This window comes from Oceanobacillus limi, assembly GCF_900111445.1.
Classification (GTDB): domain Bacteria; phylum Bacillota; class Bacilli; order Bacillales; family Amphibacillaceae; genus Ornithinibacillus; species Ornithinibacillus limi.
The window spans coordinates 1-41,952 of the sequence record NZ_FOHE01000025.1 but is presented as its reverse complement, the minus strand read 5'-3'; the positions used below and the strand labels follow the sequence as shown (position 1 = coordinate 41,952).

The window sequence follows — 41,952 nt, the reverse complement described above, 5'->3', positions numbered from 1 at the left end:
GGAGCAAACGGTCGATACCCATAAACCCATAAACCCATATACAAACGTCGATAACCTATCCAAACTACTTCTCATCATCTACAAAAAACCATCTCAAAAAAGCTTGAGGTAATTTGTTTCCTCAAGCTTTTTCCACTCCACCTACATCAAGCCATTCTTCGCTAATATTGCCTTGATCTTTGTATAATCATAGTCATCCGGCAGCGATTCTTTTAATGGTTTTAGTTTGGGTTCATCTATCTGCTCTCGTGCAGCTAAAACCGTTGCTTCTTCTTTCTCGTTAAAAAAGATATTCCATGCTATTGGATAGCCATCTGCATATGCTTTGAATAAATGGTTTTCAACGGTTACTTTGGTCAATTCCCGAATGGAGGCAATGTCTTTAATGGATTTTCCTGATTGGAACATGTTATAACTCGTAATGTGACTTGGTGTATCATCGGCTTCCTTTTTTCGTTTTGGTCTAGGGGCGTCACTAATTCGAATTTTCACTTTCACATCAGGGTTCTCCTTACGCCATTCTTGAATCTTATCTAGAAAAACTTCGCCGTACTGTTCAAACTTTCTTTCTCCGACCCCTTTGATGGCTAACATATCTTCTTTTGTTTCCGGAAAATATCGGCTAAGTTCTTTTAGGGTTACATCGGAAAATAATACATATGGTGGAACATTTTTTTCATCTGCAAGTCGCTTCCTTAGATCTCGTAACATAGCAAATAAATCTTCCTGGTAATCTGCTTCTTCACTAGTTGGGATTGGAGCAGTGTACATCGTTACAGAGCGTTTCCCTTTTAAAACGTCAACGGATTGATGATTTAGCTTTAATGTTGGAAACTTGCCTTCCTCTGTAGCAAGCAACTGTTCGGCAACTAGAAAGTGGATCCGCTCCGTTAACTCTTTTTCAGTATAGGCTGACAGGATTCCGTATGTTGATAGCTGATGAAGATTGAAATCCATTAATTTCTTATCTTTGGATCCCTTCAGTACTTTTGCCGTCATACCAACACCAAAGCGTTCTCCCATTCGCTTCACACAAGAGAGGATCATCTGGGCCTCTTCAGTAATATCTGTTTTTTCTAGTCGCTCTACACAATTGCTACAACGTCCACAATTCTGTTTGAGCGAGGTGTCATTAAAATAATCGAGTATAAACGAGGAAAGGCAACCTTGCGTATGACAGTAATTGACCATTGCTTGCAGCTTCTTGTACTCATTTTGCTTGGCTGGCTCATCCATTAGGGATTGTTCAATAAGAAATTTCTGCAATTGAATATCTTGAGGAGAGAACAATAGGATGCAATCACTGGCTTCACCGTCTCTTCCTGCTCTACCAGCCTCTTGATAGTAGGATTCAATGTTCATTGGCATTGCATAATGAATGACATAACGGACGTTGGATTTATCGATGCCCATTCCGAAAGCGTTCGTTGCAATCATTACCGAGCATTCATCATGAATGAATGCTGCCTGGGCTTGTTTCCTGGCTGTTTCTGACATTCCTGCATGGTACTTGGCAACTGAAATCCCCCGTTTTTGTAACTGTTCATAGACGCTGTCTGCTTGTTTTCTTGTTGCGGTATAAATAATTCCCGATTCATCAGTGTGCTCCTGTAAAAAGGAACGAATATAGCTTGTTCGATCTTTTCCCTTTACAATATGAAAAGCTAAATTTTCTCTTTCAAAACCAGTATTGACAACATGTTCGGCTCCAATGTCTAACATGGATTGAATATCTGAGATCACTTCCTCGGTAGCAGTAGCAGTTAAGGCAACATAAACCGGAATATTGTTTAGTTGTTTTAGCTGCGGCACGATCGACCGATAGCTTGGTCTAAAATCATGGCCCCATTGCGAGATGCAGTGTGCCTCGTCAAAAGCTACCAATGCAATTGGAATTCTTCTAATAATAGAAACAAACATCGAAGATTCAAATCGTTCTGGCGCAACATAAACAAACTTATAGCGCTGTGCTTCCAATTCGCGAAGACGGGTTCGTTGTTCCTCTGTTGTTAGTGAACTATTAATAAAAGTAGCTGGAATTCCTAGTGCTTGAAGGGCATCAACTTGGTCTTTCATTAGTGAGATTAATGGGGAAATAATGATTGCAGTGCCATTAAGTGAGAGTCCTGGTATTTGGTAGCATAGTGACTTTCCTCCACCAGTAGGCATAACCGCTAATGTATTATTCGTATGTATGATATGGTTAATGACTTCTTTTTGGCCTGGCCGAAAAGATTCATAGCCAAAATAAGTTTGTAATAGTTTTTCTTGTTCAGCAATCAATTTGGGTCTACTCCTTTCTTTTTTTATCCTACCATATTTTTTACAAGAAAGGAGGGATTCTTTGAAAATTGCATTTTATCCCGTACATAACTGGAAGACTGACATAAATGCGACGAACTTTCGAACATTGTCGTCACTAGTTAGTCCTGTGCTTCGTAAGCACCCCACTTCAAAAACCGAGGAGTAAAGTGGAGGATCAACGGAAAGTCAAATGATCGATTCGTTCATCTAACTATCATTGGAGATGAAGCAACCCCCAATAATAGAGATTCACTAATACAATAAAATAAGTTCCTTAAAATCAACTTGCTATCCAGCTAGAAAAAACGATCCACCTAAAAGGAGGTGAATCGTTTAAGCATCGTTTCTGACAAATCTTTGAACGGAAAAACCGAGTAATCCACCAGCTATAGCTGGAATAAGCCATCCTAACCCAATTTCGAAAAAGGGAAGCATTGCCAAAAATGTAGTTAAATTATCCAGCTTAAAGCCAAACGCAATAAGTCCGTCATATAAACTAATCATTGCCGTGAAAAGAATAGCCCATCGATAAACAGCTGTACGTCCACCAAATAATCGATGCATAAAAGTTAAGGCAATGAGTACAATGGCAATTGGGTAAATAAATGTTAGAACAGGAATGGAAAACTTAATAATTGTATTTAATCCCTGGTTTGCGATTAAGTAACTGCCTGCAGTAATAACTAGCGCAAGCCATTTATAAGGTATTTTTGTTACCTTTGTAAAGAATTGCCCAGCCGCAACTACTAAGCCTACTGATGTGGTAAAACATGCTAAAGTAACAATGATTCCTAATAGAAGTACACCGAAATCACCAAATACAATTCGAGCTGCACTTGAAAGTATATCCCCACCATTCGTATAAGTGCCAGCAGAAGAGATGCTAGCCCCAATCCAACCGATGGATGCATATACAAGAAATAGTCCAATTCCAGTGATCAAACCAGCCTTTAGGGTTGATCGGAACAATTCCTGGTGGTTCGTCATGCCACGTTCCTTAAACGCATTTACAACAATGATTCCAAAAGCGACGGCTGCAATAGCATCCATTGTTAAGTAACCCTCTACAAATCCGGTGAAAAAAGGGGATTCTTGATATTTTTCCGCGGGTGGGCCAAGTGGATTCTTAATCAGTATAAAACCGCCGATACTTAGAGCGACAATAGCTAATAATAAAATTGGTGTGAGAAGTTGCCCAATTTGATTCACCATTTTGGATGGATTAAGGCTTATTAGATACACCAGTAAAAAGAATATGGTAGTAAAGATAAATAATGATAACGAAGATGGCTCCTTTGCGAAGGGGACCACACTCATTTCATATCCTACCGTTGCTGCTCTCGGAATACCGAAAAAAGGAGCAATTGCTAAATAAACTACCGAAGTGAAAATCAATCCAAATGCTGGATGGACACGATCTGCTAGTTCTCGAGCATCATTTTGTACATAAGAAATGGCAGTTACTCCTAGAATAGGAAGTCCAACCCCTGTAATGACAAAACCAAATATTGCAGCCCAATAGGAGGTGCCAGATTCCATCCCTAGTGTAGGCGGATATATTAAATTACCAGCTCCAAAAAATAGAGCAAATAACATAAATCCAATTGTGAAGGTATCTTTATTCATGATTCGAACTCCTTAAAAGACAATGTATGTTTTCTGCCATTCCATAAAATAATAGAAACAAGTTCACATACAAATAAGATTATTTTTAGTAAAATTCAAATAATTAACCGTAAAAGACAAACAAATTAAGCTTACTAGCTATAGAAAATAATGTCAATTAAAAAAAGATAGTTCTGAATTCTAGCGTGAAACCCTTGTAAAATCAACAAATAAAAACCACTCATAGAATAAAGTTGCGATTTGTAAAGAGAATATAGTTTACAATATCTATTTTCACATTTAGAATGTCTTTATATTTTAATTTATGGGCAATTCCACTGTCCGTTTGATCGTGGACGATGAATTGCAACATACTAGATTTAAGGGGGTATCTGATGGTTCCGTCATTATTATTTGAAATTATGCTTATAGGTCTTCTTGGAATCGGATCTCAGTGGTTAGCATGGCGTTATCGTATGCCAGCTATTGTTGTTATGTCTATCACTGGTTTATTAGTAGGGCCGATCCTAGGAATAATCAATCCAGAAGAAGACTTTGGCCGACTATATAGTTCTATTATTTCAGTAGCAGTTGCAATTATTCTTTTTGAAGGGAGCTTAAATTTAAGCTTTAAGGAATTGCGAGGGTTAGGAAAACCGGTTTTTCGAATTTCTACCGTAGGAGCTTTTATTGCTTGGATTCTAGGTTCATTAACCGCACATTATATTGCCGGTTTATCGTGGGCTGTCGCATTTGTAATTGGTGGGTTGTTTATCGTAACTGGACCAACTGTTATCATGCCGTTGCTTCGTCAATCCAAACTGAAACCAAGACCTGCTAAGATATTAAAATGGGAAGGGATTATTGTTGATCCTATTGGTGCATTGCTTGCTGTATTTGCTTTTGAAATCATTGCTTATTTAACATCAACAACTCCAGATGGATCAGCACTTCTTCTATTCTTTGCTGCTTCCATATTTGCAGCCATATTTGGTTGGCTATGTGGTCGCGGAATTGGCTGGATGTTTGAAACAGGTCATGTTCCAGAGTTTTTGAAGTCACCAGCTGTATTTGTTGTCGTCATCTTGTGTTTTACAATTGCAGACGAAATTATGCATGAGACAGGGTTATTATCGGTAACGGCAATGGGGATGACCCTTGCGAATATGGGAATTAGCTCTGTATCGGATATGAGACATTTTAAAGAAAATATCACCATTCTGTTAATATCAGCGATTTTTATTATGCTAACAGCTTCTCTGAAAATGGATACGTTACTACACATTTTCAATCCCAATATTATTGGCTATGTATTGTTGATGATGTTTGCGGTTAGACCGTTGTCAATCTTTCTATCAACTATAGGGAGTGGCTTAACCACGAATGAGAAATTCTTGGTTGGTTGGATTGCACCACGTGGTATTGTGGCACTTACCGTTTCGAGTTATTTTGCTAGTGTATTAACAGAAGCGGGATATGAGGATGCATCCATCTTAACCACGTTAACCTTTGGTTTAGTGTTCTTTACCGTATTGGCACATGGATTTTCCATTGGCTGGTTAGCAAAAAAACTTAATCTATCGATGGAAGGCAGACCAGGATCTCTAATCGTTGGAAGTAATAAATTTACCGTTGAATTAGCGAAATCGTTGATCAAAGCCAGTGTTCCGGTTATTATCGTTGATAACTCATGGGAAAGACTACGGATTGCACGAGAATCGGGAGTTCCGTTCTACCATGAAGATATGCTTTCTGAGCAAACGGAATATAACTTAGATACAATTCCATATGAGTATTTAATCTCTGCTACAACGAGCAATTCATATAATGCGCTAGTTTGTACAACGTTTATGCCAGAGTATGGGCGTACCAATGTATTTAAAGTAAGTCCATATGATCGTGAGTATGGATCATCAAAGGAAATTGTTTCTAAAGTAGGCGGAAGGGTGTTATTTAAAAAAGAAGCACCATTGGATGATTTAATCGAAAAGATTGAACGAGGATTCGTTTTCCGCCAAACAAAAATAACCGAGCAATATAATTACAAGCAATATTTGCAAGATAAAGATGAGGAAACCGTCTTCTTATATTTAATTAAGCCTACTGGTCAAATTAAATTTTACTCAGAAGAGATGCGTACTGTACCAGGTGTTGGCGACACGATTGTGAGCCTGATGCCACCAACGAAAGAAAAAGCTAAAATTGAAACAAGACTAGAAGATGAACAATAATAACATCGCCCAACAAATTTTGTTGGGCGATTTTCATGTATATAAGAATTTCTTGCATAAATAACATGAGGACTTTGGCAATTTTTGCTGGCGAATCCCTCTAAATTTATGATTTTTCTTCGATATTTTCAAGCTGTTTGCGGACTTCTGCAATTTCATTTTCCAAGCGTACTAACTGTTCTTGAGCAGAAGATTCTCTTCCGCGTACATACACTAGTTTATCTAAATCTGCTTGAATACGAACATAATCAGACTTAAGTTCGTCAAGTTTTGCTTCTAATTGTTCTTTTGTCATGTCTACCACTCCCGTTTAATATGAATGTAACTGGAAAAATCCCTCATCGTCAAGTTTACCGCAGGCTGAGAGGAGAATCTATAGCCAAAAGTAAGTGTTCGCTTCGTTTCAATAGCAAATATTCACTATATAGTGTAGCGGAAAACCCCTTTACAAAACAAGAAAATAAGTTAGAATATTACTAATTCAAAAAGGGGGGGACGTTTGGATGGAGGTTAGATTTGAAAAGTCATTACATACGTATACGAAAAAAGTGGAGGAGCTTCTGTTAAAAAAAGAGGCAGCGAATAACTTAATGTTAGGGTTATTATATCGAGGTTTTAATAATGTTGATGCCTACCAAGAAGGTGTTTATTTAGGTCTTGTTGAAAAAGATAATAACGTAATTTATGCGTTTATGCAGACACCTCCACAGCATTGGATCTTAGCAGATGTAACTGGAATAAATGAAGCTGTTATTGACTCTATCTTAGATTTCTTCCACCAAGAAGGTGTGGAAGTACCTAGTGTGGTAGGGCCTACGGATGTTACAAAGGCCTTTGTTCAAGGGTGGACTCGCCGTTCCGGTAAAGCTGCCCAGCTAGAAATGAATCAATTCATTTACCAATTAGACCATGTAAACGTAACCCCTCAGAAAAATGGTAACTTAATTGAAGCTACGGGTGAACATAGATCGTTAATTGCGAAATGGTTCTACCGATTTGGGCAAGAAGCGAATATGTATATTACAAGGCTAAAAGCAGAAAATATGGCAATCAGCTATATTGAAAACAGATCCATTTATCTATGGGTTGTCGATGGGAAACCAGTATCAATGGCAAACAATTCTAGGAAATCAAAGAACGGAGTTACAATTAATTCGGTTTTTACCCCAAATAAGTTTAAACGAAATGGATATGCTACTAGTACCGTAGCTTCGTTATCTAGTAAGCTATTAAATGATGGATTTAAGTTTTGCAATTTATATACGGATGCTGCAAATCCAACCTCCAATCGTATTTATCGTAGAATCGGTTTTTATGAGGTTGGGACTTCGATCGTCTTTCGGTTTAATGAATAAATTCTTTTATAAAAAATGCACCTGTAATGTTATTTATTTTCAACATTGCAGGTGCATTTTATAGTGGTTGCTCCCGATAGATTTGTTATATTAGTGCATCGTCTTTATCTTTTTTGGAATCTGCATACGTATCATAAAAATGAACGATAATTGTTTTGACGATGGCATAAAACGGTACCGCAAATAGAATGCCGATAAAGCCGGCTATGCTTCCAGCAGCTAAAATGACCGTAATAACGGTTAATGGGTGCAATGCAAGTACACGCCCCATAATATTTGGAGAGATAAAGTTACTCTCAATCTGTTGAGCAATGATCATAACCAATGCTACCCATACAATCATCATAGGGTCTTGAAATGCGCCTACAATAAGTGCTGGTATAACAGATAGGAAGGGACCGATAAATGGAATCACATTCATTACCATCCCGAAAATAGCGAGAGTCAGTGAATAATCCAGATCGATAATAAGATAGCCGATAAAAAGTAACAGCCCAACACAAAAGCTGACGATTAACTGTCCTTGAATAAAGGAAGTTAAAACGGTATCGATTTTCCCTAATAGCGTGCGAATGTTTGCCGCTTTTTTCTTGGAAAAAATCTTTGTCACAAATGGTACAAGTTTGTCACCATCTTTTAGCATAAAGAATAAAAAGAAAGGGACAAGGAATATAGCAAAAATGAAACTAATTAATTGGCCAATAAAGCCAAATAGATATTCCAATACATTTTCAATGTAGGTTTGTAAATTCTCCGTGAAGTTATTAATTGCTTTATCTACTTCTTCCGGAATCAATGTTTGATTGTCCTGCCAATATGTAATAAGATCTTGTGCCCAGTTCACCATTTTAGGGATATTATTGACTAGGTTAACAAATTGTCTTTGTGCAATCGGTACGATATACATAACGATAATAAAACCTACTAATATTAATACAACAAAAACGAGTAGAATGGAAAAGGAGCGGTTTATTTTATATCGCATAAAGAAATCCATTAGCGGCTTGGTTAAATAATAAAGGATACCTGCACCAATAAATGGAATTGCAACAGCTCCTACATATTTAAATACAGGATCAAAAATGAAATTAGTAGCCGAAATTAACAAGATTAATAGAAAAACTAGAATAAAAAATACTAATGTTTGAAACCACCGTTTATCAAACAAAGTTATCACAACTTTCTCGTCGAATATAGTATATTTATTATTTTACCGTTAATTTAGTTGAATGGAAAGACTTGGATTTCCATTATTCGTTAGTTTATCCTTATTTTTATTTAATTAAACCTTTCACCCATGGTTAGATTATAAATAGAAAATGTGCTAAAATTTGAGCATATCAGCACTAATGGGGGATATTTACATATGAGTAATTGGGAACAGGTTTACCAGCAATGGAATTCATTTCCTGAGCTAGATGAATCATTAAAGGTTGAATTAAAAAAAATGCAAGATGATCCGAAAGCTTTAGAGGATGCTTTTTATAGAGAATTAACATTTGGAACTGGTGGAATGCGTGGAGTACTAGGGCCAGGTACAAATCGTATGAACGTATATACTGTACGTAAAGCTGTGAATGGCTTTGCGAAGTACTTGTTAGAAAATGCAGTAAATGTTAAAGATCGTGGTGTTGTTATTGCATATGATTCAAGATACATGTCACAAGAATTCGCATTGGAAACAGCGAAAGTATTAGGGGCCTTTGATATAAAAGCCTATGTGTTTGAAACATTACGTCCAACTCCGTTATTGTCATTCGCAGTTCGCTATCTTGCTACGGCGGGTGGTGTGATGATTACTGCTAGCCATAACCCCCCGGAATATAATGGATTTAAAGTGTATAATGAAGACGGTGGGCAAATGGTTCCACGTGAAGCGAATCAGATTATTGATGCAATAAAGGATATAGAGAATGAATTAATGGTACCTGTTTTAGAGCAAGCCGAATTAGAGGAAAGACAATTACTAAAATGGGTCGGAAAAGATATTGATAATGCTTACCTAGAACAGTTAAAGCAAATAACGAAAATGAAAGAAGACACGTTGAACCAGGTAAAGGATTTTAACATTGTCTTTACTCCGCTACATGGAACGGCTAATGACCTTGTATTACGTGGGTTAGAGCAGTTGAACTTTACAGGTGTTGATGTGGTTCAAGAGCAAGCTGTGCCAGATCCAGAGTTTTCAACAGTTGCTTCACCTAATCCAGAGGAACACCAAGCATTTACACTTGCTATCCAAAAAGGAATAAAAAACGGGGCTGATATATTATTGGGAACAGATCCTGATGCAGACCGGTTGGGGGTAGCTGTAAAGAATGAAGCTGGAGAATATACGGTACTAACTGGAAATCAATTAGGGGCACTTTTGGTCGATTATATCCTATCAAATACGGATTCAGCAATGTTAAATAATGCACGATTGATTAAAACAATCGTAACCTCAGAGCTTGGTCAAGCAATTGCTAGCTCGTATGGTGTGAAAACATTAAACACATTAACTGGGTTTAAATATATTGGGGAGAAAATCCGTCAATTTGATGCAACAGGTGAAACGTTTATTTTTGGCTATGAAGAAAGTTATGGATACCTCATTCGCAGCTTTGCTCGTGACAAAGATGCCGTTCAAACTGCAGTAATGGCTATCGAAATGGCTTATTATTGGAAGCAACAAGGAAGGACTTTATTGGATGCATTAGAGGAATTATATAAGAAATATGGCTACTATTTAGAAGGAATGACCTCGTTAACCTTAAAAGGTAAGGAAGGTTCCGAAAAGATTAACGAAATCATGGAAACGATTCGTAAATCTCCTTTACGTGAAATAGGGAATTTACACGTGGAGAAGGTTGAGGATTATCGAACGAGCGAACGCATGATGATGGATACGAAAGCCATAGAAACAATTGATTTGCCAAAGGAAAACGTGTTTAAATTTAAGTTAGAGAAAAATAGTTGGGTATGTCTACGTCCATCAGGTACAGAACCCAAAATAAAATGTTACTATGGTGTATTTGGTTCAACAAGAGAAGAAAGCGAGCAAACGTTAGCTGAATTAAAAGGAACGATGGAAAGTGTTATTAATGAAATTGTTACATCGTGAATAAAGATGCGATGTACTGGATAATTTAAAAACATCGTCCTGGTAGAGGCTTAGCATTGACATATTACGTAAAAGCATGTTTAATAAAGTTAACATTCCTAAAGGGGAGTAGCTGGACAATTTAAGTCGTCATTACGAGATTACGATCTCCGGCTTAAGTTGGCAACGGACGTTGTTTGCGAGACCTTTACCATGACAGGTAAGGGTCTTTTTGTGTGGTCATTACCTGTTGTGAAGACAATTTTTTTACAGTAGGGAGAGACAAATATGGGAGCAGAATTATTGCTAGAGTATTTATGGGTATTAGTTATTTTAGTTGGTTTAGAAGGGTTACTCGCAGCGGATAATGCACTTGTATTAGCAATTATGGTTAGGCACCTTCCAGAAGAACAGCGTAAACGTGCGTTATTTTACGGTTTAGCTGGTGCGTTTATTTTGCGTTTTGGATCGTTATTCGTCATTTCTTTTCTCGTCGATGTATGGCAGGTTCAAGCGTTAGGTGCTGCTTATTTATTATTCATTGCTTTTAAAAACCTGTATGATCGGTTTAAAAAGAAAACAGATGTAGAGGAAGCAGAAGAAGGAGCAGAGCCTAAAAAAGGTAGTGGGTTCTGGATGACTGTACTAAAAGTAGAGTTCGCTGATTTGGCCTTTGCGGTAGACTCCATTTTGGCAGCAGTAGCCTTGGCCGTAGCCTTACCTCCGACTGGATTAGGAACTATTGGTAGCTTAGACACCGGTCAGTTCGCTGTGATATTTGCCGGTGGTATGATTGGATTAATTATTATGCGGTTTGCTGCTAATATTTTTGTTGGATTGCTTCATAAGCGACCAAGTCTTGAAGTAGCTGCCTTTGCCATTGTCGGTTGGGTCGGTGTGAAATTAGCGGTCATCGTTTTAGCACATCCAGATATTCATTGGATTCCTCATGAGTTTCCACACTCAACACCTTGGAAGATTATTTTCTATGCAGTATTGGTTGCAATTGCAGTAATTGGGTGGTTTGCATCAGGTAAAAACAAAGAAGAAGAAAGAGCTACGGACCATTAGAAGAAAAAGCAATTGTGTCTATTCGGGACACGATTGCTTTTTAATTTTTCCTCTATTGGAATCGTTTGTTGCGTATAACGTATATAATGCGACGTAGAGATGTTAAAAAACTTTTGGATGTCACTATCACCGCTACGGAAATACACTACGCTTTCCGTGGGCTCGCGCTGAGCCTCCTCGTTCGCGGGCCAACAGGATGTTGGTCACGAAGGCGTTGCCACAGGACGTGGCGATCCTAGCCTTTGTTCCTTATCACTGTGGGGTCTCAGCGTCTTCGCTTTCCCACAGGACAAGTAAGGCTTCGTCAGCGGCCACATCGCACGCAGAAAAAGTGGACTTCTTTTTCAAGGAGTCTCCGTGTATTTCCTCCGCTGATATATATTGTGATTATTTCAATCAATAATCATAGGTTTCATGATGTATATTCTCGCAAAATAAGAAACACTTTAACAGCGGAGGCAGAATGTGTAGACTCCTGCGGGAACAGCACGAGTCCGAAGACCCCGCACAGATGCGCCTACGTCTACTAGTAAATCTTCGAAGCTAATTCCTCGGCGCAAGGGAACAAAGAAGCATATTCAAGTAGTTCCCTGGCTGAGGCCGTGCCCGCGGAAAGCGAAGCGTTCTGTCGTAGCGGCTTTCTAACGAATACATCCATTAGGACAGGATAATTTGAAGCAATAAAGTTACGTCGCATCATACATCTACTACGAATTAGTCCATGGAAAGGGCAAACACTTTTAGAAATTATTTTACTGGAGGTGAATGGTATGACAGTTCAATTGAAAAGAGCGTATGAACAACCAAGTGAAAGGGATGGGGTTCGGGTCTTGGTCGATCGTATATGGCCGAGAGGGGTTTCCAAAAGCGAAGCAAAAATCGATGAATGGATGAAGAAGGTTGCGCCTTCTACGGAGCTAAGAAAATGGTTTAACCACGACCCTAGTAAATTCTGTACTTTTAAAGAGAAATATCTAGAAGAGTTGGAAACAGGGGAACAAAAAGAATTCCGAAACCGACTATTACAGATGGTTAACAAAAATAAGAAAGTAACATTAATATATGGTGCAAAAGATGAAATACATAATCACGCTCAAGTACTTAAGGAATGGCTGGATGCGAATAAAGTGAACCTTCAATCAGAGGGGGATTCTTCCTCCCACTCTTAACCGAAGCTTAGGAAGCGCTAATACCGACAATGCGACAGGACGTCGCGATAATTTCGGCCGACCAGTAATATGCAGAATAAAAAACCGAACTCACGTTGAGTCCGGTTAGTTGCTACTTGAAGTAGCGGCTGCTGTTGCACCAGCCATTGTAGCAATCATGACTGCTTGTTGGGCTTGGATGACGGTTTCCAATACAGTATATATACTAGTCTCTGCTAAACCTTTGTTTTCTAATTTATCATTTACGAAAAAGCTAACGGCCATTAACACATTCATATCCTTTTGCCATTTAAAATCTTTTTCGGCACAAAGTGCATCGTACATATCCATAATTTCGTTTACATGAAATACATCAGGTGGTAGAAGAGAGAGTATGCCAAACACTGGGTAGTACATGGTTTTGGTCCGAATTCCTGCTTCCTTTAATCGATCTGATACATGAAGACAGCGGTTAACCAGGTTGTCGGGATTTTCATCCTCTTTTAAAGACAGGATGTGACTTAGAAATTGCAAATCATTTCCTTTTCGGAATCCATTTTTTGCGAGTCTTTCATAATACGCTTCAATATGTTGAATGTAATCCACCCGTTCTTGGTAGGCAAGTAACATTGCTAGTGGATAGTCACCCTCATTTGTTAAAAATCCATGCTCTTGTTTCATGCCGTCATAAATTTTCTTCGCTTTTTGAATTAATGTTTCGATGGAATGTGGATGAGGTTCATTTGTAAGTAAGATAGTTGCAGCAATATAAGTATACGTACCACTTTTGAATCTTGCTTGCTTTAGTTTATGGTAGTAATCATATAAACTCGAAATTTTCGCTTCAGGGTCATCGAAATTCACATCTAACATAGCGGAAGTTGTAAAACGTGGATAAGATTTCATGGACGAAAATAAACTAGCGCGACTTTTTATTTTATCGGCAAGTTGAAGCAGCTTTGTTATATCTAATTTTTTGTTATTCATAACGTAGATGGAGGCAATGGTCATCAATATTCGCTTATCAGAAACCTTCCATTTCATGTTTTTTTGTAGTGTTTTAAATGTTGTACTGTAGTCTTGTACTTTGGTATTCATGTAGTAATACTCCTTTCCTTGTAATACGTAGTACGATTTTAGATGGTAATAAGTTTCAAATGGTTAGAAATGCGGCATTATATTGCCCTCACTGGATTCCATCTTCTTCTATAATATCCTTCCCATTTCGCTTCATTCAAAGTTTTTAACTACTATTAATTCGTATTCACTTGATAGGCGAAGTAATAGCGTTTCAATTTTAGAAAAGCTACAATGGTAATTGAGGTGATTAGATGGCGGAACATCATTTTCATTTACATGCAGACTGGCCGGGTGGCCGAAATAGTGAAGGGTTTATTGATGCGGGAAACTTGAAAACAAAAATATCAATTCCTCCAGAAATGGACGGGCCTGGTGTTGGGACAAACCCAGACGAGATGCTTCTTGGAGCGGCGGCGACTTGTTATATTATCACGCTTGCAGCAATGATTGAACGAGCGAACCTGCCACTAAAAGAGATGGCTTTGGAATCAGAAGGAATTGTTGATGTTACAAATGGCGTTTTTACGTATAAAAAAATTATTCATAGACCAACCGTTGCGTTAGAATTAAATGCAACAGAAGCGGAAATGAAGAAGCTCCATCAGCTCGTTGAAAAGGCCGAGAAAAGCTGTATGATATCGCGGGCTATTCAAGGGAATGTCGAACTAGAATTAGAGGCAACTATCCTTCCGCACAATAGTTAAGGTTAAGAATAAATCCCTTATTCTGTTTGAGAGCGGAATAAGGGATTTATTTTAATGGGTAATATCTATCAAACAATCTAACAAAAATTTATTACTTGACAGTTTGCTAGAAGAAAGGTATTTTATTTAAGTCATACTATTTTTATCGGAATTATAGTATATTAGGGAGCACGACTTTTTTAGGTGCATATACTAATTAAAATGAAATAGGGGGTAAATAGGATGGATATTTTTTATATTTTGCTTAATATTGCAGTTATGCTTGCTGTTATAGGTTTACTAATCTATATGCAACGCAAACATGTATCGTTCTCTAAACGTGTATTTACTGGCTTGGGGCTAGGTATTGTGCTAGGTGGGATCCTGCAGTGGGCGTATGGCAGTGGTTCTGAGGTTCTCGCAACAACAACAGATTGGTATAGTATTGTTGGTCGGGGCTACATTAATTTTCTAATGATGATCGTTATTCCGCTCGTATTGGTTTCGATTATTCAGTCCATTATTAATCTCGAAAAAACAGCAGAACTAGGAAAAATGTCTGGGTGGATTATTGGGATATTAATCTCTACTACAATGGTTGCTGCAATTATTGGTATTGGAGCAGCTTATGTGTTTGACTTAAGTGCAGAACAAATCGAAGCGGGCCAAGCAGAAACGGAACGTGGGGCTATGCTAGAATCAACATTAGATGATGTTGTTGAAGGACAGTCAACACCACAAAAGATTCTAAACTTTATTCCGTCAAATATTTTCTTAGATATGACTGGAGAGCGTTCGACTTCCGTAATTGCCGTTGTTATCTTTTCTGTAATTGTCGGGATAGCGGTATTAGGCTTGCGTCGGAAAAATCCAGAACAAGCAGAAATGTTTACCAAAATGGTTAACGCAGTCTATGCCGTTGTTATGCGAATTGTAACGTTGATTTTACGTTTAACACCGTATGGTATTTTGGCTTTAATGGCTACAACGGTTGCAAACACAAATTTTGCGGGAATTTTAGAACTTGGAAAATTTGTATTAGCGTCTTATGTCGCATTATTGGTTATGTTTATCATTCACTTAGTATTAGTTGGAGTATTTGGTTTAAACCCATTCACGTATTTGAGAAAAGTAATTCCTGTACTAGGATTCGCTTTCACATCACGTTCTAGTGCGGGAACAATCCCATTAAATATATCAGCCCAGAAAAATTCTCTTGGGGTTGACCAAGGTGTAGCAAACATGTCTGCATCCTTTGGGGCAACAATGGGGCAAAATGGTTGTGCAGGAATTTATCCTGCGATGCTAGCAGTTATGATTGCACCAACGGTAGGAATAAATCCATTAGATCCTTGGTTTATTTTACAGTTAGTTGTCATAATTGGGATTAGTTCATTTGGAATTGCTGGTGTAGGTGGAGGCGCAACATTTGCTGCCCTAATCGTGCTTTCCTCCATGAACATGCCAGTTGCATTGGCTGGTCTACTCATTTCAATCGAAGCATTTATTGATATGGGACGTACCGCTCTTAACGTAAATGGGGCAATGGTATCCGGTACGTTGACATCCCGTATCCTTGGAAAATTGAATGTTAAAACATTTAATGATAAAACTGCAATAGAAGATAATAGTTCGATGTAATTATGGAAATGAGGCTGATACACAATCGTGTCTTAGCCCAAGGGGAGAACCGAACAATTCAAATTCCATTAGAATTTGAAATTTGTTCGGTTTTTTCATGCTCTCATAGAGGGAATGAAGGTATGAAAGTAACGGGCCCCACTGGGAAATTGCCTTCATGATTGGAACACCATATTCGTTTTAGAATGGCAAGTACCAGCTAGTCTATTCCTTTCTAGAGTTTGCGTTTATATGCCGGAAAAGTGGCTGTCTAGAAAGGGGGCTGAATATCTAATCCAATCATCTGATATTCAACCACCTCTAATACACTTTGTAGATGTTACTTCACCAAATTCATGATACGTTCTACGTTTTGATCCTTTCCAATCTCAAAATAATTAGCAAAAGGACAGCCGAGCTGTTGGACTCGTTCTAAGCCATTTTTAATGGTAAACTGTTCGGGTCGTAATTCCTCATTTACTTCCTCCCAAAATAAAGGCATAGATATTGTACCTTCAGCTGTTTTGCGAGGGGAGTAAGGAGCGATAATGGTTTTATCCTTTCCGTGCTGAACATAGTCAATATACATGCGTCCATTTCGTTTATTTTTCATTCGTTCGGTAGTGAACCATTCAGGTTTTTGTTTTTCTACAGTCCATGCAATTGCCTGGGTGAATACGGCTGTATTCTCGTAAGTCATGCTCCCCTCTGGAATTGGAATGTGAACTTGTAATCCCTTATTTCCGGAAGTTTTAACAAAAGATGTTAGCTCTAAATCGTCTAGTAATTGCTTAATGATTCTTGCTGCACGAATTGCCCATTCAAATTTGCTTCGATCTGGGGGATCTAAATCAAATACGATTTCGTTTGGCTGAGAACTTCCGATACGCTGGAAGGGTACATGATATTCAATTGCACCGTGATTGGCGAACCATGTTAAACTTTCGAGTGAATCACAAATGATTAATTGCTCATCACCAGACCCAACTCCCTTTACAAAGGAAGGAGCATAACTGGGACGGTGTTTTTGAAAAAATGATTCGGCTTTTACACCGTCTGGACAACGAATGATTGTCAACGCTCGTTCCTGAAGAAAGGGGAGCATATAAGGTGCAATTTCTCTTATATAAACAAGTAAGTCCCCTTTTGTTCGATTATAATCTGGCCAGTATGCTTTTTCTGTATTACTGACATCAAAGGAAGTAGGTAACATAGCCATATCTAAAGTGAACTGGTCTATTGTACAGTCGGTTGCTTTAACATTGGGAAGTATGGAATCGAATTCTGGTTCTCGTAATTCGCCACGATAAATGTCCAATGTATGAATGGCAGCACATATGGCAGGTGGTAAGAGGTACCTATCATTTTGCTTCTCTCCATTTTGTACAAAGAGCTGTTTTACTGTAGCAAAAGCTTCTGCATCCAGACCGTGTTTGCATTTACCGACTTCCACCATATCATTTCCATGGAATACACAAACGTCAAAATACCCATTATTACTGTCATACGCAGTTAAAAACCCTCGAAAGGTTCGCCAGTTCTTTATCTTAAACCAGGCTCGATGATTTTTTCCTGGACCATAGTAGCTCCTTTTGCGTTTTGCTATTATTCCTTCTCCTTTATAGTCAAAAACAATCTTCCATAACTGCTCTGCATCTTCATACGGTTCTATGTAACGAATGCGTTCATCAAAGCCAACTAATTGAAATAAGTCAACTAGCTTTTGCTTCCGTTTTTCAAAAGGTTGCTTCTCTAATGTAGCACTTTGATACTGAATCAAGTCGAAACATAAAAAAGTAGCAGGTCTTTTAGAGGTAGCATCTTGAATGGAGGCTTTTGTTTTCAGTCGGCCGCGTTTTTGGATCCAAGAGAAGTTTGCCTGAAAACCATTATTTAAAATGACTAATTCACCATCAAACGTTAGTGGAAGATACGTCTTTACTTTGTCCATTTTGTCCTTGCAATAATGAACAATTTCAGGAAATTGCGGCGTTAAATCCTTTTTGTTTTTACTTGTTAAGGTTACACTACCGTCTTCTTTCCATTCTAATACACAACGAAAGCCATCATATTTTACTTCATATAACCATTCATCACCGATAGGTATTTCTGAGCTAGGAATGGGCTTCATTACGTCCATTTATAAAACTCCCTTCCTTCTTAAAATGAGCTTTACAAGAAGAAAATAAACAACGAGGATAAGAAGAATTAATTTCGACAAACTAAAGGAAAAGGAGGTTTTTTCATGCACACGATGTGGAAAGGTACCATTAGCTTTGGTCTAGTGAATATTCCGGTGAAACTACATGCAGCGACAGAAAACAAAGATGTTTCACTAAGGCAGCTACATAAAGAATGCCAATCACCGATTAAATATGAAAAAGTCTGTCCGGTTTGTGATCGCAAAATAGAAAATGATGAAATTGTAAAAGCATATGAATATGCCAAAAATAAATTCGTTGTTTTAGAAGAAGAGGATTTAGCTGCATTAAAAGAAGAGCAGGAAGATCGCTCTGTTGAAATTGTGGACTTTGTTAAATTGGAGGAAATTGATCCGATTTACTTTGAAAAAAGCTATTACCTATCACCAAATGAAGGTGGAGGCAAGGCATATGGATTGCTACGAGCTGCATTACAGGATACTGGGAAAATTGGCGTCGCAAAAATGATGATTCGTTCCAAGGAGCAGCTGGCGATCATTCGTATCTATGAAAACACACTTGTCGTGGAGACGATCCATTATCCAGATGAAGTACGAAATGTCCAAGATGTACCAAACGTCCCAGAAGAAACAGAAATTGCTAAAAAAGAGTTAGATACTGCTAAGATGCTGATTGATCAACTTACCACAGAATTTGAACCGGATAAATATAAGGATGAGTATCGTACGGCATTGCTTGATTTAATTGAAGAGAAAAAAGGACAAGATCAAACGACAACTGCAAAAGAAAAGCCAAAACCTGATAATGTTACGGATTTAATGGGTGCTTTGCAAGCTTCCTTAGACCGAGCGAAAAAGGATAAACCCAAACCAAAGCAACCAAAACGAAAAACAACAGCTAAAAAGAAAAAGGCGCAATAAAACGAATGTCTCCAAAACGGAGGCATTTTTTGTTGGTAAATTAGTTTAGGGACATCCTGTCTGTAGTGTATAAATGGTCATAATCGGCGTAGAAATTGTGAATTATTACAAATAGTTCACGGTACTTGAACGAATGGATAGCAATATTTAGAGAGGAAATCGACTCGAGACGCATGAAAAATTACAAACGATTACAATTCATTATCTATTTTTCATGCAACTTACAATCCAATAACAACCTTTTTAAATCGAATTTAAATCTGATTATAGCTGGTACAATACGGGTAAAACGTATTATCAGAATAGATCTATCCCTTTTGTTGTGGGTAGTAAATGTTAGGTAATCCCTTCTAGTTAACATAGTTACAAGACTTAGAGTGAAATAGTAGGGAAGAGTTAACAGCCAGTGGATAGCAGATCGTATTTTACTCAATAGTGAGGAATGGGAAAGTGACGTAGATTACCGTTATCGAGTACTGACATTTCTAATGGTTACTTGTGGAAGCCATCATCGATAACCACTGCCTTACTTATTGAGGATTTATTTTTATTTAAAGAGGTGTGCAACATGGAGAGAAATGCTTACTTTGACAACGCCAAACTACTATTGATCTTTTTAGTTGTATTTGGTCATGTAATTCAACCAATTACAATTGATTCGACAGGAGTAAATACACTGTATAAGTGGATTTATACGTTTCATATGCCAGCGTTTATATTTTTAGCAGGTTTCTTTGCGAAAGGCTCTGGTGATAAAAATTATCTATTAAAATTAGCCAAAAAACTACTTTTACCATATGTTATTTTCCAATTCATTTATTCAAGCTATTATATTTACATTGGGGATTCTGTCCGTCTGACGGATTTATTTCATCCACATTGGTCCTTATGGTTTTTATTTAGCTTGTTTAGTTGGCATATCCTCTTGTATTGGTTTAAAAGAATTCCGGCAGTATATAGTATTTCCATAACTGTTCTAATCGGATTAATTGTAGGTTATTTTCCAGAGATTGGACATCAATTTAGTTTATCTCGGACGTTTGTTTTCTTTCCATTTTTCCTACTAGGTTATTTAGTAACTACCGATCATGTGATGCGCCTAAAGCAAAAGAGCTTCCGAATTACCTCTATCATCGTTATGACCATTGTAGCTCTAGCAATTTACTATGCTCCAGAATTCAACTCAGGATGGCTCCTTGCATCCAAGTCATATGGTGATCTTGGAATGCCGGAATATGGAGGGGCTGCTCGGCTATTAGTTTATATTACGGCTACGCTAATGGCGATGAGTGTGTTAGCATGGGTACCCAATAAACAATATAAGTTTACGAAGCTAGGAACAAGAACGTTGTATGTTTATTTATTACACGGGATCTTCATCCAATACTTCCGACAAAATGATGTCTTCTATGTCGATGGTGTAATTGATTTGTTTGGTCTAGCAGTCATTTCTGCAGGGATAGTACTTCTTTTATCGAGTCGTCCTATTTTAAGTATTAGTCAGCCGATAATTGAGGGGAAAGCATCCATTCTAAAAAAATATGTTGCAAGCAAATAATTGAGCTGAAAATGAAACCAAAAGGTTGTTTCATACGTCTAATATGTTGTACCCCCCTTTTAAAGAGAAGTATATAAATAGTGTAAAACAGGCCACAACTAGGGTGGCCTGTTTTATGTGCTTTTTCCTAAAATAGTTAATTAGATTAGGGGGTTACTCATAAGCTAATAAAAAGCAAAAAGAAATTTATTGAAATTCTTCCTGCATGAATTCGAATATTCTTCCGTAGCATAACTCACCTTCTTCATCCAATTACCTTATCCAATCAAGTAATAAACGAAGTTCGAGGTCTGGGTTTATTAGGAGCTATTAGTTTGAGAAGCACTATTAATGCACCCCTTGCACCAATAGTTGTCCAAGAAGCATTAAAACGCGGTTTGCTTTGTCGTGCAGTTCTATATGATGGGCAGGATACATTAGCATTTGCCCCACCATTTATAATCACAAAAGAACAAGTGGAACAAATTATTGCGATTCTTCATGAGGCTTTGTTAGTGGTCGGAAAGAGCTTGTAATAGTTTAATTAATTTAATTACTAGGCATTCGCTAGCTAGTAATTATGTAGGAAAGTTCGTAAAGACCAAAGTCCCATATATGGAAACCAGTAAAAATTATAAAGCGAATCCGAAAACGCTGTGCCAGATATTCTGGCGACTAACGTAACGAGGATTCGCTTAAATTTTGGCGTTTTTGCATTTTGATTAAAACAACAGGTGGGCAATTCCGACAATAACCGGTAATGTAATAATTGTTCGTAATAAGAAAATAACGATTAGATCCTTAAAGGATACCGGTACTTTGGAACCGAGTAACAGTCCACCAACTTCAGACATATAAATGAGCTGAGTAACAGATAGTGCAGCAATGATGAATCGAGTTATTTCTGCCTCAATTGACGCACCTATAATTGCTGGAAGAAACATATCGGCAAATCCAATTAATATGGTTTGGGATGCTTCTTCGGCAAATGGAACTTGCAACAATTCTAGGATTGGAATAAAGGGCATTCCGAGCCATGCGAATACAGGTGTGTTTTCCGCAATAATCAAAGCTATTAAGCCAAATGCCATAACTACTGGTGCAACTCCCATCCACATATCCAATACGTTTTGACCACCATCTTTGAAAAACTTCGTAATACTAGTTTCTTTTTTACTTCGTTCAATTGCTTTTTGGTAGCCAAATGTAAATGTGTTATGTTCAGCAGGAACTTCTTCCTCAATACCAGTTGCTGACTCATTTACATACGTATCTGACTTCCTGGATAGTGGTGGAATTCTTGGCATAATTAATGCAGCGACTAAGCCTGCTATAAGTACAGTTGCATAAAATGGAAGAAACATATACTCTAATTCAACTTCTGATATCACAACTAAGGTAAAGGTAATGGAAACAACAGAAAAGGTGGTACCAATTACAGCAGCTTCTCGCTTGGTATAGTAACCTTCTTCATATTGCTTACTTGTTAAAAGAACACCAATCGTACCATCGCCGATCCATGATGCTAAGGAGTCAATGGATGATCGACCAGGCAGTTTGAATAATGGACGCATTACTTTTGTCATTAATGTTCCAAACAATTCCATTAAACCAAAGTTCATTAATAATGGCAGTAGTAAACCAGCGAATAGAAAGACAGCAAATAAAACATGTAATAAGTCATCTAGAAGTAATTGTCCGGTGTCTGCGCCATGAACAGCTTCAGGGCCGATCTGGAAATAGACCATAATAGCAAAGATTGCCGCAAGTACCCTTGTTAACGTCCAGAACATACTCGTATAAAACAAATTCCGAAAAAATGGTGCACGAGTAAATACGTTTGGACCACTGATTCGAGCGAAAACAGTGAAAATCGCAGTAACCGTTATGATGATCATCATAATCAAGGACAGATGATTAGCTAAGATTTCCTGTACCCAATTCGCTAAAATAGCAATTGGAATGGTAAACCCCTCATCAGTTTGTACTGGTGTAATAAAAAATAAAATACCGATTAACGAAGGGAGTATAAATTTAAGATGCTCCCAAAATGAATAATTTCTTTTCTTCATAAAACCCCGCCTTATCCAGTTAAGTATATACGTAAATCCTTCATTAGAAGGAATATTCATAGATTGCTATTGTATTCCTGCTTTTTATAAAATCCAACTATAAAAGTATAAAGCATGTATAAATATGTGTCAAAATTAATATTAATGCATATATATACTATTTTAGCTTCTGGTTTATTTTTAACGAGATATGCTGAAAATAACCAAAGCTTTCTAAATAGATTGTTGTTTTTAAGTCCGATCCATAGTAGGAATTTGTTGTACTTTTCGAAACGGATGTACCACAAAGTGGAAAACAGGATTCCCTCGGCAGTCCTCACTTTAAAGATTGGTGTAGAATCATATGCAAAATACAACATATTATGTAGAAAGAACGAATGAGAACGTAAAAAACTTTAAAAAACAATTATTTTTGAATATTTTAAGTTAATAGTATTGATAACGTGAATAAATGTATGTACAATATAACGTACATGGTGGATAGTATTTCGTGGGGGGGTATAGCGTATGAAGAGCTTTTTGCAATTATGTAGGGATACGGAAAAAAAACTTGGTCGAAAGCTTCTTGAACAAGAAGTTGAGTTTTTGCAATGGGTTTCTGAGCGCTATATAGAGGAAGAAAGAAAGAAAAAATGTATTAGTTAAATGATTGTTCTTTCTTGTACACCTAATGAAATTGTTTGGCGCAAAAACATAGAAGCGAACGAATATTCACTACATATCAGATCGGAATACGAGAAATAACTTACGATGAAGCCTAGGCAATTGCCAATAAGGGGCTTTTTTTAATTGGTTTAAAAACCTTATCGGATTTCACCAGGTTCAAAAAATGGTATACTAATTTCTAAGGTTATTTTTAGTAAAGGAGTTGTCGGCATGGCAGTCGCTGATGAGACAATCATTGAGAAAATGATTCAAGAATTGCAAAAGGCAAACAAACAATCGAATCAATCAAAGAAACGAAAACATATTGAAAATGTCCGTTTATTATGTGATCTATTTTTGCCAGAAAAAGAACTGGAAGAAGACTTCTCTTCAAACGATTTGAATGAGGAGATAACTCCAGAAGAAATGAAAGCAATGTTGGGAGAGACGAATTCGACAACGTCGAAGTCTAATACCTCTTATCGAAAAACAACAGCTCTTGATGAAGACGATGCAAACGGCAAATCACTTTTTGATTTTTAGTAGGGAGAGATATAAATGAAGCTATTTTTACTATTGGGTGCTCTAAATGGGTTTTTAGCTGTTGCCCTAGGTGCATTTGGTGCACATGGACTAGAGGGGAAACTGTCTGAGAAAGCATTGAATACGTGGGAAAAAGCTGTAAACTATCAAATGTTTCATACCATGGCATTACTTGTGACAGGATTACTTATAACAAGGATTGAAACGGCTGGAATACAGTGGGCTGGATGGACATTTTTTATTGGTATTCTACTATTCTCCGGTAGTCTTTATATCTATTCGATATCGGGAATAAAAACCTTTGCTATGATTACACCACTTGGAGGAGTTGCCTTTTTAATTGGTTGGGTATTGCTTGGTTATGCAGTTGTAAAATTCTTATAAGTACAGTAGAAAAAAGGTAGCTAACAAAAAAATGGAAGTCGCACGTAAAAATTGCTTTCCTGCGTGTTGCTTTTTGAATGTATGCATAGCAATAAGTCCGTCACAAAGCAGGCTTACTGCTACTAAATATAAGCTTAGGATGATTAGAATAATGCTAACCTGAATAATGGCTATTAGTCCAAGGATAATAGCAAGTCCTATTGTAGCCAATTCACCGATAATAAATTTTTCATAAGGATGTCGCATTAAATCGCCCCGCATCGATGGTTATAGAGGAGGATGGTACAAAATGTACCATCCTCTTTTACATAATAAATCCCTTATAGAACTGGCATAAGACCTCCGCTTCAAACCTAGGAGGGTAAAACTAGGAAACTTAAGTGGGGATCAACTGAGAGTCAAATGTCCGTTGCATTCATTAAATAGCAGGAGATATGCCCCCTCTGAATACAGGTTTATCTAGGAGAAAAACTTGAAAATTGACCTGTTGTTGCCCCGTAAGGATATTCATAGTTAAGTTCCTCATCGAAAGTCACATAGTCCAAGTAAACCATTAATAATAAATAGCGTTTTCCTGTTTGTGGGTCGCTAAGTATAATATGGTCTCGACCTGCAGCCTCAATGATACCTCTAAATTTTTTCGCATTCCATTCTTTGTTTCCTTCGAATGTCATATATACCGTTGCTTGCTTTCCACGATTTAACCGTAAAATGTTTTCAATATAGGATTGCTCCATCGGAAGCATTCCCGGTACATCTGGTGCCTGCTGCTGTGGTATTTGTTGCTGAGGTATTTGCTGCTGAGGCATTTGCTGTGTCTGAGGATATTGAAATTGTCTGTAATTATAAGCTGGATAAAATGCTGGAGATGATTGTGGAAAGTAGTAATAAGGGTATTGACCATTATTATATTGTTGTTTTTGGTTCTTTTCTGGACTTTCACTCATTTATAAAACCTCCTAAAATATAGTACATAGGTATACTTCACAGGCACTGATAAATTCAACTACCTGTGATCATATCAAATAAGGTAATCAGCTTGAGATGGAGTGTAGAAACAACTTTAACCTCTCTGTACTCCATTGGTCGAACCACAATGCAGGAAATTGACGTCTAATTCCAAAATATCAACCAGTATGACACCTCAATTCTGTATACCTTGCTGCAAAGTTTACTCAGATTATATGTATGCAAATATGGGCAAATAGATGACAGTTTTTTGGGAATTTGTACATGGTTAGGTTGATTTGATTACTAATATATTCTTATGTTAGAGAGCGAAGGAGTATGAGTATGAATGAATAAGTGGATGTAATTGGTTTCATAGAGGGAATGAAGGCCAAAACGCACTAGTAATAAAATTATGTTATGGAGGTCAACAACCAGTTCATCCCAGTAACAAGCTTGTTACATAAAAAAAGCATGCGAAATCATCACGATTTCGCATGCTATATGAGGTTCTCTATACATGTAGGAAGGATGCAATATCTTCTTTTTTCAGGATATTTCCGATAAAGAATTCACCAAACTCCCCATATTTAGAGCTTACTTCATCAAAGCGCATTTCATATACGATTTTCTTGAATTCTAAAGGATCGTGTGCAAATAAGGTAACTCCCCATTCCCAGTTATCTAGTCCGATAGAACCTGTAATGAATTGTTTGATCTTATTTGCGTATTTACGGCCAGTCAAACTGTGTTCATAAAGTAATTTACCACGAACATTCTTTTCAAGTGTATACCAATTTTCATCACCTGCACGACGTCTGTCCATTGGGTAAAAACAAATATGTTCCCATTTTGGTAGGATTGGTTTTAATCGTGCTTGTGTTTCTGGTAATGTTTCTGGGTCGACACCATCTTTTGCAGGACGATATTTAGAAAGCTCAATAATGGAAACATAAGAATGAGCAGGAATTAAGAACTCAGCAAATTTAGATTTATTGAACTCGGTTTCTAATTCGTTGATCTCATCCAAGGTTGGACGTAGGAACATGAACATTAGATCTGCTTTTTGTCCAACAACTTTATACATGGCATGACTGCCATTTTTTGCTTCCTCCACTGTATCCCATTTAGTGACCAGCTTTTCAAAACTTTTAATTGCTTCTTGTCTTTCTGCTTCGGATGCTAACTTCCAGGATGCCCAATCAATTGTACGTAAATCGTGTAGGCTCCACCAACCATCCATTGTTTCGACTGCTTCTACCATTATGTATCTCTCCTTTATGTTAAGAAGGTTTTTAATTTGATTATGTATTTACTATATCACAACAAGGGAATGTTAATCACGGACGAGGTCTTTTTGAACAAACTGTGAAAACGTTGATTTTTCAAGGTTTTTAGAAAGGAGAGGACACGGCAAAAGGAACAATGTCAACAATTTGTCAATAATTGCGGAGTGTGATTCCTTTAACTGTTTCGCGAAATATACTATTATCTGTAATGGACATGGCTAAAATTTCATTAGTTGATACATATTATGGACATAGATTAAATGGAGGTATTGAAATGAGTAACTTATTTGATGAATTAACAGCAAAGATCAAAGGCGCAGATAAAACAATTGTCTTTCCTGAGGGGACAGATGAGCGTATTTTAACAGCAGCAAGTAAGTTGAGTACAGAGGGTATTTTGAAACCAATACTTATCGGCAACAAACAAGAAATGGAACAAACAGCGCAGCAAACAGATGTGGACATTTCTAAGTGTGACATGATTAACCCAAGTGAATATGAAAAAATGGATGACATGGTCGCAGCTTTTGTCGAGCGTCGTAAAGGAAAAGCAACAGAAGAAGATGCTCGCAAGATCCTATTGGATGAAAATTATTTCGGTACGATGCTTGTATACATGAATGAAGCGGATGGTCTTGTTAGTGGTGCAGCTCATTCTACAGCAGACACTGTTCGTCCAGCACTACAAATTATTAAAACAAAAGAAGGAATTAAGAAAACGTCCGGTGTGTTTATCATGGTTCGGGATGAAGAGAAATACGTATTTGCGGATTGTGCGATTAATATCGCGCCAGATAGCAATGATTTAGCGGAGATTGCGGTTGGATCTGCTGAAACAGGAAAATTATTTGGTGTGGACCCACGCGTTGCGATGCTTAGCTTCTCGACAAAAGGTTCAGCGAAATCGGAAGAAACTGAAAAGGTAGAGCAGGCATTGCAAATTGCAAAGGAAAAGGATCCATCACTTGTTATTGATGGTGAATTTCAATTTGACGCGGCCTTTGTTCCAAGTGTTGCAGCGAAAAAAGCACCAGAATCTGAGATTAAAGGGGATGCAAATGTATTTGTTTTCCCAAGCCTAGAAGCTGGAAACATTGGTTATAAAATCGCCCAACGTCTTGGTGGTTTTGAGGCAGTTGGTCCAATCCTTCAAGGTTTAAACAAACCAGTAAATGACTTATCACGTGGCTGCAGTGCAGAGGATGTATATAACTTAGCATTAATAACAGCTGCTCAGGCATAACGTAAAAAGCTCGCATTGATGGTTATCCTCAAAAGTTAGATTTTTTCTCTAACTTTCAGAGGTCACCATAGTTGCGAGCTTCTTTTTATCCATAATTTTATTTTAAAAAAGACAATCCGATAATTAATTCGTTACTATCTCTTGTACCTTTTCGTTTCTTTTTACCATCTGCTCATACCGTTTATGAAATGTTGAAATTTCTTCTTTTGAAAAGGAGGTACCATCTATCAGTTGACCACTCAACTGTGTCATTGCAGCTTTTGTTCTTTCTTTCATTTCCGCAACGGTTAAAGGTTGATTTAGTAGATCGGATAGGGAGCCCATTACCTCAGGATTGACATTAGGGTAGGTGAATTTTGTTTCTTCTCCTTTAATTCCAAGGTCGTAAAAATTGCGGATAATGGATGCCCGTTCCAAGCTATTCCCTTCGACATCTAGATATATTTGAATAGCTGCAGCATCTTTAATACGACGTTGAGAAATCCCGGCAAACTTTTTGCCATTAATGCTTAAATCATAATCTCCAGGACAATAGGATTCGACAATTTCATATGCTTCAATATCCTTTGTTACATCTTGTAGCATATATCGAATGAAGCTTACCATTGCCTCATAGCATTCATGTATGGATAGGTCCTTAACACCGGGCAGTATAAGCGACAGATTTAATACCCCTTCATCCAATGCAACTGCTAGTCCGCCTGAATTGCGAACGACAACATGATATCCAGCATCTGCTAATGGTTTTACCCCATCTTCCAAATAGGGGAGACGGGCATCGGGAATGCCAAGTACAATTGTCTTCGGATGAACCCACAATCGAACAGCTGGAGGAGAGTCTCCATTGCTAATCGATGTTGCCAATGCATCATCAATGGCAAATGATGTCATTGCAGAATTTGCCACACCTTGAAAAAATTTTTCTTCTGATTGGTCAATGTATCGAAACCTCTGATGGTGTATGATTTCTTCCCAGTTTTTCATGACAGTCTCCTCTATAAAAGTTCGAATTACGTCTTTTTTCCACATGATATCTATTATATAATATTAGAAAACTTGACTATTTGCCAATTCTTTATGGTAATTAGTAGATACGTATAGAAGATGTAAGAAGGTATTTTCCAAAAACATCGAAAAGAAACGGGTTGAAAGATAAATGGCATACAAAGATGAACAATTAAATGAAGAAAAAGTATTTAAAGACCCTGTTCACCGCTATATTCACGTTCGGGACCGTGTGATATGGGATTTAATCGCAACTCCAGAATTTCAACGACTGCGTCGGATTAAACAGCTAGGAACAACAAATTTAACATTCCATGGTGCGGAACATAGTCGGTTTAATCATTCATTAGGTGTTTATGAAATTGTGCGAAGAATTATTTATAACTTCAAGGATCGCGCGCATTGGAATAACGATGAACGCCTGCTTTGTCTTTGCGCGGCTTTATTGCACGATTTGGGACATGGTCCGTTTTCCCATTCGTTTGAAAAAGTATTTAAATTGGATCATGAATATTTCACCCAGCAAATAATTCTAGGGGATACATATGTTCATGGCATTTTGGAACGGGTCCGACCGGGATTTGCGCAAGATGTTGCTGATGTGATCGGAAAAACCTATTCAGATAAGCTAGTAGTTAGTTTGATTTCCAGTCAAATTGATGCAGACCGTATGGATTACTTGCAACGCGATGCATATTTCACAGGTGTCAGCTATGGTCATTTTGATATGGAACGGATTTTACGTGTTATGCGCCCGACAGAGGATCAAGTTGTAATTAAATCCTCTGGTATGCATGCAGTAGAAGATTACATTATGAGTCGTTATCAAATGTATTGGCAAGTTTATTTTCACCCAGTAACACGGAGTGCGGAAGTCATTTTATCGAAAATTTTACACCGGGCAAAGGACTTATACGAAAATAATTATGAATTTAAGCTGAAACCAACACACTTCCTGTCCTTTTTCTCTGGTGACGTATCATTAGCAGAGTACCTAAAGCTGGACGAGGGGATTGTCCATTATTATTTCCAATTATGGCAAGAAGAAGACGATTTTATTCTAAGAGACCTATGTGAACGATTTATTAATCGTCGTTTATTTAAATATGTGGAATTTAATCCAAATAAGCAAATGAATGAGTGGATGAAGCTTCATAAGTTATTCCAAGAGATTGGGATCGACCCAGAGTATTATCTTGTTGTTGATTCTTCTTCTGACCTACCATATGATTTTTATCGTCCTGGTGAAGAAGAAGAAAGATTGCCGATTCATTTACTAATGCCAGGTGGAGGATTAAAGGAGTTATCGAGACATTCGGATATCGTAGAATCGATTTCTGGTAAAAAACGTACCGATCATAAATTATATTTTCCAAAGGACATTCTGGAAAACATAGAAGATCAGAAGAAAGCAAAGGAAATAAAAGAAATTTTGTATGGTCAAGGAGATGTATTTGATGCTAAATAATCATGCCAAACTAATGCAATTCTTTCTAGAGGCAAAAGAAGTAACCGGACGGAAAAAATTACAAAAAATGGTGTACATTCTACAATCACTAGGAGTACCATTTGAAGAAAAATACCAATTCCATTTTTATGGACCGTATTCGGAAGAGCTTTCGTTAAGAATGGAAGAGCTATGTAATCTAGGGTTTGTTCAAGAAGAAAAAGAGGAAAAAAGCAATTATTATCAATATCATTATCGAATTACGAATGATGGATTACAGTTTTTAGATCAATTCGCGTTGGACATGCCCAATTACCAAGAGCAAGTAGGAAAGCTAAACGGAAAAAGTGCACGCTTTTTGGAATTAGTATCAACGATGCTGTACTTCCATGAGCTACCACGTGCTGAAGTAGAAGAAAAGATTCACACGGTAAAACCAAAACAGAAATATAGTGATGAAGAAATTAATGAAGCGTGGCAATTTATCGATGAATTGAAGCAAGGCTTATTACAGTAAGCACAAAAGATATAGTGGAAACGTGAAATAGCCTTTCCAGTTATGCTACAATGAATAGCACAGAACTTGAGAAGGAGGATCACGTATGAGCTCAGATCAATCTTCAAATAAAAAGAAGAATAACTCATTTACTATTATAAAAGACGATTCCAATGATGGACATGGAGGCTATGGTGTTGGTGCAATTAGCTTAGAAAACATGTCATCTGTAATTGTTGATCCAAACGAGGATAAAGCCTATGTTGATATGGGAGCAATGCATGCCCGTAGTGATGTAGAGCGTCGCGTGAAGTTTTTACCGGATAAGGACGCTGTTCCAAACGGAAAGTTATATTGGATCGTGTGGGTGAATGTAGATCGAAATGAAAATGGCGATCCATATTATGCAGGAGTAACGGGATGCGAAATTCGTGTGGACCGTGAAATTAAACGTGCCTATAAATCCATGCCAGAGCATGTGACACGTATGGAGAAATCACTTAAAGGGCATATCATTGTTGAACATATGGACGAACATTCTAAAAAATTACTACGAGATTTTCTAGCTGACTTTAACGAGGAAATGTGGGAAAACTCTACAGACGAGCTGAAAGAAGCTTTACCCGAATAAGCTAAAAAAGACCGGCTTTTTAATTTTGAACTTTTTGTGACTGAATCGTGAATATTTAGCAGAAATGTTGTACTTTTGAATGGAACTTTGTAAAATATGTATACATGGGCTTACTCATGTATTACTAGGACAAAAAAGAAGCTGACTCAACTATAAGGCGGACTTATGGGAGTCAGCTTCTTTTTTTGGTTTGGTGAAGCACGCTAACACGCTAACAGCGGCCGAGAGCGCGAGATCATTGGACTAGAACCCGCAAACATCGGACGAGAGCATGCAAATTTCGAACAAGAACATGATTATCGGACGGGAGTGCGCAATTATCGGAAGAAAGATTTAACCATCATTGAGAACACACAACTCACAATTTCCACCAATTAATTCCTTTTACGCAGCCAGCCCACGCTCGTCATCAGCCCTTAATCAAAAAATACTTCAAACCATTTCTCAAATGTACCTTTCTCTTCAGTCGTGTCTTTTTCATGAAGTTCTTCTATGTCCCCATCTTCATCTCCATGCATGTGTTCTAGACAATGGTAGTCTGGTTCAGTTCCTTTTTCGAAAAACATAACCGTACTAGAATCACAATACGGGGTGGCACGATAGCCGGTCTCAGGATCGATAGGGACTGCTACGAGACCTCCAGGTGCATCAAAATGCTCCACTGGTAAGTCCTCATGAACATCTTCCATAAATCCTGCCCAGATCTTCCTGGAATATTGTCGTTCCGGTGGTTTTTCTAATCTTCGGTTATCATCATAACCTGTCCATACACCTGCAACTAAATTCGGACTATATCCAATCATCCAGCTATCGGTATTGGTTGAACCAGTTTTTCCCGCATATGTTCGGGAAAGCTGATCTGCAATCGAAGATCCAGTTACAGACATATACCCATTTAAGGACTCATCAAAAATTCCAGTCATTAACTGGGTAAGGATGAAGACTTTTTGGGGATCAAGCACAAGGCGGTGAGAAGGCTCTCCACGTTCATAAATGATCTTCCCTTCTCTATCCACAATTTGTTCAATCGTATAGCCGTTTATATCCTTCCCGCCGTTGGCTAGTCTTCCATATCCTGTTACCATTTCCTTCATCGTAACAGAACCTGTTCCTAGAGCCAGAGAAGGTACATCTGGTAATTCGCTGTTTATTCCAAACTGCTTTGCTGTATTGATCAAGGTTTCCGTTCCGAGGAACATATTTGTTCTTACGGCATAAACATTATCTGATAAGGCAATTGCCTGTGCTAGAGTAATTGGCTCATTGGCATAATAATCATTATAGTTGCTTGGTTGATAGACATTTCCATCCTCTAATTCAAATGTCGTTGGCTTGCTCATTTGCATGGTGCTAGCGGTATAACCTTTATGAAGAGCCGCATAGTAAAGAAAGGGTTTGAAGGTTGACCCTGGCATTCGTTTTGCCTGTATGGTTCGATTAAACGGACTTCGTTTATAATCTCGACCACCAACCATCGCTCGAATGGCACCACTTTTAGGATCCATTGCTAACGAACCAATTTCTACTTCACTATCCTCTGGAACATTTTTTTGAATGCTTGACTCTAAAGCCTGTTGGGCTTCTATATTTAACGTGGTGAAGATCTCAAATCCTCCAGAACGAATGGACTCTACATCTAGCTGTAATATATTCGCTGCTTCATTTAAGACAGTATCTTGAAAATACGGACCAATCCGATTGTTTTTCCCGTCTAAATGTTTGGCATATTGTAAATCCTCGCGTTCTGCTAAATAAAACTCTTCATCGGATATCACATTCTCTTGGTGCATATTCTTTAGGATTTGTTGCTGTCTTTGGGTAGCTCTAGCTTCATCGTTTAAAGGAGAATAATAGGTTGGACCCTTTGGTACCCCAGTAAGCATGGCTGCTTCTGCCACCGTTAAGTCATCTGCTGATTTTCCAAAGAAATATTTACTAGCAGTTTCAATTCCATAGGCACCATGCCCATAGTAGACTGTATTTAAGTAGCCTTCTAGTATTTCATCTTTGGAATAGAATATCTCGAGCCTTATGGTATAAAATGCTTCTTTTAGCTTTCTCATCCATGTTTTTTCATGAGATAGAAAAAGGTTTCGAGCATACTGCTGGGATAGTGTGCTTGCTCCCTCTTTGAGAGAAAGGGTTTTGATATCCGAGATGATTGCAGCAAGGATTCGTTTGATATCAAATCCGTGATGCTGGTAAAATCGTTTATCTTCTGTTAACAAAGTTGCATCGATTAATTCTGGTGGCATTTCATCTAAGTTAATCCAATACCGATTCTCTTGCCCACGTTCCTCACCGATCACTTCACCAGCTTCACTATAGTAGATGGTGTTTTGGTCGCTAGTTAGGTTTGGTGGGCCAAGTATAAATGCATATCCGTAAACCCCAGCTATAAAAATAATACCTAACGCTGTAACCCCTAATCCAATTTTGAATAGAAGCTTTCTAATTTTTTTAGTGCGATTTCTTTTTCCCATCATAAATAACTCCAATTTATTAGCAGAATTCGTATACTAAAATTTTGTAGAATCTTGTATAACATTCATTATGGGAAAACTCCGAGAGAATTAAACTTCTTCTATTACTACAATCGAAAAAAATAAATGATTAGTGGCAATAATATTATCGATTGATTAATACTGTCATTTATAGCTATAATAGTAAATTATATGTATGATTGTAGAGGCGATTTACATGAGTCGAAAAGTAATGGTAGAACTTGAAACTACCATTGAAGATAATGGACAGAAAGAACGAAGTAACACAATGCAACAAGGTGTATTTCATCATAAGCAAAACATGGATGTACTTACATTTGAGGAGCAAACAGAGGACGGACAGCAAATTAATAATATGATCACGATTCAACAAGGAAAAGTAAGCATTAAACGATCTGGTGTCGTATCCATGCATCAACAGTTCCGATTGAATCAGACAACAGAAAATGTATTTCGTCATCCACATGGAAATATTCATATGGAGACATATACAGATGAAGTTTATTACCGTCCAATAAATGATGAACAATCAGGTCGGCTGACGATTGACTATACCGTGAAATTAAATGGACAGACAGAGCGAAAACACGCGTTACAGTTAACATACAAAGATCAAGAGGAGGATTCACAATGAACGTTTTGGCACAAACCGAAAACACATTAAAAGAACAAATAGGTGCCGCAGTGCTGCAAGCAGAACTAGCTACTAAGGAAGAAATCCCAGCGATAATTTTGGAAAAGCCAAAAGATAAAGCACATGGAGATTTTGCAACAAATATTGCCATGCAGCTAGCTCGTATTGCGAAGAAAGCTCCAAGACAAATTGCCGAGGATATTGTTGCAAATTTAGATGAGGCAAAAGCATCTGTAGAAAAAGTCGAAATTGCGGGACCTGGATTTATTAACTTTTTTATGAAAAATGACTTTTTAACCGACATCATTCCAACAATTCTTAAAGCAGAAAATGATTATGGAAAAACCGATGTAGGTAAAGGTGAGAAAGTTCAAGTGGAGTTTGTTTCCGTAAACCCGACCGGTAACCTACACTTAGGTCACGCACGTGGAGCGGCATTTGGAGACGTACTATGTAATGTATTAGCAACTGCTGGTTATGAGGTTGAGCGTGAATACTATATCAATGATGCAGGGAATCAAATTGATAATCTAGCATTGTCCGTAAATGCTCGCTACCTTCAAGCGCTTGGACAAGATGCGGAGATGCCAGAGGATGGCTATCACGGGGAAGACATTACAGAAATCGGTAAAGCACTTGCGAAAGAGCATGGAGATAAATGGGCCAATAAGGACGAAGCAGAACGTATCGCTTTTTTCAAAGAGTATGGTTTGCAGTATGAGTTAGGAAAAATCGAAGCTGACTTAAAGGATTTCCGTGTGGAGTTTGATAACTGGTTCTCGGAAAGAAGTTTATATAAAAATGAAGAGATCACCGATGTTTTAGATAAGCTAAAAGCGGCTAATTATGTCTATGAACAAGATGGTGCTACATGGTTCCGTTCCACAGATTTTGACGATGATAAGGACCGCGTATTAGTCAAGAATGATGGTGCATATACGTATTTAACACCAGATATCGCTTACCATCAAAATAAACTCGATCGTGGATTTAATAAATTAATTAATGTTTGGGGAGCTGACCATCATGGGTATATACCTAGAATGAAGGCTGCCATTCAAGCACTTGGTTATGAAGCGGAAAAACTTGAAGTGAAAATCATCCAAATGGTTAACCTGTTTGAAAAAGGTGAAAAACTTCGCATGAGCAAGCGAACAGGTAATGCTGTTTCTTTAAGGGAGTTAATGGATGAAGTAGGTGTCGATGCCGTACGATATTTCTTTGTTGCACGTTCGAATGATTCACAGCTTGATTTTGATCTTGAGCTAGCACGTTCACAGTCAAATGATAACCCTGTCTTCTATGTGCAATATGCACATGCTCGAATTTGCACGATGCTAAAACAAGCTGAAAGCAAAGGAATCGACGTGAATCAAACGTTTGATCAAAACCTATTAACAGCAGAAAAAGAGCTTGACCTATTGAAAAAGCTGGGAGAATTCCCACAAATGATTGCAGAAGCAGCAGAAAAGCAAACACCCCATAAGGTGACGCAATATGTGTTTGACTTAGCTTCATTACTACACAGCTTTTATAATGCGGAAAAAGTACTTGATATGGATAATCCTGAACTAACAAGTGCCCGAATCGCATTAATGAAAGCCGTACGAATCACCCTAGCAAACGGCCTAAACATAATAGGAGTAAAAGCCCCAGAAAAAATGTAACCAACCCAATCCCCACTTCTTAAGAAGATGGGGGTTTTTTGGTGGAAACGGTGGGACGGTTCTTCTGCTTCCTTCTCGGCTACCAGCTTTTTATTTGTACTGCATATAGCTGGCTGGCCGGCACAAATGTGACGACCTATCGCATGGTGGCACATGCTAGGCTAGCTAGTCCAGTAAGTCCTAAGAACCCCATTTCAAACTTATGAAGTAAAACAAAGAAGGTAAAGTAGAGGATCTACAAAAAGTCGAATATCCGATCCGGTCAACTAACAATTAGTGGGTGATGAAGCCCCCACTGATTGAACTTTATATACCATCAGAAAAGAAATATAATGCTCCTTGTATGGTTTTGGGTGGGGAGCAAGAAGATGTTACACGAAGTGAAATAACAAAGCTGAAGGTTGGTGTCCTAAAGAGTTAATGAATCTCATATGTTTTGGTATGGAGGCTACCAGCTTTTTAACACGGGCGAGGAGCGTTATGTTTTAGGAAAAGGTTTTCCTAGGATTTTATTCCAAAGGTAAACCGATTTTTTCTGCAGGTTAGAGAAAAATCTATCTTTACTATATTGTATGAACATACCGAAAGACTCTCCTCATAGCCCTTGAGACATAGCCAAGTTCGTAACTAGGAGGAAGCAAGAGAACCGTCCCCTCGCTTCCCTTTGAAAAATAGGTTGACTGAATGTTCATTCATAATTTATAGTAGTATTAAATAACATCTATAAGGGAGGCCATCTGTAACGAGGGAGAGCGGGTGTAGTCTAAATTTCTATCTTAATATTAAGGGAGATAGTCAATTTTTTCGAAAAAAATTTTTCTGAAAAGTGAAATCGCTATCATTTTTCGCTATAATAACAGATGAGGGGGATCGGCATAATGGATAATCTATTGCTCATTAACACAATTGCATTTATTGCTATCACAGTATATGCAATCTATCTATTTGCTAGAGTAATTGCAACTAGAGTAGCTTATATTAAGCTTGGTAAGAAATCGGAATTTGATAAGGATATAAAGGAACGAGTAAATCGAGTCATAAAGATCGTATTTGGACAGTCGAAGCTGTTAAAGGATAAAAAGTCTGGTACGATTCATGTCATGATGTTTTACGGATTTATACTAGTTCAATTTGGTGCGATTGACATGATTGTAAGAGGGTTAGCACCGGGGAGTCACTTACCATTCGGTATTTTTTATCCAGGGTTTACTTTCTTCCAAGAATTAGTAACGTTAATGATCTTGGTAGCGGTTATTTGGGCATTTTATCGCCGTTACATTGAAAAGTTGGTTCGCCTTAAACGTGGTTTCAAAGCAGGACTTGTTTTAATTTTTATTGGAACCTTGATGCTTTCTGTATTGTTTGGAAATGGAATGGCTTTAATCTGGCATGGGGAAGAACTGACATGGACCGAACCTGTTGCTAGTTTAATAGCTGGAGCCTTTGCATGGCTTCCAGAAGCAGCAGCGGTTACGCTCTTCTATATTGCGTGGTGGATACATACCATCACATTATTAACTTTCCTTGTTTATGTACCACAATCGAAACACGCGCATTTAATTGCAGCGCCGGTTAATGTGTTTTTCAGTAAGCGTGTACCAGGAAAATTGAAGAAAATAGAATTTGAGATAGATGAAGAAGACAACGAAGAGGAAATTTCATTTGGGGTTGGGAAGGTAGAAGATTTTGAACAACTGCAAATGATTGACTTTTATGCATGTGTGGAGTGCGGGCGTTGTACCGATGTTTGTCCAGCGTCAGGTACTGGAAAAATGCTATCACCAATGGATCTAATGGTTAAAATTCGTGATCACTTAACGGAAAAAGGTGCAGCTGTTACAGGGAAGTCTGCTTGGGTTCCTTCTTATGCATTTTCAAGTACGCAAGGGAATCTTGCCAGTTCTGGACAGAACGAAGCCGCAGCAACCGTGCAAAGTATGAATTTAATTGGTGACGTTATTACCGAAGAAGAAATTAATGCATGTACGACATGTCGTAACTGTGAGGATGCTTGTCCGGTTATGAATGAACATGTTGATAAGATCATTGATCTACGTCGTTACCTTGTAATGACAGAAGGTAAGATGGACTCGGATGTACAGCGCGCAGTTATGAATATCGAGCGTCAAGGAAACCCATGGGGCCTTTCCAAAAAAGATCGTATCAAATGGCGTGAAGCAGATGAGACAGCTTATATCCCAACGGTAAAAGAATTAAAGAAAGAAGGAAAAGATTTTGACTATCTTTTCTGGGTTAGTTCAATGGGATCCTTCGATAGCCGTAGTCAAAAAATTGCATTAGCTTTTGCTAAATTAATGAACCAAGCAGGTGTCAGCTTTGCTATTTTAGGAAACAAAGAGGCAAATTCAGGGGACACGGCTCGTCGAATTGGGAATGAGTTTTTATTCCAAGAGATTGCTGAGAAAAATATCAAAGAATTTACCAAGCATGATGTGAAGAAAATCGTAACGATTGACCCACATGCATACAATATTTTTAAAAATGAATATCCGGATTTTGGATTTGAAGCAGAAGTTTATCACCATACGCAAATGCTGTATGATCTTGTGATGAACGGAAAGTTAAAACCACAACGACCAATTAACGAACGATTGACTTATCATGATTCATGTTATCTAGGTAGATATAATGGCGTTTATGATCCACCGAGAGAAATTTTACGTTCTATTCCAGGCTTAGAACTCGTAGAAATGGATCGTAACCGTGAAAATGGTATGTGCTGTGGTGCTGGTGGAGGATTAATGTGGACAGAAGAAACTACTGGAAATCGCATTAATGTAGCTCGTACAGAACAGGCAATTGCGGTTCAACCATCGATGATTTCTAGTGCTTGCCCGTATTGCTTAACGATGTTAAGTGACGGTACAAAAGCCAAAGAAGTGGAAGAAGATATTAGTACAATGGATGTTGCGGAAATTCTAGCATTATCCGTACTTGTTGAAGAAGAAGAAAAAACAGCTTAATAATAAAGAGGGGTTCATTGAAAAGGGGCCCCTCTTATTATCCATAAAGGTTGAGCGAGCGTTCAATCGAATGTAGTAAGCGCTATCATCGGATGATTGTTTAGGCTAGAACGGATCAATAAAGACATAGAAAACTTGTTTTATCACCAATGCCTTTGATTGTAGTGTTGCAACAGATAGGAGGATTCAGTTCCTTCCTACCTGCGAAAAAATAAGGAGGAGATTTTTTATGAGAAAAACAGTTATTGTTTCCGGAGCAAGAACGCCATTTGGTAAGTTTGGTGGGGCCTTGTCATCGTTTTCAGCAGCACAGCTAGGAGGAAAGGCTATTCGCGAAGCTTTAGAACGTGCAGGACTAGACAGTTCAGAAATTGACGAAGTAATTATGGGTACCGTGCTACAAGGCGGTCAAGGGCAAATTCCTTCCCGTCAAGCTGCACGAGAAGCTGGGATTGACTGGAATGTAAAAACAGAAACAATTAACAAGGTTTGTGCCTCAGGATTACGCAGTGTTACATTGGCAGACCAATTAATCCGTGTAGGAGATGAGGATGTCATTGTTGCGGGTGGTATGGAGAGTATGTCACAAGCACCGTATATTTTACCAGATGCGCGCTGGGGAAATCGCATGGGCGATAAAAGCGTCAAGGATTTAATGATTCATGATGGACTTACGTGCTCCTTTACCGGTGTACATATGGGGAACTATGGAAATTCAACAGCTGATGAATTCGAACTAACCAGGGAAGCCCAAGACGAATGGTCCTATCGCAGTCATCAACGTGCAGCCAAAGCAATGGAAGATGGAAAATTTGCTGAAGAGATTGTTCCTGTTGAGGTACCGCAACGTAAAGCGGAGCCGATTGTTGTTGATACCGATGAAGCACCAAGAAAAGATACGAGTGTAGAAAAATTAGCAAAACTACGTCCAGCTTTCGATCCAAATGGAACAATTACGGCTGGGAATGCTCCAGGAGTTAATGATGGAGCGTGTGCCTTTGTCGTCATGTCGGATGAAAAAGCACAAGCATTAGGGAAAACTCCGATGGCGACTGTACTAGCGCATGCAGAAGTGGCTGTTGAGGCGAAAGACTTTCCACAAACACCAGGGCTTGTAATCAATAAATTATTTGAGAAAAGTGGATACACCAAGGATGATATAGATCTTTATGAAATCAATGAAGCATTTGCGGCTGTTTCTCTGGCAAGCGGGCAAATTGCTGATGTTGATCCTGAGAAAATTAACGTAAATGGTGGTGCCGTTGCTCTTGGCCATCCAATCGGTGCAAGTGGAGCTCGTATTATTCTAACTCTAATCCATGAATTAAAACGTCGCGGGGGCGGATTAGGAATCGCTGCAATCTGCAGTGGTGGAGGCCAAGGAGACGCCGTATTAATTGAAGTGCCGAAATAAGGTACACAACGGAAGCTATATAGAGAGCTTTAGACACGGAGTAAAATAACGGAAGAGAACATAGCATCATGTCACGGAACAGAGACACAAATGATGGGGAGGTTATAAACGATGGCAATAAAAAAAGTAATGGTAATTGGTGCAGGGCAAATGGGATCAGGTATTGCCCAAGTCTGTGCGCAAGCAGGATTTGATGTTTTATTACATGATATGAAGGAAGCAGCACTTGATAAAGGGATTTCTACTATTGAAAAATTATTAACGCGTGCAGTTGAAAAGGACCGTATTTCGGAAGCAGATAAAACCAGTACATTAGATAGGTTAACAAAGTCTACGAACCTAGAAGATGCTAAATCTTGTGATCTAGTAATCGAAGCTGTTGTAGAAAACATGGATGTTAAAACGAAAGTATTTCAGCAATTAGATGAAATAACACCGAAACATGCTATTTTAGCTTCGAATACGTCATCGCTACCTATTACTGAAATAGCTGCTGTAACCAATCGACCAGATCAAGTAATAGGGATGCATTTTATGAATCCAGTACCAGTTATGAAACTGGTAGAGATTATTCGAGGTTTACAAACAAGTGATGCAACCTATCAAGCTATTGAAAAAATGACAAACGATTTGAACAAAACACCAGTAGAAGTAAATGACTTTCCAGGCTTTGTTTCGAATCGTATCTTAATGCCAATGATTAATGAGGCAATATATACCGTTTACGAAGGGGTTGCATCACCGGAGGATGTTGACACCGTGATGAAACTTGGCATGAATCATCCAATGGGACCATTAACATTAGCGGATTTTATTGGACTAGATACTTGTCTTTATATTATGGAGGTTCTATACGAAGGGTTTGGTGACAGTAAATACCGCCCATGTCCATTACTAAGGAAATATGTAAAAGCCGGATGGCTAGGGAAGAAAACCGGTCGAGGATTTTACCAATATTAATGGTGTAGAGATTTTTGATCTGGACGGTTTGGCTTAATACAAGTTCTCGAAAACGTGGTGGCGCCCTTTTGGCTTTCGAGCTTTCGAGGGAAGATTGATAAACTTCGGGAAATGGTTGATAACTTCCGCGAAACGGTTGATAACTCTAGGGGGAGGGTTGATAACATGGAGCGAACGTCGATAATTCCATTTAAACGGTTGATAACTTGGAACGAACGTCGATAACACCCGGAAAACGGTTGATAACTTGGAACGAACGTCGATAACACCTGGAAAATGGTTGATAAC

34 protein-coding genes are annotated in these 41,952 nt (G+C 38.1%); 22 read left to right on the top strand and 12 right to left on the bottom strand.

What is annotated here, in order from left to right:
• Positions 1 to 141 precede the first annotated feature (141 nt).
• Entirely contained in the window at positions 142 to 2,283 is a 2,142-nt protein-coding gene (recQ, locus tag BMX40_RS18035) for a DNA helicase RecQ (RefSeq protein WP_090872575.1), read from the bottom strand.
• A gap of 354 nt (positions 2,284 to 2,637) precedes the next feature.
• The gene (gene brnQ, locus BMX40_RS18030) at positions 2,638 to 3,930 is read right to left on the bottom strand and encodes a branched-chain amino acid transport system II carrier protein (protein ID WP_090872573.1); all 1,293 of its coding nucleotides are present in this window, start codon (positions 3,928 to 3,930) and stop codon (positions 2,638 to 2,640) included.
• Between the two features lie 374 nt (positions 3,931 to 4,304).
• On the opposite strand from brnQ, the gene BMX40_RS18025 reads away from it, so the two are divergent.
• Entirely contained in the window at positions 4,305 to 6,140 is a 1,836-nt protein-coding gene (locus BMX40_RS18025; RefSeq protein WP_090872572.1) for a cation:proton antiporter, read from the top strand.
• 106 nt (positions 6,141 to 6,246) lie between these two features.
• Here BMX40_RS18025 and BMX40_RS18020 read toward each other — a convergent pair whose 3' ends face one another.
• Positions 6,247 to 6,435 (bottom strand): SE1832 family protein, encoded by a 189-nt coding sequence (locus tag BMX40_RS18020; RefSeq protein WP_090872570.1) that lies wholly within the window; start codon positions 6,433 to 6,435, stop codon positions 6,247 to 6,249.
• 208 nt (positions 6,436 to 6,643) lie between these two features.
• Between BMX40_RS18020 and BMX40_RS18015 the strand changes: the two genes are divergently transcribed.
• Entirely contained in the window at positions 6,644 to 7,495 is an 852-nt protein-coding gene (locus BMX40_RS18015; RefSeq protein WP_090872568.1) for a GNAT family N-acetyltransferase, read from the top strand.
• Positions 7,496 to 7,580: 85 nt separating this feature from the next.
• On the opposite strand, the gene BMX40_RS18010 is transcribed toward BMX40_RS18015, so the two are convergent.
• Positions 7,581 to 8,672 carry an AI-2E family transporter gene (locus tag BMX40_RS18010; RefSeq protein ID WP_425287870.1) on the bottom strand — a complete coding sequence of 364 codons (1,092 nt, stop codon included), beginning with the start codon at positions 8,670 to 8,672 and terminating at the stop codon, positions 7,581 to 7,583.
• A gap of 189 nt (positions 8,673 to 8,861) precedes the next feature.
• Here BMX40_RS18010 and BMX40_RS18005 point away from each other — a divergent pair, with 189 nt between their 5' ends.
• The 3 genes from BMX40_RS18005 to BMX40_RS17995 all read left to right on the top strand — a co-directional run bounded on the left by BMX40_RS18005 (position 8,862) and on the right by BMX40_RS17995 (position 12,817).
• Positions 8,862 to 10,598 (top strand): phospho-sugar mutase, encoded by a 1,737-nt coding sequence (locus BMX40_RS18005; protein WP_090872564.1) that lies wholly within the window; start codon positions 8,862 to 8,864, stop codon positions 10,596 to 10,598.
• 267 nt (positions 10,599 to 10,865) lie between these two features.
• Positions 10,866 to 11,648, top strand: coding sequence for a TerC family protein (locus BMX40_RS18000; protein WP_090872562.1), 783 nt, complete (start codon positions 10,866 to 10,868; stop codon positions 11,646 to 11,648).
• 770 nt (positions 11,649 to 12,418) lie between these two features.
• Complete coding sequence (locus BMX40_RS17995; RefSeq protein WP_090872560.1) at positions 12,419 to 12,817, top strand: DUF488 domain-containing protein; 399 nt, start codon at positions 12,419 to 12,421, stop codon at positions 12,815 to 12,817.
• 105 nt (positions 12,818 to 12,922) lie between these two features.
• On the opposite strand, the gene BMX40_RS17990 is transcribed toward BMX40_RS17995, so the two are convergent.
• Positions 12,923 to 13,894, bottom strand: coding sequence for a DUF4003 family protein (locus tag BMX40_RS17990; protein WP_090872558.1), 972 nt, complete (start codon positions 13,892 to 13,894; stop codon positions 12,923 to 12,925).
• A gap of 233 nt (positions 13,895 to 14,127) precedes the next feature.
• On the opposite strand from BMX40_RS17990, the gene BMX40_RS17985 reads away from it, so the two are divergent.
• Together BMX40_RS17985 and BMX40_RS17980 are read left to right on the top strand one after the other, a co-directional pair.
• Entirely contained in the window at positions 14,128 to 14,580 is a 453-nt protein-coding gene (locus BMX40_RS17985) for an OsmC family protein (protein ID WP_090872556.1), read from the top strand.
• A 222-nt stretch (positions 14,581 to 14,802) separates the two neighbouring features.
• Positions 14,803 to 16,200, top strand: a complete 1,398-nt coding sequence (locus BMX40_RS17980) for an L-cystine transporter (RefSeq protein ID WP_090872554.1) — start codon at positions 14,803 to 14,805, stop codon at positions 16,198 to 16,200.
• A 319-nt stretch (positions 16,201 to 16,519) separates the two neighbouring features.
• Here the strand turns inward: BMX40_RS17980 and BMX40_RS17975 are convergent, their stop codons facing one another.
• The gene (locus BMX40_RS17975; RefSeq protein WP_090872552.1) at positions 16,520 to 18,319 is read right to left on the bottom strand and encodes a DNA ligase D; all 1,800 of its coding nucleotides are present in this window, start codon (positions 18,317 to 18,319) and stop codon (positions 16,520 to 16,522) included.
• Between the two features lie 105 nt (positions 18,320 to 18,424).
• Between BMX40_RS17975 and ku the strand changes: the two genes are divergently transcribed.
• The 3 genes from ku (at position 18,425) to BMX40_RS17960 (ending at position 21,334) form a co-directional block, all read left to right on the top strand.
• Positions 18,425 to 19,261 carry a non-homologous end joining protein Ku gene (gene ku, locus BMX40_RS17970; protein ID WP_090872550.1) on the top strand — a complete coding sequence of 279 codons (837 nt, stop codon included), beginning with the start codon at positions 18,425 to 18,427 and terminating at the stop codon, positions 19,259 to 19,261.
• A gap of 568 nt (positions 19,262 to 19,829) precedes the next feature.
• The gene (locus tag BMX40_RS17965; RefSeq protein WP_090872548.1) at positions 19,830 to 20,819 is read left to right on the top strand and encodes an acyltransferase family protein; all 990 of its coding nucleotides are present in this window, start codon (positions 19,830 to 19,832) and stop codon (positions 20,817 to 20,819) included.
• Between the two features lie 209 nt (positions 20,820 to 21,028).
• Positions 21,029 to 21,334 (top strand): aminotransferase class III-fold pyridoxal phosphate-dependent enzyme, encoded by a 306-nt coding sequence (locus BMX40_RS17960; RefSeq protein ID WP_090872546.1) that lies wholly within the window; start codon positions 21,029 to 21,031, stop codon positions 21,332 to 21,334.
• 186 nt (positions 21,335 to 21,520) lie between these two features.
• Here the strand turns inward: BMX40_RS17960 and BMX40_RS17955 are convergent, their stop codons facing one another.
• Positions 21,521 to 22,870, bottom strand: a complete 1,350-nt coding sequence (locus BMX40_RS17955) for a YjiH family protein (RefSeq protein ID WP_090872544.1) — start codon at positions 22,868 to 22,870, stop codon at positions 21,521 to 21,523.
• A gap of 507 nt (positions 22,871 to 23,377) precedes the next feature.
• On the opposite strand from BMX40_RS17955, the gene BMX40_RS20430 reads away from it, so the two are divergent.
• The 3 genes from BMX40_RS20430 to BMX40_RS17945 all read left to right on the top strand — a co-directional run bounded on the left by BMX40_RS20430 (position 23,378) and on the right by BMX40_RS17945 (position 24,442).
• Entirely contained in the window at positions 23,378 to 23,515 is a 138-nt protein-coding gene (locus BMX40_RS20430) for a hypothetical protein (RefSeq protein WP_170840843.1), read from the top strand.
• Positions 23,516 to 23,746: 231 nt separating this feature from the next.
• Complete coding sequence (locus BMX40_RS17950) at positions 23,747 to 24,058, top strand: YwdI family protein (RefSeq protein ID WP_090872541.1); 312 nt, start codon at positions 23,747 to 23,749, stop codon at positions 24,056 to 24,058.
• Positions 24,059 to 24,073: 15 nt separating this feature from the next.
• The gene (locus BMX40_RS17945; RefSeq protein WP_090872539.1) at positions 24,074 to 24,442 is read left to right on the top strand and encodes a DUF423 domain-containing protein; all 369 of its coding nucleotides are present in this window, start codon (positions 24,074 to 24,076) and stop codon (positions 24,440 to 24,442) included.
• Here BMX40_RS17945 and BMX40_RS17940 read toward each other — a convergent pair.
• The 3 genes from BMX40_RS17940 to hemQ all read right to left on the bottom strand — a co-directional run bounded on the left by BMX40_RS17940 (position 24,437) and on the right by hemQ (position 26,654).
• On the bottom strand, positions 24,437 to 24,703 hold the full coding sequence (locus tag BMX40_RS17940) for a hypothetical protein (RefSeq protein WP_244513650.1): 267 nt from the start codon (positions 24,701 to 24,703) through the stop codon (positions 24,437 to 24,439). The genes BMX40_RS17945 and BMX40_RS17940 overlap by 6 nt on opposite strands.
• 194 nt (positions 24,704 to 24,897) lie before the next feature.
• Entirely contained in the window at positions 24,898 to 25,389 is a 492-nt protein-coding gene (gene gerQ / locus BMX40_RS17935; protein WP_090872535.1) for a spore coat protein GerQ, read from the bottom strand.
• A 515-nt stretch (positions 25,390 to 25,904) separates the two neighbouring features.
• Positions 25,905 to 26,654, bottom strand: a complete 750-nt coding sequence (hemQ, locus tag BMX40_RS17930; RefSeq protein WP_090872533.1) for a hydrogen peroxide-dependent heme synthase — start codon at positions 26,652 to 26,654, stop codon at positions 25,905 to 25,907.
• Positions 26,655 to 26,953: 299 nt separating this feature from the next.
• Here hemQ and pta point away from each other — a divergent pair, with 299 nt between their 5' ends.
• Entirely contained in the window at positions 26,954 to 27,922 is a 969-nt protein-coding gene (gene pta, locus BMX40_RS17925; RefSeq protein ID WP_090872531.1) for a phosphate acetyltransferase, read from the top strand.
• Positions 27,923 to 28,045: 123 nt separating this feature from the next.
• Here pta and BMX40_RS17920 read toward each other — a convergent pair whose 3' ends face one another.
• Positions 28,046 to 28,906 carry a lipoate--protein ligase family protein gene (locus BMX40_RS17920; protein WP_090872529.1) on the bottom strand — a complete coding sequence of 287 codons (861 nt, stop codon included), beginning with the start codon at positions 28,904 to 28,906 and terminating at the stop codon, positions 28,046 to 28,048.
• Between the two features lie 172 nt (positions 28,907 to 29,078).
• On the opposite strand from BMX40_RS17920, the gene BMX40_RS17915 reads away from it, so the two are divergent.
• The 3 genes from BMX40_RS17915 (at position 29,079) to BMX40_RS17905 (ending at position 31,501) form a co-directional block, all read left to right on the top strand.
• Positions 29,079 to 30,395 carry an HD domain-containing protein gene (locus BMX40_RS17915; RefSeq protein ID WP_090872528.1) on the top strand — a complete coding sequence of 439 codons (1,317 nt, stop codon included), beginning with the start codon at positions 29,079 to 29,081 and terminating at the stop codon, positions 30,393 to 30,395.
• Positions 30,385 to 30,891, top strand: coding sequence for a YwgA family protein (locus BMX40_RS17910; RefSeq protein ID WP_090872526.1), 507 nt, complete (start codon positions 30,385 to 30,387; stop codon positions 30,889 to 30,891). The genes BMX40_RS17915 and BMX40_RS17910 overlap by 11 nt, the downstream gene beginning before the upstream one ends.
• Before the next feature lie 85 nt (positions 30,892 to 30,976).
• Entirely contained in the window at positions 30,977 to 31,501 is a 525-nt protein-coding gene (locus BMX40_RS17905; RefSeq protein WP_090872525.1) for a YwhD family protein, read from the top strand.
• 416 nt (positions 31,502 to 31,917) lie between these two features.
• Here BMX40_RS17905 and BMX40_RS17900 read toward each other — a convergent pair whose 3' ends face one another.
• Positions 31,918 to 33,984: a transglycosylase domain-containing protein gene (locus BMX40_RS17900; protein WP_090872524.1), complete on the bottom strand. Its 2,067-nt coding sequence runs from the start codon at positions 33,982 to 33,984 to the stop codon at positions 31,918 to 31,920.
• A 217-nt stretch (positions 33,985 to 34,201) separates the two neighbouring features.
• On the opposite strand from BMX40_RS17900, the gene BMX40_RS17895 reads away from it, so the two are divergent.
• The 5 genes from BMX40_RS17895 to BMX40_RS17875 all read left to right on the top strand — a co-directional run bounded on the left by BMX40_RS17895 (position 34,202) and on the right by BMX40_RS17875 (position 41,664).
• Positions 34,202 to 34,639 carry a YwiB family protein gene (locus BMX40_RS17895; protein ID WP_090872523.1) on the top strand — a complete coding sequence of 146 codons (438 nt, stop codon included), beginning with the start codon at positions 34,202 to 34,204 and terminating at the stop codon, positions 34,637 to 34,639.
• On the top strand, positions 34,636 to 36,306 hold the full coding sequence (gene argS / locus BMX40_RS17890) for an arginine--tRNA ligase (RefSeq protein WP_090872522.1): 1,671 nt from the start codon (positions 34,636 to 34,638) through the stop codon (positions 36,304 to 36,306). The genes BMX40_RS17895 and argS overlap by 4 nt, the downstream gene beginning before the upstream one ends.
• Before the next feature lie 878 nt (positions 36,307 to 37,184).
• Positions 37,185 to 39,290: a heterodisulfide reductase-related iron-sulfur binding cluster gene (locus tag BMX40_RS17885; protein ID WP_090872520.1), complete on the top strand. Its 2,106-nt coding sequence runs from the start codon at positions 37,185 to 37,187 to the stop codon at positions 39,288 to 39,290.
• Between the two features lie 229 nt (positions 39,291 to 39,519).
• The gene (locus BMX40_RS17880) at positions 39,520 to 40,704 is read left to right on the top strand and encodes an acetyl-CoA C-acetyltransferase (protein ID WP_090872518.1); all 1,185 of its coding nucleotides are present in this window, start codon (positions 39,520 to 39,522) and stop codon (positions 40,702 to 40,704) included.
• 111 nt (positions 40,705 to 40,815) lie between these two features.
• Complete coding sequence (locus BMX40_RS17875; protein WP_090872516.1) at positions 40,816 to 41,664, top strand: 3-hydroxybutyryl-CoA dehydrogenase; 849 nt, start codon at positions 40,816 to 40,818, stop codon at positions 41,662 to 41,664.
• The last annotated feature ends 288 nt before the right edge of the window (positions 41,665 to 41,952 follow it).

Bases quoted from the DNA above. Each gene is read 5' to 3' on its own strand.
- brnQ (WP_090872573.1), bottom strand. From the start codon at position 3,930: ATGAATAAAGATACCTTCACAATTGGATTTATGTTATTTGCTCTATTT.
- BMX40_RS18025 (WP_090872572.1), top strand. From the start codon at position 4,305: ATGGTTCCGTCATTATTATTTGAAATTATGCTTATAGGTCTTCTTGGA.
- BMX40_RS18020 (WP_090872570.1), bottom strand. From the start codon at position 6,435: ATGACAAAAGAACAATTAGAAGCAAAACTTGACGAACTTAAGTCTGAT.
- BMX40_RS18015 (WP_090872568.1), top strand. From the start codon at position 6,644: ATGGAGGTTAGATTTGAAAAGTCATTACATACGTATACGAAAAAAGTG.
- BMX40_RS18005 (WP_090872564.1), top strand. From the start codon at position 8,862: ATGAGTAATTGGGAACAGGTTTACCAGCAATGGAATTCATTTCCTGAG.
- BMX40_RS18000 (WP_090872562.1), top strand. From the start codon at position 10,866: ATGGGAGCAGAATTATTGCTAGAGTATTTATGGGTATTAGTTATTTTA.
- BMX40_RS17995 (WP_090872560.1), top strand. From the start codon at position 12,419: ATGACAGTTCAATTGAAAAGAGCGTATGAACAACCAAGTGAAAGGGAT.
- BMX40_RS17990 (WP_090872558.1), bottom strand. From the start codon at position 13,894: ATGAATACCAAAGTACAAGACTACAGTACAACATTTAAAACACTACAA.
- BMX40_RS17985 (WP_090872556.1), top strand. From the start codon at position 14,128: ATGGCGGAACATCATTTTCATTTACATGCAGACTGGCCGGGTGGCCGA.
- BMX40_RS17980 (WP_090872554.1), top strand. From the start codon at position 14,803: ATGGATATTTTTTATATTTTGCTTAATATTGCAGTTATGCTTGCTGTT.
- BMX40_RS17975 (WP_090872552.1), bottom strand. From the start codon at position 18,319: ATGGACGTAATGAAGCCCATTCCTAGCTCAGAAATACCTATCGGTGAT.
- ku (WP_090872550.1), top strand. From the start codon at position 18,425: ATGCACACGATGTGGAAAGGTACCATTAGCTTTGGTCTAGTGAATATT.
- BMX40_RS17965 (WP_090872548.1), top strand. From the start codon at position 19,830: ATGGAGAGAAATGCTTACTTTGACAACGCCAAACTACTATTGATCTTT.
- BMX40_RS17955 (WP_090872544.1), bottom strand. From the start codon at position 22,870: ATGAAGAAAAGAAATTATTCATTTTGGGAGCATCTTAAATTTATACTC.
- BMX40_RS20430 (WP_170840843.1), top strand. From the start codon at position 23,378: ATGAAGAGCTTTTTGCAATTATGTAGGGATACGGAAAAAAAACTTGGT.
- BMX40_RS17950 (WP_090872541.1), top strand. From the start codon at position 23,747: ATGGCAGTCGCTGATGAGACAATCATTGAGAAAATGATTCAAGAATTG.
- BMX40_RS17945 (WP_090872539.1), top strand. From the start codon at position 24,074: ATGAAGCTATTTTTACTATTGGGTGCTCTAAATGGGTTTTTAGCTGTT.
- BMX40_RS17940 (WP_244513650.1), bottom strand. From the start codon at position 24,703: ATGCGGGGCGATTTAATGCGACATCCTTATGAAAAATTTATTATCGGT.
- gerQ (WP_090872535.1), bottom strand. From the start codon at position 25,389: ATGAGTGAAAGTCCAGAAAAGAACCAAAAACAACAATATAATAATGGT.
- hemQ (WP_090872533.1), bottom strand. From the start codon at position 26,654: ATGGTAGAAGCAGTCGAAACAATGGATGGTTGGTGGAGCCTACACGAT.
- pta (WP_090872531.1), top strand. From the start codon at position 26,954: ATGAGTAACTTATTTGATGAATTAACAGCAAAGATCAAAGGCGCAGAT.
- BMX40_RS17920 (WP_090872529.1), bottom strand. From the start codon at position 28,906: ATGAAAAACTGGGAAGAAATCATACACCATCAGAGGTTTCGATACATT.
- BMX40_RS17915 (WP_090872528.1), top strand. From the start codon at position 29,079: ATGGCATACAAAGATGAACAATTAAATGAAGAAAAAGTATTTAAAGAC.
- BMX40_RS17910 (WP_090872526.1), top strand. From the start codon at position 30,385: ATGCTAAATAATCATGCCAAACTAATGCAATTCTTTCTAGAGGCAAAA.
- BMX40_RS17905 (WP_090872525.1), top strand. From the start codon at position 30,977: ATGAGCTCAGATCAATCTTCAAATAAAAAGAAGAATAACTCATTTACT.
- BMX40_RS17900 (WP_090872524.1), bottom strand. From the start codon at position 33,984: ATGGGAAAAAGAAATCGCACTAAAAAAATTAGAAAGCTTCTATTCAAA.
- BMX40_RS17895 (WP_090872523.1), top strand. From the start codon at position 34,202: ATGAGTCGAAAAGTAATGGTAGAACTTGAAACTACCATTGAAGATAAT.
- argS (WP_090872522.1), top strand. From the start codon at position 34,636: ATGAACGTTTTGGCACAAACCGAAAACACATTAAAAGAACAAATAGGT.
- BMX40_RS17885 (WP_090872520.1), top strand. From the start codon at position 37,185: ATGGATAATCTATTGCTCATTAACACAATTGCATTTATTGCTATCACA.
- BMX40_RS17880 (WP_090872518.1), top strand. From the start codon at position 39,520: ATGAGAAAAACAGTTATTGTTTCCGGAGCAAGAACGCCATTTGGTAAG.
- BMX40_RS17875 (WP_090872516.1), top strand. From the start codon at position 40,816: ATGGCAATAAAAAAAGTAATGGTAATTGGTGCAGGGCAAATGGGATCA.